Below are 56,178 nucleotides of genomic sequence, written 5' to 3'. Positions count from 1 at the left end.
GCACGCGCGCGTCGGCCTCCAGCACCCACACCTGCGCGCGCCTGCCGACATGCGTGACCGCCTGCTGCGGCACGCGCAGCGCCTGCGCGTAGCGGGCGCGCGGCACTCTTGCGCGCACGTACATGCCCGGCAGCAGGCGTCGCTGCGGGTTGTCGACGAGGATGCGCAGCAACACGTCGCCGGTGGCGGCATCGACGTTGATGCCGGAGAACAGCACGCGCCCGCTCAGCCCCGAGGGCGTGCCGCTGCGGTCCAGGATCTGCGCCGGCAGGCCGTCGCCGGCGGCGGCCTGCGCGCGCGCGGCCGGGTCCAGCGGGTCCTGGTCGGCGGCGGACTGGCGCACGTCGACGTAGACCTGGTCGATCTGCTGGATCACCGCCATCGGCGCGCTGTCGCTGGGCGAGACCAGCGCGCCCTCGGTGAGCAGCGCCTGGTCGATGCGGCCGTCGATCGGCGCATCGACCGTGGCGAAGGCCAGGTCCAGGCGCCGCCGCGCCAGCGTCGCCTGCGCTTCGGCCACCGCCGCGGCGGCCTGCGCGCGCTGCGAGGTGGCGTCGTCGTACATCTGCCGGCTGACCATGCTGGATTCCAGCAGCCGCTGAAGCCGCGCATGCTGCACGTCGGCCAGCACCTGCGCGGCCTGGGCGCGGTGCAGCGCGGCCGCCGCCGTGTCCATCTCGGCCTTGAACGGCGCCGGATTGATCTGGAACAGCGCATCGCCGCGGCGCACGTCGGCGCCCTGCTCGAAGAAGCGGCGCTGCACGATGCCGCCGACCTGTGGGCGGATCTGGGCGCTGCGCACCGCGGCCACGCGTCCGGGCAGATCGACGCTCACCGTCATCGGCGCCGGCTGCAGGGTCACCGCGGTGACCTGCACCGGCGCGGCCACCACCTGCGGCTGTGCGCCGCCACCGCAGCCCGCCAGCGCCAACGCCAGCGCACCGCCGATGCCCAGAGTCCGTACCTGTTGTCGCATGCCCATGCCTCGTGCCTTGTCGCTGCCGCCGCGGATGCGGCGGACGCCAGAGCCGCGCATGGTCGCGGCCGCGGGTTGCGCGGCGTTCGATGCGATGTGGAGATATGATGGAGATCCGCCCGTTCGGGCCGACGCGCCATCGCTGCCACCATGTCCGTTTCCTCTCCGGGCGCCGCCGTGCCCGCGTCCGCGCCGCTGGTCCTGATCGCCGAAGACGAGAACGAGATCGCCGAGATCCTCGGCGCCTACTTGGCGCGCAGCGGATTGCGCAGCGTCCATGCCGCCGATGGCCGCGCCGCGCTGGACCTGCACCTGGCGCTGGACCCGGACCTGATCCTGCTGGACGTGCAACTGCCGGCGGCGGACGGCTGGAAGGTGCTGGCCGAACTGCGCCACCGCGGCGAGACGCCGGTGATCATGCTCACCGCGTTGGACCAGGACATCGACAAGCTGATGGGCCTGCGCCTGGGCGCCGACGACTACGTGGTCAAGCCGTTCAATCCGGCCGAGGTGGTGGCGCGGGTGCAGGCGGTGCTGCGGCGCATCCGCGGCAATGGCGCCGAAGAGGCGCGCAGCCTGCGCGTGGGCGCCTTCCATGTCGATCTCGACCAGCACGCAGCCAGCGTGCGCGTGGGCGAGCAGCGGCACGCGCTGGACCTCACGCTCACCGAGTTCAAGCTGCTGGTGCGGCTGATGCGCGCGCCCAAGCGGGTGTTCAGCCGCGCCGAACTGCTCGACGCCTGCCTGCCGGAAGGCGATACCCAGGAGCGCACCATCGACAGCCACATCAGCAAGCTGCGCAAGAAGCTGGAGGCGCTGGGCGTGCAGGGCACGCCGGCCAGCGTGCGCGGCGTCGGCTACCGCTTCGGAACCGGCGCGTGAGTCGCGCCCCCGGCCTGCGCCGCCAGGTGATCCTGTCGCTGGGTGCGCTGGCGCTGTGGATCATCCTGCTGTCGGTGGTCGGCTCCTACGTGTTCTATGCGCTGGCGGCGGTGTACAAGCCGGACAGCATCTCCGACACCTGGGTGCCGTCGCGCGTGGAAATGCTGTGGATCGGGGCCACCGCGGCGTTGGCCGTGGCGATCGCGGTGGCGGTCGCGGTGCGGCTGTCGCGGCGCATCCTCACGCCGTTGAATTCGGTGGCGCACAGCCTGCGCGAAGTGGCCCAGGGCAATTTGAGCGCGCGCGCGAGCATGGACGCGCATGCGCTGGGCGAGACCGCGCAGCTGGTGCGCGACTTCAACGCCATGGCCGATCGCCTGCAGGCGATGACCCGCGAACGCGCGTTCTGGAATGCCGCCGTCGCCCACGAACTGCGTACGCCGGTGACGATCCTGCGCGGGCGCCTGCAGGGCCTGGCCGAGGGCGTGTTCGCGCCGGACGTGGCGGCGTTCGAGAGCCTGCTGCGGCAGGTGGAAGGCCTGAACCGGCTGATCGAGGATCTGCGCGTGCTCAGCCTGACCGACAGCGGGCACCTGGAGTTGCAGCCGGCGCCGACCGACCTGGTCCAGGAAGTGGCCGCGGTACTGCATGCGTTCGACGCCAGCCTGGCCGCGCGCGGGCTGGTGCTGGAACGCACGCTGACGCTGCGCACGCCGGTGCTGTGCGACGCGGTGCGCATCCGCCAGGCGCTGATGTCCTTGCTGGAGAACGCGCAGCACTACGCCGAGCCGGGCCCGCTGCGGGTGGGCGTGCAGGCGGACGCGGGCCAGTGCGTGCTGTTCGTGGAAGACAGCGGCCCCGGCATCGCGCCGGAAATCGCCGCGCGCGTGTTCGATGCGTTCCGCCGCGGCGATCCCTCGCGCTCGCGCAAGAGCGGCGGCAGTGGCCTGGGCCTGGCGGTGGTCAAGGCCATCGCGGTGGCGCATGGCGGCGACGCGCTGTGCCTGCCCGCCGGCAGCGGGACGCGGTTCGAGGTGCGCTGGCCGCTGGCTCCGGCGGAGGCCGCGCCGCGCTAGGCGCGTCGCTTCAAGTGGACGGCGCGTCGCCGCGCACGCGCGCCGCATGCCCCGGCAACATGCGGGTCAGGACACCGTCGCGCCGTACCCAATGATGGAACAGCGCGGCGGCCACGTGCAGCAACACCACCGCCCACGCGATCCACTTGCCGATGAAGTGGTGGACCACGTCGATCGGCGCTTCGAACGTCTCCCAGCTGAGGTGCCAGGTGCGGCTGATCCAGGCGAACAGCGCCGTTTCGTTGAAGCCGGGAATGCGGAACAGCCCGACATCGGTCGGCGCACCGGTGCCGATGTAGCCGGTCAACGGCATCACGATCAGCAGCGCATACAGGCCCCAATGCGCCAGGTGCGCGAGGCGGTGCTCCAGCGCGGAGCCCGGCGGATCGTCCGGTTGCACGTCCAGCCAGCGCCACAGCAGCCGCGGCAGCACCAGCAATCCCACCAGCAGGCCCAGCACCCAGTGGATGTTGAGCACCGGCAGCGAGGCGTCGGAGCTGTCGTCCATGAACCAGATGACGTAATACACCACCGCATACGCGCCGATGAAGGCGGCCGCGGTGGTCCAGTGAAACAGCTTGGCGAGGGCGCCGAAGCGCTGCGCGGTGTTGCGCCAGTGCATGTGCGTGGTCCGGTACGGGGCGAGGTAGGGCGTTGCGCGCTCAGCGGGTGCGCAGGCTGTCGAGCAGCCGGTCCAGTGCGTGGAGCGCGTCGGCCAGGCGCGCATGCAGGTCGGCGTCCGGCTCGGCGATCCAGAACGCCGCCTCGGTGATCGCGCCGTAGAGCATGCGTGCCATCACCCCGGCATGCAGTGGCGCCACCGTGCCGGCGGCGATCAACGCGTCCAGCGCGTCCTGCAGCGCGGCGATGCCTACCGACTGCGCCGCAGGCGGCACGTCGCCGAACACCGCGCGCGCGTCCTGCAGGATGATCCGGCGGATCTCCGGTTCCAGCGCCAGTTCCAGGTAGGTGCGGCAGCGGCGGCGGAAGCCGTCCCACGGCGTCGGCGCGGCATCGGACACCGCCTGCAGGCGCAGGCCGACTTCGGCCTCGATCTGCTCGATGACCGCAATGAGCAGGCCGTCCTTGCTGCCGAAGTGGTGATACAGCGCACCACGGGTGAGGCCGGCTTCGGCGGTCAACACGTCCATCGAAGTATGCGCGAAGCCGTGTGTGGCGAACGCCTGCCGGGCCGCGGCCAGCAGGCTGGCGCGGGTGGTCTCGATCATCTCGCGGCGGCTGCGGCGCTGGTGCATTGGGGATCTCATTCACATACGAGGTGTACGTTATTTGCGTACACGGCGTATGTCAATGCATTGGTTCGGTTTGTGATGGATGGGCGGGCGCTCTGGAAGCTCGCCGCTGGCACCCCGTTGCACCTTCAAGGCGTGCGGCGCGGGTGGCGTTGCCTCTTCACCGCAAATGCCGCCGAGAGGCGTGCAGTCACGACAGCGCATACGCCCTGGCGTGTGCGTGCGATGGGGTGCTGCCGGGGGTGCCGCGAAGGCTGCAGCAAGGGGCGCCGATCGGACCGGTCAGGATCGACCGGCGCATCCGGTTGTCGTGCGCACGCGATGCGCGTGGTGTAGACGTCGCGTACGCACTACCCAAGGTCTTCACTGCGTCTATGGTCTTGTGACCACTGCGCAACCGAATTGGAGTGTCGAATGGACACCACGCTGATGCCCTGGGTCGCCGGACTGTTCGTCCTGCTCATCGCCGCGATGCTGTATCTGGTGACGCGCGCCAAGAAGAACCGCAACCGTCCGGCGCAGGATCACGCCGCCACCAAGAGCGACGTGGATAGCGCGGCCAAACGTTAGCGCATCGTCCGCGGCGTGGTGGGCGCCAGTGAGCCCGCGCCGCTCAGGAGGCGGCGTCCATTGGCGCGAAGCGCGGGCGCGACACGCCGTCGACCTCCACCTGCTCGACGAACATCGGATACGGCCGTACCCACAACTCGCCTTCGCCGTAGAGCGGCCGGTACAGCACCAGCGGTTCCAGCGTCTCGCTGCTGCGGACCACGCCCAGCACCTGGTATTCGCCGCCCTTGAAGTGGCGGTAGCGACCGAGGGCGATGGAAGGTAGCGGGCTGAGGTCGCGCATGACGGTGTCCTGTTGGGCGGGAGCGCGAGTGTAGCCGGCTGTGCCTGCGCGCTTGCGGCGTCGCAGGGGCGAATTGCGTGAGCCGCGACGGTTCCGCGGCGTCACGACGGAACGCGTCCTAGGGGAATCTCAGGCAACCGGCTTCAAGAGGTACCGTCCCTCGTCGCCCGCACGCTTCACTTCAGCGCGCGTGATGACGCCTAATCGGCGAAGTCGAACGCGTGCCCGGGCTCGGCCGCGACGAAGTCCGCTGCGGCGATGCCGGCCAGGTGCAGTGCGGCGGACAGCGCTTCGCGCGGCTCATCACGGCCTTCGTCGGTGAGTTGGAAGGTACCCCAGTGGATGCCGAGTGCGCGCCGCGCGCCGGTGTCGCGGAAGATCCGCACCGCTTCGGTGGGGTCGATGTGCTGTGGCGCCATGAACCAGCGCGGCGCGTAGGCGCCGATCGGGATCAGCGCCACATCGGGCGCGCCGTGACGGTCGCGGATCTCGCGGAAGATGGCGCCATCGCCATAGCCGGTGTCTCCCGCGAACCACACCGATCCCCGCGGGGTCTCGATGAAGAAGCCGGACCACAGCGCCATCCTGCGGTCGGCGATACCGCGGCTGGACCAATGGTTGGCGCGGGTCAGCGTCGCCGTCGCGCCGTCGCCGATCGGCAGCCGGTCGTGCCAGTCGCCGGTGGCGATGCGCGCATCGGGCACGCGTTTGCGCAGCAGGACGTCGTTGCCCAGCGGCATCACGAACAGCGGCTGGTGCGCATCGTGCAGCTTGCGCAGGGTCGCCAGGTCGAAGTGGTCGTAGTGGTTGTGGCTCAGCAATACCGCATCGATGGGCGGCAGATCCGCGAAGCGGATGCCCGGCTCCGTCACCCGCTTGGGGCCGGCGATCTGCGAAGGACTGGCCCGCTGCGACCACACCGGGTCGGTGAGCAGGTTGAGGCCGCCGGCCTGGATGAGCAACGTGGCGTGGCCGACCATGGTGATGCGCAGGCCGTCGTGCCGCGGCGCAGGCACGGCCGGCGTCACCGCGACCTGCGCGGGCCAGCGCACCGCGCCCATGGCGGCCTTCCAGCGCAGGACCTTGCCCAGCGCGTTGTCGATGGTGGGCTGGCCGGGGTTGAAGAAGCGCACGCCATCGAAATGGTCGCTGACGGGGCCGCGGTAGTAGGGGTTGGCCATTGAGGCGCGATCCGGATGACGCAAGGGGAGGCAAGGTTACCCGCCAGCAGCGCAAGCGTGCGTGCGCGCCTGCCTCGGCTGCCTCGGTACCGGTCCCGGCCGGTGCCACGCGTGGCTTCACTTCGGCGTGCCCAGCCCACCCATGTTGAGCATCACCCGCAAGCCGATCACTAGCGCATCGTCGGGCGCACGGCGCGCCGCGGGGTTGCCCAGGATGTCGGGATGGACGATGTACTGCACGTTCGGCACCAGGAACAGCGGCGTCTGCGCGATGCGGTAGCTGTAGTTGAGTTCGAACATGAGTTCGTTGCGTGCGATGTCCGCGGCGGCGCCGCGCTTGCGCAGCACGTCGTTCATGTAGCCCTGCTGGTCCGCACTGAAGCGGTAGTAGTGCGCGATTGCGCCCATGCCGTCGCCGGTCCGCGCCGCGAACGGGCCGCTGTAGTACAGGCCGGCGGTGACCTGCAGGTCGTAGACCTGGTGCTTGTCGAACGGTGCGGCGATGTTGCCGAAGGCGACCAGCATGCGCTTGCTCGCCATGCCCTGCGGCCGGTACAGCGCGCGTTCGCCGAGCGCGTAGGCGCCCCAGCGCCCGCCGTCGTACAGGCGCGCGGGGCCGCCGACCAGCCCGCGCAAGCCGCCGGCCTGGTTGTAGCGCAGGTCGCTGTAGTCGGCCGAGTTGTACCAGAGGCCGGCGAGGTAGCGCGGCGCACCCTTGCCCAGTGCGGGATCGGGTTCGTAGCCGACCTCGAGCGTGCCCAGCACGCCGCTGCTGTCGGCGGTGCTCCAGTCCAGGCCGTGGTTGTTCTTGCGCTGCGGGTTCAGTTCGAACGCGCCCACCGAGACATAGGTGGCCTCGGGCTTGTAGCGCAGCTTCGCGCTCCAGTTCACGTAGGGAAAGCCGACGAAGCCGCCATCGGCCTGGCTCAGCTGGAACGGGCAGTCCGAGGCGCTGACGAAGCGGCAGCCGTAGCGGCTGCGCGCGAATTGCCAAGTGGTGTTCATGCGCCCGGCGACCAGTTGCCAGCGCCCGTCGGCGAAGGTCTGTTCCCAGCTCAGTTGCGCCAGTTGCGCCTGCTGCTGCGGATACCAGTAGCCCTGCACCTTGACGCCGTTGCCGATCTGCCGCTGCGACAGGCTGTCGCCGTAGTACCAGGCACCGGTGGCGTGCAGCGTGGCGCCGGGAATGCCGAACAGCCGCTGCAGATCCAGGTCGGCACCGGCGACCACGCCACCGGCATTGCGGTCGCCGCGCGACAGGCCGCCGTCGACGTTGCGCGCATAGTCGTTGGACCAGACCAGGCGCGGCGCGATGCCGTGGTCGTCCGCCCATTGCGCGGTGTCGGCGGCAATGGCGGTGGCCGGCAGGGCGGCGGCGGCCGCCAGCAACGAGACGCAGGAAAGAGAACGGGACATGGGACGCTCCACGGACGAGACGAAGCACTCGCCGGACGTGCGCGGTGGGTGCGCGGCGACGCGGCAGTGCGCGAAGGGAAGACACCTTCCGGTCGTGGAGCCGCAGCGCGGCGTCGCGTCCGTCGGCGACGGGCACGCCTGTGTGCAGACCTGTGGGGGGACCGGCAAAGAAACGCGAGGACAGACCGGAACGCGTTGCGCGGCGCCGAGGCGCACGCCATCGCCGCAGCGGATGGGCCGCGCAACTGCGCGGCCCATCGAGCTGGAGGCAACCCGTGCGGGTCAGCCCACCTTGCCGAGGCCGGCGGCGGCCATCGCCGCGGCGATCTCCTTGTCGGCGCCCTCGGCCAGCGGCAGCAACGGCGAACGCACCGTGGCGTGGTCGAGCAGGCCGCGCGCGACCAGCGCCCACTTCAGCGCCACCGAGCCTTCCATGTGCGAGCCGCGGTGATAGACGCTCTTGGTCACCGGCAGCAGGCGGTCGTGCAGCGCGCGCGCCTTGGCGTAGTCCTTGGCCTTGCCGGCGGCGATCATTTCCAGCAGCGGCTCCGGGGCGATGCAGCCATAGCCCACCAGCGCGCCATCCACGTCGAACATGGTGTGCAGCAGATACTCGTCGTGGCAGGTCAGCACCGGCACGTTCGGGCGCTCCTTGCGGAACACCGGGATCTCGGTGTCCCAGCGCTTCATGTTGCGCACGCCGTTCTTCATCGCGACCACGCCCGGCAGTGCGGCGATCTCCAGCAGCGTCTCCAGGTCGTAGGTGGCCTTGGTCGCGTCCGGGTACTGGAACAGGATCATCGGCAGCCCGCTGGCCTCGTGGATGGCCTTGTAGCGGTCCTGCGGCGCGCCCTTCTGGTAGCCGAAGCGCAACCAGCCGTGCGACGGATAGATCAGGCCGGCGGAGGCGCCGGCGGCGACCGCGCGCTTGGCTTCGTCGGCGGCGACGCGCGTGCCTTCCAGGGTGATGCCGGCGATGATCGGGATGCGGCCGTCGACGGCGTCGCGGAACGCGGTGATCACCTTGGCCTGTTCGTCGCGCTCCAGGAAGGTGCCTTCGCCGGCGTGGCCGAGCACGGTCAGGCCCTTGACGCCTTCGATACCGCCGAGCCAGGCGCCGATGCGCTTGATCGCGGGATAGTCGACGGCGCCGTCGCGGGTGAACGGGGTGACCGGGGCGGGGACCAGGCCTTTCAGGTCGATGGTGCTCATACGGATTTCCTCTTCTTCGGATCAACGGGGGATGGAATCGAACGCGGGGTCCGACGGGGGTGGTGCGGAGGTGTTGTGCGATGCGCCGGCGGCAGTGCCGGCGCTGCGCTCAGGGAGACAGCTGCTCCAGCGATTTGCCCTTGGTTTCCAGGGCGAAGCGCCAGGTCACGACGGCGCCGGCCAGCAGCACGGCGGCGAAGGCCGCGAACACGTAGCGGATGCCGAGTCCGGCGATCACCGCGCCGACCAGCAGCGGCCCGCAGGCCGAACCCAGGCGCAGCCAGGCGCTGCCCAGTCCGGTGCCGATGGCGCGGATGCGGGTGGGGTAGAGCTCGGCCGAGTACAGGTACAGCGAGAAGGTGATGGTCTGCACCGCGGCGTAGCCCAGCGCCGCGAACACCAGCACCTGCGGCGCCGAGGTGCCGCCGAGCGCCGCCAGCGCCAGCAGCGGCACGCCGCCGGCCACGAACGCCAGCCCATACCAGCGCTTGCGTCCGACCTTGTCGATCGACAGCGCGCAGGCCACCGCGGCGGCGACGCCGGCCAGCGAGGTGAAGAAGCCATAGGCGATGCTCTGCTGCAGCGACAGCCCGAAATGCGTGCGGTACAGCGTCGGCAGCCAGGTGATGATGCCGTTGGCCACCAGGTAGGAGCAGAACCACAGGCTCCAGATCACCAGCGTGCGCTTGCGATAGACGCTGCCGAACAGCTCGCGCCAGTCCGAGCGCTGCGCCTTGGGCAGCGCGCTGCGGTCGAAGGCTGGCGCCGGCAACGGGCCATGCTGGCGCTCGGCGCTGCACTCGAGTTCGGCCACGATCGCGTCGGCCTTGGCGTAGCGTCCCTTGGACGCCAGCCAGCGCGGCGATTCGAACATGAAGAAGCGCAGCGGAATCATGATCGCCGCCGGGATCAGCCCGACCATGAACATCGCCTTCCAGCCATAGGCCGGCACCAGGAAATAGCCGATGCCGCCGGCGGCGACCAGGCCGAGCAGGAACATCACCTCGTACAGCAGGAAGAAGCGGCCGCGCTTCTTCGAACCGATCAGTTCGTTGATGTAGGCGCTGGCCACCGGCACCTCGCCGCCGGTGCCGATGCCCTGGACGAAGCGGAACGCGATCATCGCCGCGGCGCTGCCGGCGAACAGGCAGGCCACGTCCATCGACACGAACAGCAGGATGGTGAACAGCAGCACGTGCAGGCGGCCGATGCGCTCGGCCAGCCAGCCGAAGAACACCGAGCCGAGCAGCTGGCCCAGGTAGCCGGCCGAGAGGATCGCGCCGATCTGCGCCGGTGACAGCTGCCACTCCTTGGTCAGCACCGGCATCGCGTAGGCGATGGCGATCACCGTGTAGCCGTCGAAGAACGTCGCGGCGCCGACGATGTTGCGCGCCCACCACACTTTGCGGGTGATCGGCAGCCGTTCGAGGCGTGCGCCGATCTCCGCCTGCGCCTCGGCGATGGACGGCGCGCGGGCGGTGGCGTTGGCGGTGGTGGCAGGGGCAGGGGCAGGGGCAGGGGTGGACATGAGCATCGTGGCTGCCTTTCGCAGGACAAGGGGAGCCTGGCGCGGGCGCCGAAGCGTCCACGAGGCGAGACGGACAGGGAGAGCCGGGCGGCGCCCGGGCGGATCAGGTGCTGGGCGCGGTCACGGCAACGCTCCCGCTGGCCTGGATCGCGAAGGCGATGTCCTTGGCGGCCAGCAACGTGGGCTGCAGGGCGGTGTCGAGCAGTTCGGCATGGCTGGTGCGCACCGACGGCGCGGCGACACTGATCGCGCCGAGCGGATAGTCGTCCGCATCCAGCACCGGCACCGCCAGTACGCGCAGGCCTTCGGTCAGCATCGACTCCAGGATCACGTAGCGGTCGCGGCGGATGCAGTCGAAGGTGCGCCGCATCGTGGCGATCTCAGGGGTCTGCGGACCATCCACGTCGACCCCGGTCACCCGCGTCACTTCCGCCGGCGCCAGGTGCGCCAGCATCGCCAGGCCGATCGCGGTGCGGGTGCTGGGCACCGTGGTACCGATGCGGATGTCCACGCCGAGGCGGGTGATGCCGGCGCGGACGCGTTCGATGTAGAGCACGTCGGGGCCTTGCAGGACCGCGAAGCTGGCCGCCTCGTTGACGTCGCTGACCAGCGTGCGCAGCAACGGCCGCACCACGCTGCGCAGGTCGCGGCGGGCGATGGCGTGGAAGCCGAGGTCGAGCACCTTCAGGGTCAGGCGGAAGCGGCGGCTCTCCGGCACGCGATGCACGTAGCCCAGCTCGACCAGGGTGTTGAGCATGCGGAAGGTGGTGCCGGGATCGAGCCGGGCCAGGGCGGCGATCTGGCTCAGCGACAGTTCCTCGTGCTCGGACGAGAACGCCTCGAGCACGCGAAAGCCCTTGGCCAGCGACTGCACGGTACTGCGCAGCTTCTTGTCCCCGGCGGCGTCGCCGTCGTCGGGCGCGGCGCTGGCCGCGCGCTGGGAAATCGTCTTGATCATCTGCAGTTCCTGGAAGACCCGGGGGAATCGCCAGCTTGCTCGACCCGCCCGATACTGTCGCTTGACAAGTGAATTTCGGATTGCGAAAATTATTTCGAAACTTCGTGCCAAGACTCCGCCTGGGCGCTCGATGCGTCAAGTTGCGGCGCAACATGCCGCGCGAGCGATGCGTACTGCCCGACGCAACGCCGGTGCTGCGAAGGCGCCGAGGGCAGAGACAGCAGTGGTTGCACGGGCGCGGCGCCAGGTCGTGGCAGGTGTGCAGCGCTGCCGTCGTCCCGAGGCGCGGCCACGTCTGTATCGCCAGGTAGACGAACGTGGCCCTGCGCGGCGATGTCAGCCCTGCTGGCAGACATCCAGACGATCGCGCCGATACCGTGATGCATGGCTCGAACGACCCGACAGACGCCGCCCCCGCCGGCGCAGACATGGTGGCAAGGACTCTCGTTCAAGCGCACCGCCGCCGAGGTGTCGGCGGTGCTGGTGGTGATCGGCGCGACCTACGGCTTCGTGCAGTACGTGGAGGTCAAGCCGCTGCAGCGGCAATTGGCCGAGGCGCAGGCTGCGGCCTGCAAGTCGGAGGCGGCCGCGTCGCCGGCGATCATGACGCTGCTGCCGGGCGAGAGCCGCACGCTCTTCGACGGTGCGCTGACCGTCGCCAATCTCACGCCAGCGCAGGATGACGCCAAGGTGCGGCTGCGTATCGCGCCGCTGGGTGCGGCCACGGTCGACAAGCTCCAGCCGGCCCCGGGAGACCGCCTCCTGGTGCAGGCGCCGGGCCGTGGCCGCTATGCGGTCTACCTGCGTTCCAGCAGCGCGCAGTTCGTGGAACTGTCGATCCTGCGGCAACCGTGAGCGTTGCGCTGGCGCTGCCGCGCCATTCAAGAAATCCCGCGCATGGCCGCCATTGCGGATAGAGAAGCCGTTTCGCCGGAACGGCCGTCGCTCGGGGAACGCGCATGCTGTCCTTGCCACGCCTGCTGGGTCGCCACCTGGCCAAGTTCCTGTCCAAGCCGCGCCGCCACGGCTCGCAGCTGCCGACCAGCCCGCCGCAGCTGTTGCGCGCCACGCTGCGCAAGGGCGACGTGCTGCTGGTCGAGGGCAACAGCCGCTTCTCCACCGCCATCAAGTACCTGAGCCAGTCCACCTGGTCGCATGCCGCGCTGTACATCGGCGACCACGTGGCCGCGGTTCCCGGCGAGGAAGCGCTGCTGTTCTGCGATGTCGACATCAATGTCGGCGTGCGCCTGGTGGGGTTGAGCGAGTTCGCCGGCCTGCATACGCGCATCTGCCGCCCGGTCGGGTTGAGCGCGCAGGAGATCGAGACCGTGGTGGAGTACATGGTCTCGCGGGTCGGCAACAGCTACGACCTGAAGAACATCTTCGACCTGGCGCGCTACCTGATCCGCACGCCGCCGCTGCCATCGTCGGTGAAGCGCCGCTTCCTGGAGCTGGGCAGCGGCGAGCCGACCCGGGCGATCTGCTCGACGCTGCTGGCGCAGGCGTTCGGCGCGATCCGCTATCCGATCCTGCCGGAGATCGACCAGGCGCCGCCGGCGGATGCCGATGCGGCGGAGGACGCGGAAGTCCTGCATCCGCGCCATCACAGCCTGACCCTGCCGCGCGATTTCGACGTCTCGCCGTACTTCAACGTGGTCAAGCCGCGCTTGCAGCACGGTTTCGATTTCCATCGCCTGGTGTGGGAGCCGCACGTCGCCGTGCCGCGCGCAGAGCCAACGCCGCTCGATGCGGCGATGGCCTGACTGAAAGCGTCTCCAGCGCAGAACTGTGGTGTGCGTTCATCTTGCGCCACCCGCTGCGGTTCAAGTTCGGATGCAGGTGGGCCGATACCAGAGTCCGTTTTTAGGGTTTTTCCTGACACCATGAATCCCATCCAGTTCCTTCGTCGCCATATCGCCAACCTGCCCATGGCACGCAAGTTCGTCGTGCTGTGTACGTTGATCGCGCTCGGTGTGATCCTGCTGGCGGTTGCGGCGGCACGCCTGCAATATCTCAACCTGATCGACGCGCGCAAGCAGACCGTGAAGACGCAGGTCGACATGGGCCTGAGCGTGATGCAGCACTACGCCGACCTGGCCAAGCGCGGCGAGATGACGCAGGCGCAGGCACAGGCGGCGGCCAAGGGTGCGCTCGCCGACATGAAGACCAACGGCGGCGTGGACTACTTCTTCATCGTCGACCCGCAGATGCGCATCGTCATGCATCCCAAGCGCGCGGTCGGCACCGACATGAGCGGCTACAAGAGCGACGCCGGCGAGTACGTCTATCGCGATATCCAGACCGCGGTGCGCAGCGGCGACGGCTTCAGCTACTACACCGCGCCCAAGCCCGGCAAGAAAGAGCAACTGCCGAAGATCAGCTACGCCGCGCTGTACCCGCAATGGAACTGGGTGCTGGTGATGGGCGTGTACGCCGAAGACATCCAGGCCGAGGCGATGGGCTTCACCAGGATCCTCACCGTGATCGGCGCGGCGCTGGTGGCGCTGGTGGTGGGCCTGTGCTGGCTGATCGCCGGCGCCATCGTCGCGCCGTTGCGCGGTGCCACGCGGACCGCCGAGGCGATCGCCTCCGGTCGCTTCGACAATCCGATCAAGGTGGAGTCGCGCGACGAGACCGGGCAGTTGATGACCAGCATGCAACAGATGCAGACCCAGTTGCAGCGCTTCAACGGGGAGATGCAGACCCTGGTGCGGCTGCAGCAGGGCGAGGACATCAGCCATCGCATGCCGGAAGACTTCCCGGGCGACTACGGCACGCTGGCGCACGGCATGAACACGGCGCTGTTCGAGCACCTGGACGCCATCGTCGAGGCGATGGCGATCATGGACGAGTACGGCCGCGGCGACCTGCGCCGCGACATGCGCCGTCTGCCGGGGCAGCGCGCCGCGCTGCACGAGGCGCTGGACGTGGTCAAGGCCAACCTGTCGGCGGTCAACGGCGACATCGCGCGCCTGGCCGATGCGGCCGCGCGCGGCGACTTCAGCGCCCGCGGCGACGAGGCGCGCTACGAGTTCGCGTTCAAGGAAATGGTGGAGGCGCTGAACCGGCTGATGCGTCAGGCCGACAGCGGCCTGGCCGACGTCGGCCGGATCATGGGCGCGATCGCCGATGGCGACCTGTCGCAACGCGTGGACGTGCGCTACGAAGGCGCGTTCGGCACCCTCGCCGACGCCGCCAACCGCACCGCCGAGCAACTGACCGGCATCGTGCAGGGCATCCAGCGCGCGGTCGGCTCGATCAACACCGCCGCCAGCGAGATCGCCAGCGGCAACAGCGACCTGTCGGTGCGCACCGAACAGCAGGCGGCCAGCCTGGAAGAGACCGCCGCCTCGATGGAGGAACTGACCTCCACGGTCAAGCAGAACGCCGACAGTGCCCGCCAGGCCAATCAGCTGGTGCTGAGCACCGGCGAGGTGGCCGAGAACGGCGGTCGCGCGGTGGAGGAAGTGGTGGCGACCATGGCCTCGATCAGCGCTGCGTCGGCGCGCATCGCCGACATCATCGGCGTGATCGACGGCATCGCGTTCCAGACCAACATCCTGGCGCTCAACGCCGCGGTGGAAGCGGCACGCGCCGGCGAACAGGGCCGCGGCTTCGCGGTCGTGGCCTCGGAAGTGCGCTCGCTGGCGCAGCGTTCGGCAGCCGCGGCCAAGGAGATCAAGACCCTGATCTCCGATTCGGTGCAGGAAGTGGAACAGGGCTCGACCCTGGTCAACCGCGCCGGCACCACCATGACCGAGGTGGTCGCCTCGGTGAAGCGGGTCACCGATATCATGGCTGAGATTTCCGCGGCCAGCGCCGAGCAGAGCGCGGGCATCGACCAGGTCAGCAAGACGGTGATGCAGCTGGACGAGGGCACCCAGCAGAACGCGGCACTCGTGGAAGAAGCCAGCGCGGCAGCCAAGAGCATGGAAGACCAGGCGGCGGAGCTGGCGCGCGCGGTGGCGGTGTTCCGCCTCGCCGGCGGTGCCGCGGTCAGCGCGGCGCCGGCGATCGCGGCAAGGCCGCAGCCGGCCAGGCCGGCGGTGCGTGCGGTGCCTGCCGCCGCCGCCAAGCCCAAGCCCGCGGCGCCCGTGCGGCAACCGGCGGCCAAGCCGCGCGCGATCCAGGGCGTGCCGGCGGACAGCGCGGAGTGGGAAGAGTTCTGAGCTGGTGCAGCGCGGCGGCGATGGCCGTCGCGCTGCAGGCCGCGGCCGGGGGCGGTCAGGCCGCCTTGCGCTTGCGCGCTGCTTCTTCGTTGCCGCCCTGTTCGGCGAGCAGGGTCAGCTTCTCGTCGGTGGACTTCTCTTCCTTGAGCGTTTCCAGCAGCAGGGTCAGCGCATCGTCCATGCCAAGTTGCTTGGCCATGGCGGCGAGCGTGCCGTAGGACGCGATCTCGTAATGCTCGACCTTCTGCGCACCGCCGATCAGCGCGGCATCGCGCACCGGGCCGGCCTCGATCGAGTCGATCACTTCCTTGCCTTCTTCCACCAGGCCTTCCATCGCGGCGCACTTGATCCGCTTCAGGCGCAGGTTGCCTTTCTCGACGATCTGGTCGATGCGTTCGATCTGGCCCTGGGTTTCCTCCAGGTGCGCTTCGAATGCCGCACGCAGCGCCGGGTTGGTGGCGGCACGCGCCAGGCGCGGCAAGGCCTTGGTCAGCTGCTTCTCGGCGCTGTAGATGTCCGACAGCTCGTGGATGAACAATTCGTCGATGGTCTTGACGGCCATTGGGAGTCTCCGGTCGGTGATGGATGGGGTGGTGCTGCTGTGGGGGAATGCGCGCGCGTCGTGTCGTGTGCGACGGCGCTCAGTGCTTGGCGGTTTCGCCTTCGGTACGTTCGCGCTTCAGGAATGCCAGCACAGTGGCTTCCTGATGTTCGATCAGCCATTCGGCCATCGCGATTTCCTGGTCGAGGATGGCGGCGCAGAGGTCGGCGATCTCGGTCTGCCCGGCTTCCTTGGCGGCGATGACCAGCGCGCGGTAGCTGGCGATCTCCACGTGCTCGAAGGCATAACTCAGGCCCAGGCTCTTGACCACTTCATCGCTCATCATCGAATTGCCGGCGGCATGCACAGACGCCATCACGCTGGCGACCGTGCCCTTGATCGTGGGGATGGAGCCGTCGAGGATCTCGATGCAGCGCTTGACCTTGTCGGACTGATCGCGGGTTTCGTTCACGTGCTGCTCGATGCGCGCCTTCAGCTGCGGGTAGTGCTCCAGGCGGCTGGCGGTGGCAGTGAGCATGGTGTTGGCCTCCTGCTCCATCGCGTAAGCGTCCTGCAGCCACTTCAACAAGCGTTCGGTGTTGCTTCGGGTCATGGATATCGCTCCAGATGGTGTGCGCGACGTGCATGCATCGCATCGCGCGTCCGTGTGTTTTTCCCCTGTGCGACCAAGCTAGACCCGCCGCCGTTAGATCAGTTGCAGCGCAGAGTGAATGCCGTGCGAGATGCGGCGTGAGGAGCTGTACACGGTGGCGATAAGCATGATGCGCGGGTGCTGCGTGGCTTTTTCGCTCGCGCTCGTAGGAGCGGCTTCAGCCGCGACAGGCCTTCATGGGAATGCCTGTCGCGGCTGAAGCCGCCCCTACGTGGGAGAGTGCAATGGAGCTGTGGCCTGCTACCGAGACAGCATCAGGCGCGATGCGTGTGCTTGCGTGAGGATCACAGCGACAACGTCGGGGGAAAGCCTCTCGCTGCCAGAGCCGCCCCTACAGCACCGCCAGCCCGCAGCGCTTTTCCCATTCCCGATTCCCGATTCCCGATTCCCGGCCTTACAGCGTCACCGCTCCGCCGGAGATCGTCAGCAACGTGCCCGAGGTATAGCTCGAGGTATCCGCGGCCAACAGTACATACGCCGAAGCCAGTTCCGCCGGCTGACCAGGGCGGCCGAACGGGGTCTGTTCGCCGAACGTGCGCACCGACTCTTCGTCCATGCCGGCGGGGATGAACGGGGTCCAGATCGGTCCCGGCAGCACCGCGTTGACGCGGATCTTCTTCTCGGCGAGCAGACCCGCCAGGCCGATGGTCAGGTTGGCCAGCGCGCCCTTGGTGGCCGAGTACGGCAGGATGTTGGGCGTGGGCTTCTTCGAATTGACCGAGGCGGTGTTGATGATCGACCCGCCCTCGGGCATGTGCGGCAGTGCCAGCCGCACCAGGTGGAACGGCGCGTGCACGTTGGTGGCGAAGGTCTTCTCCCACTCGTCGAGGGTGATCTCGTCGAAACTGTGGAAGTAGCGCTGGTAGGCGGCATTGTTGACCAGCACGTCGAGACCGCCGAAGGCCTCGGCCACGGTCTTGATCAGGTTTTCAGCCTGCGCGCGGTCGCTGATGTCGCAGGGATGCAGCAGCACGCGCACACCGGCGTCCTCGACCAACTTGGCGATGCGCTCGGCATCGTCCTGCTCGTCGGGCAGATAGGCGATGGCGACGTCGGCACCTTCGCGCGCATAGGCGATCGCCACCGCCGCGCCGATGCCGCTGTCACCGCCGGTGATCAGGGTGCGCTTGCCCTGCAGCAGGCCGTGGCCGACGTAGCTGTCTTCGCCGTGATCCGGTTTCGGATCCATGGCCTGGGTCTTGCCGGGGAAGGATTGCTGCTGGGCCTTGAAAGGCGGCGAGGGGTAATTGGGAACGGCCATGTGCGTACCTCGTTGGGGGAGTGTCCAACGAGGGTGGGCAGGCGTCGGTAAAGCCGGGGCCAAGGCCATGTGCGCGGCATGTCACGACGCCGCCCCATGCACGCGCCGGACAGCGCGCTGCGGCTGCGGCCGCTGCCGCATTGCGACCTCAGCCGGCGGCGAGCGTGCGCGCGCCGACGATGATCATGCGCAGCATCGCGGTGATCTGCCGGATCAGTTCAGGATCCTTCTCCGGCGGCAGGTCCATCGCGGTGGCGCCCATCGCGAACACCAGCCGGGTGATCGCCTTGGACACCAGCGCCGGCTCGTGCAGCGGCGCGCCTTCCAGCGCGGCCAGGCGGATCAGGTCCACGCGCAGTTCGTCCTCGAAATAGTTCAGCTCGCGGTCCACCGCGTGCTTGAACGCGTCCGAGCCGACCGTGCCCTCGCGTAACAGGACGTGCAGCAGCTTGTCGTCGGCGCGCAACTGTTCCATGAAAGTCTCCACGGAACTGAGGATGATGCTGCGGCGGTTGCCGGCGGCGCGCTGCCGCGCCTGGCCGATGATGGTGCGCAGCGAGCTGCCGGCCAGGTCGATCAGCGCCACCGCCAGTTCGTCCATGTCGCGGAACTGGCGGTAGAAGCTGTTGGGGGCGATGCCGGCCTCGCGGGTCACCTCGCGCAGGCTCAGGGTCGACACGCTGCGGTGCGGTCCGATCAGCTTCAGCGCCGCCGTCAGCAGGTCTTCGCGCGAGATCGCGCCCTTGCGGGTGGGCAGCGTGTCCTCGGACGAGGGGGGAGAGAGTGACGTCATGGGCGGACTGGGCCAGGCAATGCCGGATGATAGCGCCTTCACTGAATGCACAAGTGTATAGACATTTGTATCTTCACCTGTATAGTGACCCCATGAACGCTGCCCGCCGTCCCGCCAAACTCCGCCCTGCCGCCCGCGCCCTGCGCGCCTGGGTCAAGCCGGACGTGTTCGATTTCTGGTCCACCCGCCTGCATCCGCTGTGGACCTGGCAGCGCCCGCGCGCCCGGCTGGTGCAGCGCGAGGCCGCCAGCAGCGACGCGGTGACCCTGGTACTGCAGCCCAACCGCCACTGGCGCGGCCTGCGTGCCGGCCAGCACGTGGAGCTGGGCGTGGAAATCGACGGCCGCCGCTTGCTGCGCAGCTACAGCCCCACGCCGTTGCCGGGCGGACGCCTGGCGATCACGGTCAAGACCGTCGACGGCGGCCGGGTCAGCCAGTACCTGGCCGGCGCCGCGCGCATCGGCGAGGTGTTCGAGCTCGGCCAGGCCTATGGCGAGATGGTGCTGCCGACCGCGCCGCACGGCCGCTGGCTGCTGCTGGCCGCCGGCAGCGGCATCACCCCGATGCGTGCGCTGCTGCGGCAACTGGCCGATGCCGGCATGCCGGCCGACGTCGACCTGCTGTACTGGGCGCGGCGCCACGACCAGGTCTGCTTCCGCGAGGAACTGCAGGCGCTGGCCGCCGCGCATCCGCGTTTCCGCCTGCAGTTGGCCATCACCGGCGAGGGCGAAACGCCGGCGCCGCGCGTGGACACGCTGCCGCTGGAATCCCTGGGCAATCTGGAGCAGGCACAGGTGCTGGCCTGCGGCCCTGGTGGCTTCGTGCAGTCCGCGCGTGCGCGCCTGCAGCACCGCGTAGCGCGCTTTCAGGCCGAAGCGTTCAGCCCGCCGCCGGCGCCGGCCGATGTCGAGCAGGGCACCGTGGCGGTGACCCTGGCGCGCAGCGGCCGCGTGCTGCAACTGCCGCGCGGCCAGTCGCTGCTCACCGCGCTGGAAGCCGAAGGCCTGCGGCCCAAGCATGGCTGCCGCATGGGCATCTGCAACAGCTGCGCCTGCGGCAAGCAGGCCGGCGTCACCCGTGATCTGCTCAGCGGCGCCCACGCCGCCGAACCCGGTTCGCTGAAGCTGTGCGTCAACAGCGCCAGCAGCGACCTGACCCTGGACCTCTGAGGACTTCCCCATGGCGGCTCCCCGCAACCGTGCACTGACCCCGGCCGAACTGCAGGCCTTCGGCGACGAACTCGATGCACTGCGCGCCCGCACGCTCACCGAGCTGGGCGCGCGCGACGCGCGCTACATCCGCCGCATCGTCGCTGCAGTGCGCTACACCGGCGTGGCCGGCCGCGCGCTGCTGTTCCTGGGCGCCTTCGTGCACAGCGTGCTGGTGCCGGCGTGGATCGCCGGCGTGCTGCTGCTGACCCTGTCCAAGATCCTGGAGAACATGGAGCTGGGCCACAACGTGATGCACGGCCAGTACGACTGGATGGGCGATGCGCACCTGAACGGCAACACCTACGAGTGGGACATCGTCGCCACCGGCGACAACTGGCGCAAGACGCACAACTTCAAGCACCACACCTACACCAATGTGCGCGGCATGGACGACGACATCGGCTATGGCCTGCTGCGCATCTTCCCCGAGCAGCGCTGGCGCCCGTTCTACCTGGCGCAGCCGTTCATCGCGGTGGTGTTCGCGCTGCTGTTCGAATGGGGCGTGGCGATCCAGGACCTGCGCCTGGGCCGCTGGCTGGCCGGCAAGATGAAGCGCGGCGAATTGAAGCGGACTTTCCTGCCGGTCGGACGCAAGATGGGCCGGCAGATCTTCAAGGACTACATCCTGTTCCCGGCCCTGGCCGGCCCGTTCTTCCTGACGGTGCTGCTGGGCAACCTGGCCGCCAACGTGCTGCGCAGCATCTGGACCTTCGTGATCATCTTCTGCGGCCACTTCACCGCCGACGCCGAGACCTTCCCCAAGGAGTCGATCAAGAACGAGTCGCGCGGGCACTGGTACCTGCGCCAGCTGCGTGGTTCCTCCAACCTGGCCGGCGGCAAGCTGCTGAACGTGCTGTCGGGCAACCTCAGCCACCAGATCGAGCACCATTTCTTCCCGGATATCCCGGCCAACCGCTACGCGGCGCTGGCGGTGCAGGTGCGCGAGATCTGCGCGCGCTACGGCCAGCACTACAACACCGGTTCGCTGCCCAAGCAGTTCGGCCAGGTGGTGTGGCGCATCCTGCGCCATGCCTTCCCGAGCCGGCCGCGCCCGGTGCGCGCGCTGCAGGCGGCGACGCAACAGGCCGGCTGAGCGCCGTGCGAGGGATGGCAAAAAGGCGGGGGCAACCCCGCCTTTTTCGTTGGCTCGGCACCGGCGCGGTGTGCACGTCTCGCTCACGGCGCGCTTCAGATCATCCTGGTCGCCTGCACATGCCGGGCACGGCGTTGCAGGCATCTCCCGTTGCGCGAGGGCCTGCGATGAAACCTGCCAAGCTGTTCAATGTCGTCGCCAAGAAGGCGTCCTATGCGGCCGGCACGCCATGGACGTTCTGCATCGCCGTGGCGATCGTGCTGATCTGGGGCATCAGCGGGCCGGTGTTCGGCTTCAACGACACCTGGCAACTGGTCATCAACACCGGCACCACCATCATCACCTTCCTGATGGTGTTCCTGATCCAGCACACCCAGAACGCCGACACCGCGGCGATGCAGATCAAGCTCGACGAGCTGATCCGGGTCAGTGCCAAGGCCAACAACGAGCTGCTGGATCTGGAAGAACTGGACGAGAAGCGGCTGGAAGAGATCCGCCGCCAGTACGAGGAACTGGCACGCAAGGCCAGCGAGGAACTGCGTGCGCGCAATTCGCGCCACGGTGATGGCCGCGAGACCCACGATCGCTCCAAAGGTTGAGCTGACGCCCATGCCCCTGCGAACGGCGGAAGCAGCGTGTCGGCGGTGAGCGCGCGACACGCCGCTGTGCGTTGCAGGGATCAGGCCGGCACGGCGCCGTCCGGATCGTCTGTGGTCGCAGTCGTCGAGGCACGCTCGGCGCCCTGCAGGGGGTCGCCATGCGGCGGCGTGGCCCGGCCGTCATCCAGTTCGGCTGGTGGCGCGGGCGAGGCCGCGTCGGCCACGGTGGTGTGGGTGTTGCGGCGATAGGCGCGGAAGGCGGCATAGGCCGTGCCGGCCAGCGCGAGTTTCCAGAGTAGACCGGACATCGCAGGGCTCCAATGTGGAAGGAGCGGCCAGCGTCGGCCAGCATGGGTGGCGCAGGCGTGCACAGCGCGTGGGTGCGGCGTGTTGCCGCTGGCGGAAGCGCCGCGACGGCTGGCCGCACCAAGCGCTGAACGGACACCTCCAGCGCATGCCCGCGTGTGCCACCGGCGCCACGCGTCGGTAACGCGCGCGATGCGACCATGCCGCTCCCCACCCGGAGATAAGCGCGTATGTCCAAGCAGACCATGGCCCGCCTGCTCGCCGAAACCCTGCACAGTGCGGGCGTGGAGCGGATCTGGGGCGTCACCGGCGACAGCCTCAACGGCCTGACCGACGCGCTGCGGCAGATGGACAGCATCGAGTGGATGCACGTGCGCCATGAGGAAGTGGCCGCCTTCGCCGCCGGCGCCGAAGCCGCGGTCAGCGGCAAGCTGGCGGTGTGCGCCGGCAGTTGCGGGCCCGGCAACCTGCACCTGATCAACGGCCTGTTCGATTGCCACCGCAGCCATCAGCCGGTGCTGGCCATCGCCGCGCACATCCCGTCCTCGGAAATCGGCCTGAGCTATTTCCAGGAAACCCACCCGCAGGAACTGTTCCGCGAGTGCAGCCACTACGTCGAACTGGTGACTAACCCGGCGCAGATGCCGGAAGTGCTGCAGCGGGCGATGCGCACGGCGATCCTGCGCCGTGGCGTGGCGGTGGTGGTGATTCCCGGCGACGTGGCGCTGCAGGAGATGCCCAAGGGCACGCCGACGACGTGGCCTGCGCTGGCCACCCCGCGCATCCTGCCGGCCGACGCCGACGTGGCCAAGCTGGCCGATCTGCTGCAGGCGAGCAAGGCCACCACCTTGCTGTGCGGCAGCGGCTGTGCCGGCGCGCACGACGAGGTGGTGGCGCTGGCCGACGCGCTCGGCGCGCCGATCGTGCACGCGCTGCGCGGCAAGGAACACGTGGAGTGGGACAACCCGTTCGACGTCGGCATGACCGGTCTGATCGGCTTCAGTTCCGGCTACCAGGCCATGCTCAACTGCGACACCTTGCTGATGCTGGGCACCGATTTCCCGTACCGGCAGTTCTATCCCAAGGATGCCACCATCGTGCAGGTCGACAACGACCCGGCCGCGCTGGGGCGGCGCACGCCGTTGCAGCTGGGCATCGCCGCCGACGTGCGCGAGACCATCGCGGCGCTGCTGCCACGCCTGCAGCGGCGCGAAGACCGCGGGTTCCTGGAGAAGTCGCTGGCCCACTACCGCAAGGCGCGCGAAGGGCTCGACGATCTGGCGGTGGCCTCGGCGCCCGACGAGCCGCTGCATCCGCAGTTCGTCACCCGCATGGTCGATGCGCTGGCCGACGCCGATGCCATCTTCACCTGCGACGTCGGCACGCCGACGGTGTGGGCGGCGCGCTACCTGACCATGAACGGCCAGCGCCGCCTGCTCGGGTCGTTCAACCATGGCTCGATGGCCAATGCGATGCCGCAGGCATTGGGCGCACAGGCGCAGTTCCCGCGCCGGCAGGTGATCTCGCTGTCCGGCGATGGCGGCTTCACCATGCTGATGGGCGATTTCATCACCCTGGCCCAGCTCGGCCTGCCAGTGAAGGTGGTGGTCTACAACAACGGCTCGCTGGGCTTCGTGGCGATGGAAATGAAGTCGGCCGGCTACCTGGACACCGGCACCGACCTGAGCAATCCGGACTTCGCCGCGATGAGCAACGCCATGGGCATCCTGGGCCTGCGCGTGGACGAATCGGCGCAGCTGGAACCCGCGCTGCGCGAAGCCTTCGCGCATCCCGGCCCGGCGCTGGTGGACGTGCGCGTGGCCAGCCAGGAGCTGGCGATCCCGCCAGCGATCAAGCTGGAACAGGCCAAGGGCATGGGCCTGTACCTGCTGCGCGCGGTCATGAGCGGACGCGGCGACGAGGTGCTGGAACTGGTCAAGACCAACCTGCGCTGAGCGCGGCCGACAACACCGCCCGCGACGGTCGTTCGCCACGCCCGGTCGCGAGACCGCGATGACCCGGCTACGATCGCCGCGGTTCGCCCCGCCTCTTCCGTTGCGCCCAAGGTAGGCCATGCCCCGTTCGCTGCTGCGGCAACTGCTGTTGATCTGGATCGTCATCGTCGCCGCCTGCGTCGGCATGGCGGTGGTGCTGGTCGGGCTGTACCGGCACAGCGAGGGCGTGCGCGCGGAGCGTGCGCAGACCGGGTTGCGCGAGGTGTGCACGCGCATGGTGCAGCGCTACAACGGCGCCAGCGCCGCCGCCCACGGCAGCGACGGCACCGGCCTGGCGGCGGTGGTGTCGCAGTTGGTGCTGGCCGATGCCGCCGGCGTGGAGGGCGGCTTCTGGGACCGCCAGCGCGGCTTCCTCGCGTACGCCTACCCGACCTACGACGGAACCGAACACAAGACCGACGTGCCCTCGGCCGAGCGCAACGTCATCGTCGCCACCGTGCAGCGCGGGGTGGCGGCGCAGCACACGGTCGACTACCGCCGCGACGGGCAGCGCGAGAGCCTGCTGATCGCGGCCTGCCCGCTGGACCGCAACGCCGCAGCCTGGGCCATGACCCGCGTGGCTTCCAGCGACGCCGCCGCCAGCCTGCCGCTGGCGCTGGGGATGGCGCTGATCCTGGCGCTGGTGGTGGTGTCGGCGCTGGCGCTGGGCTGGGTGGTGCGGCGCTGGAGCCAGCGCCTGCAGGGCATCCAGCAGGCCCTGGCGACGCCGGCCGAGGTGCCGCAGTTCCCCAAGACCGGCGCGCCGGAGCTGGACCGGCTCGGCGCCGCGGTCACCGACTACGCGCAGCGCAACGCGCAGGCGCTGGCCGAGACTCGCCGGCTCGGCGAGGAACTGTCGCGGCACGAACGCCTGGCCGCGCTGGGGCGCATGACTGCGACCGTGGCGCACGAAATCCGCAACCCGATCGCGACCCTGCGCCTGGCGCTGGAGAACCAGATCGCCGCGCACGCGCACGGTGCCGACGACGCCCAGGCGCAGTTGATGCTGGCGCAGATCCAGCGCCTGGACGGCGTGGTGGAAAGCCTGCTCGGCATGGTCCAGCCGATCCGCCTGCACCGGCAGACGGTGGCGCTGCAACCGTGGCTGCAGGCGCTGCTGGACCCGACCGACTGGGATGGGCAGACGCCGCCGATCGCACTGCGCCTGCAGGCGGCGCCAGCGCAGTGGATGCTGGATCCGCAGCAGGCCGCACGCGCCCTGCACAACCTGCTGCGCAACGCCCTGCAGCACGCCGCGCCCGGCACCGAGGTGATCCTGGCGGCGCAGGCCGCGGACGACCTGCTGCAGTTGCGCGTGCGCAACCAGGGCGAGCCGGTGCCGGCGCCGGTGGCTGCGCATCTGTTCGAACCGTTCGCCAGCGGCCGCAGCGACGGCAACGGCCTGGGCCTGGCGCTGGTGCGCGAGATCGCCCGCGCCCATGGCGGCGAGGCGCACTACACGCATCGCGACGGCATCACCGAGTTCAGCCTGGAGCTGCCATGGCGCGCATCCTGATCATCGACGACGACCTGGCGTTCCTCAGCACCCTGCAGGCGACGCTGCGCTCGTTCGGCCACGAGGTGGTGGCCGTGGCCGACCCGCGCGAGGGCCTGGCGCGCCTGGGCGAGGGCGGCCTCGACCTGGCCTTCGTCGATTTCCGCATGCCCGGCATGGACGGCATCGCGCTGATGCGCGCGCGCCAGGACGACGCGCAGGCCATGCGCGTGCCGCTGGTGATGCTCACTGCGCATGCCTCCAGCGGCAACACCATCGAGGCGATGAAGCTCGGCGCCTTCGATCACCTGGTCAAGCCGGTCGGCCGTGCCGACATCGCCGAGGTGGTCGAGCGCGCCCTGCGCAGTCGCGGCGACGACGCGCCGCAGGCCGCGCCGGCCATGCCCGCCGAGGAGGACGACGCGCTGCTCGGCCACAGCGCGGCGATGCGCACCGTGCACAAGCGCATCGGCCTGGCCGCCGCCTCCGACCTGCCGGTGCTCATCACCGGCGAGACCGGCACCGGCAAGGAACTGGCGGCGCGCGCGCTGCACCGTGCCAGCGCCCGTGCTGCGCAGCCGTTCGTGGCGATCAATTGCGCGGCGATTCCCGCCGAGTTGATGGAAAGCGAACTGTTCGGCTACCGCAAGGGCGCGTTCTCCGGCGCGGTGAGCGACCGCAACGGCCTGATCCGCGATGCCGACGGCGGCACCCTGTTCCTCGACGAGATCGGCGACATGCCCTTGCCGATGCAGGCCAAGCTGCTGCGCTTCCTGCAGGAAGGCGAGGTGTCGCCGCTGGGCGGGCGCGGCGCGCAGAAGGTGGACGTGCGGGTGATCGCCGCCACCCACCGCGACCTGCTGCAGGCGGTGGACGCCGGGCGCTTCCGCAGCGACCTGCGCTACCGGCTCAACGTGGTGCCGATTGAACTGCCGCCGCTGCGCGAGCGCGGCGACGACATCCTGCTGCTCGCCCAGCACTTCCTCGCCGCCGGCGCCAGCGCCCCGCAGACCCTGTCGGCCGCGGCACAGGCGCGCCTGCGCGCCTATCCCTGGCCGGGCAACGTGCGCGAACTGCGCAACGCCATGCAGCGCTGCCAGGTGCTGGTGCGCGCGCCGGTGGTGGAGGCGCACGATCTGGACGAGCTGCTGGCCCAGCCCGCCGAGACGCCCACGACGCTGGAGACCGAGGCGCTGACCCTGCCGCAGGCGATCGCGCAACTGGAACGGCAGATGATCCAGGCCGCGCTGACCCAGGCCCACGGCAATCGGGCCGAGGCCGCGCGCCGGCTCGGCATCCATCGCCAGCTCCTGTACCGCAAGCTCGACGAATATGGGCTGTAGCGGCGCGCTTTGCGCGCCGCCGGGATTAGGGAGTCGGGATTGGGGATTCGCAAAAGCACCAGACATCATGCGGCTGCACTCGCTTTGACGAATCCCCAATCCCCAATCCCGTTCCATCCATACATGTCCGCAAAGCGGACATGTATGGATGGAACGGAGACACAGCCGACGCCATGTCAGCACAATATAAATATAAAAATCAATGACTTAAAAGTTGGCACGGCCTCTGCATTATCTCTCCTGCGAGCGGCGCCCCTGCCGCTCAGGAGGAACTTCCATGATCCGTCGTAGCGCACTCGCTCTGTCCCTGGTGCTGGCCACCGCCGCTGCCGCTGCCACCGCGCAGGTGCCGGCGCCCCCCGCACCTCCCGCTCCGCCGGCGCCCGGCAGCGTCCCGGCGCCGCCGCCGCCGCCCGCGGCGTCCGTCGCGGCCACGCCGGTGCGCGTGGACGGCACCGTCGAGCGGTTCATCCTCAACCCGAATGGCGACGTCGATGGCCTGTGGCTGATGGACGGCACCCAGGTCAGCTTCCCGCCGCACCTGTCGGCCGACCTGCAGGCCGCGGTGCGCCGTGGCGATGCGGTGTCGGTGCAGGGCTACCGCCTGGGCAGCCTGCCGCTGCTGCAGGCCAGCAGCATCACCGCGCGTCGCAGCGGCAAGCAGGTGGTCGACCGTCCGCCGAACCCGATGACGCCGCCGCCGGCCCCTCCGGCGCCGCCGTCCCTGACCCCGCTGCAGGCCGATGGCCGCATCGAGCGTCTGGTCTACGGCCCGCGCGGCGACACCGCCGGCGTGCTGCTCAGCGACGGCACCGTGGTGCGCATGCCGCCGCCGGCCGCCCAGCAGTACAGCGAACTGCTGCGGCCCGGCGCGCGCCTGAGCGTCAACGGCTTCGGCGTGCTGACCCAGGTCGGCCGCTCGGTGGAGGCCACCCAGGTCGGCCGCGATCGCAATTCGCTGCAGGCGGTGTTCGCGCCGCCGGGCCCGCCTGCGCCGCCGGCCGCCCCGCCGCCGCCGGCCCAGCCGGGCGCACCGGGTGCGCCGGCCACCCCGCCGCCGCCGCCGGCTCCGCGTTGATCCGGGCGTTGCTGCAAACCGCCTGACCCCTGCGCCCGCCGTTCGCGGCGGGCGCTGCCGGCCCCCGCCGGCATCCCCCTTGTTCGTCTGGAGAATGCAATGCATTGGGTCGATCCCGATTCCCTGCCGGAAACCCGTGGCACGCTCGCGCGCTTCCTGCTCAACCCCAAGGCCGACGTCGACGGCCTGCTGTTCGACGACGGCACCGAAGTGCACACCCCGCCGCACCTGTCGGCGCAACTGCTGCAGGCGCTGCGTCCGGGCGCCGGCCTCGGCGTGCGCGGACTCAAGCCGCGCGGCGCCGATGTGCTGGTGGCGCTGGCGATCGACCCGGACGGCGCCGAGCGCATCGTCGACGAGGGCCCGCATGCCGCGCCGCATAAGCCCAAGCCCAAGCCCAAGCCGCCGGCCAAGCCCACGTCCGCGCAGGACGCGGTGCACCACGCCGGCAGCATCGCGCGGCTGCTGCACGGCCCGCACGGGCAGGTGCATGGCGCGCTGCTGGAGGACGGGCTGATCGTGCGCTTCCCGCCGCACGCGGTGCCGGAATCGGCGCGCTGGCTGGCCGCCGGCAAGCCGCTGGCGGCGCAGGGCGAGCTGCTGGCGTCCGCGCATGGGCAGGTGCTGCATGCGCAGGCGCTGGGTGCGAGCGAGGCTACGCTGCAGCCGTTGCCGCCGAAACCGAAGCCGCCCAAGCCTCATCACAAGCCGTTGCACGCGCATGCGGATGATGCTGCGCCGAAGCATGGGCCCAAGGCGACACCGAAGCCCAAGCCCAAGCCGAAGTCCCACTAAGTGCCGCGTCGTCGCGGCGGTGCGCCCCTGGCCACCGCCGCGCCTGTGTTCCCACCGCTCCTCCAGGACACCGTCATGCCGCCCGTCGCGCCTGCGCAGCACCACGTTTTCCTGTCCCTGTCGCCGCGCTCGTCGGCGGTGGGCCCATGAGCGGCGCCGGGAAGCGCCCGCGCCCGCGCGGCACGCGCGCGCTGGAAGCGCTCAACTTCACCATGGCCGACGTGCAGGACGGGCTCGGCCCGTTCCTGAGCGTGTTCCTGCAATCCAAGGGCTGGTCGCTGGGCGCGATCGGCTCGGTGATGACCGCCGGCGGCATCGTCGGCATGCTCGCCACCACGCCGGGCGGTGCGCTGGTCGATGCGACCAAGCGCAAGCGCAGCATCGTGGTGGTCGGCTGCAGCATGATCCTGCTGGCCTCGGCGCTGCTGTGGTGGTCGCCGACCCTGCCGGGCGTCATCGCCGCGCAGGTGATGACCGCGCTCGCCGCCGCCGCGCTGGGTCCGGCGCTGTCCGGCATCACCCTGGGCCTGGTACGCCAGGCCGGCTTCGATCACCAGATCGCGCGCAACCAGGTCGGCAGCCACGCCGGCAACGTGGTGGCCGCGGCGCTGGCCGGCCTGCTCGGCTGGAAATTCGGTTTCGGCGCGGTGTTCGCGCTGACCGGCTGCTTCGGCGTGCTGGCGATCGTCTCGGTGTTGATGATCCCGCGCGATGTGATCGATCACCGCGCCGCGCGCGGCATGGCCGAGTCCGAGGACGACAACGGCGCCCACGTCAGCGGCTGGTCGGTGCTGCTGACCTGCAAGCCCTTGCTGGTGCTGGCCGCGGCGCTGGCGCTGTTCCACCTGGGCAATGCGGCGATGCTGCCGCTGTACGGCATGGCCGTGGTGGCTGCGCACCAGGGCGACCCGAACGCGCTGACCGCCACCACCATCATCGTCGCCCAGGCCACCATGGTGTTGACCTCGCTGCTGGCGATGCGGCTGATCCGCGTGCGCGGGCACTGGTGGGTGCTGCTGCTGACCTTCCTGGCGCTGCCATTACGCGGGCTGATCGCCGCCAGCTTCATCCACACCTGGGGCGTGTTCCCGGTGCAGATCCTCGATGGCGTCGGCGCCGGGCTGCAGAGCGTGGCGGTGCCGGCGCTGGTGGCGCACCTACTGCAGGGCACCGGCCGGGTCAACGTGGGGCAGGGCGCGGTGATGACGATGCAGGGCGTCGGCGCGGCACTGAGCCCGGCGCTGGGCGGCTGGATCGCACAAGGGTTCGGCTATCGCGCAGCGTTTCTGCTGCTGGGCGGCATCTCGCTGCTGTCGCTGGCGTTGTGGGTGGGCATGCGCAAGCACCTGGTGACGGCAAAGCGCGACCGCGCAGCCGACGAACCGGTGCCGCCGCTCCCCGCCTAATCTGTGCCATGCCATTGGCGAGGTGTTGTGCGACATCTGCCAATGGATTTCCCCGAGCTTCGCGCTCAGCTACGTCACAGTCCTCTGCATCAGCCCACATGCCGAGGAGGAGAGAGACATGCGCATCGTCATGCGCGAGCCGCACGCGAATCATCTCAGCGACTCCAGGATTGTCATCAATTTCAAGCGGCGTCTCCAGCGAACGAATTGCTGTGCTCTCTCAAATTTCGCCTAATACCTTAAGTAGGCCGCGCCGCGACGCAGCATCGGGGTCGACGAATTTTAGGCTGCACCGGGGCGCGGTAGTCACAGTCAAACGGCTGTGAGCGTACGGGAACAAGCAGTTCTTTAATGCGAACGACGAGATCTTCTGAGTAATGCGTGCCAATTCCCGATCGAGAAGTGCTTCAATGCTTGCTATAAAGATTCGCATGCGGCCTAACATCAAGTCAGGCCGAATTGCAGCGCGTAGCCGGACAACTTGCAAGCTCGTGCTGCCATATGGCTGGCGTAGCGGTTCAATTTCTGCTTGAACGATTGTTGGGGCGCGTGTCAGTTGGCGCGACAATATGTCTCTACCACGATCCTGTCAGCTGGGTCACGTGATGGTGCATCCTGCATCTCGATGGCTATCGGACCGTTGGCTTCTTGCGGCCATCTGTCGCGGGTCTTCGGGCCATAGATCAGCATAATGCCGGCAGGGGGATCTCCAAGCAGGAAAGAATCTCTAGGCTTACCCATCGCCGCGGTCACCTGAGAAAGGGTCATTCCAGGCTTAACCTTACGACAGCGCTCCCGGGCCTGATCGCACCCGGTCAAGAGAAGCAAGAAGCCCAGCGCGGGAAGTAGTCGGTTCACGGGTCTCTAGTGCTGCCTGACATGGGAACGCCGAGCTGTCGCCGCGGCGTGCAGAGTCTGCGCCGTGCGATGGTCTTCGCCAAGTGCGCCAGCTACGCTGCCGTGCCTCAATCCAATGCCACTCCGGGCACCACTTCGCAGGCGATCCCGGCGGCGGCCAATTGCGCCGCCAGCGCCGTATGCGGCGGCTGCCGGAACGCATCGCCGGGCAACAGGCTGACCACGCGCTGCCCGGCGTGCGCTCGTTCGATCAGCAGCGCCAGATGTGCGGCCGGATCGTCCGGCAGCGGCTGGCGGCTGGCATCGCGGCGCGCCAGGCTCAGCACCGCCGCGCTGACCTCTGCACCGACCAGCAGCAGGTCGGCCTGGTTGAGCGCGCGCAGCGCCTTCAGCGTGAGTGCGCCGGGGTCGCCGCTGCCGGTGCCGACCAGCCACACGCTGCCTTGCCGCGGTATGTCGTCGCTGTGGTTGAGGCTGTCAGCGAAGGCTTGCTCGGCGGCCTCGCGCTGGCCGCTCTGCAGCAGCGTCTGCACCGGCCCTTCCAGCATCTGCTCGAACCAGCGGCGGCGCTGCGGCAGGTCCGGCAGGCGCGCGCGGATCGCGGCGCGGTGGCGCGCGAACAACTGCGCCAACTCGGCATAGGAATGGTCCAGTTCGGTTTCCCAGCGCTCGCGCAGGCGCCGCGCCAGCATCGGCGCCGCACCGCTGGAGGAGATCGCGATCAGCAGCGGGTCGCGGTCGATGATCGCCGGCACCTGGAACGTCGACAGCGCGGCGTCGTCGACCACGTTGACCCACTTGCGCCGCGCCCCGGCCTGTTCGGCCAGTTGCCGATTGAATGCGTCGTCGTCGGTGGCCGCCACCACCAGCCAGGCGGCGTCCAGCCACTGCGGGTCGAAGCCGCCATCGGCGCGCTGCAGGCGGCCCTGCGCCAGCCACTGCGCCACGGTGGGGTTGAGCGCATGCGCGTACACCAGCACGTCGGCACCGGCGTGCAGCAACGCCTCGATCTTGCGCATCGCCACCTCGCCGCCGCCCACCACCAGCACACGGCGCCCGGCCAGGTCGGCGAACAGGGGGTACAGCGGCATGCGGACTCCTTTGGGGACGAGATGGGCCAGGTCGCGAAGCAGCGCGTGCGGCAGGCCGCATTCGACTGCAACAACGTCCTGTCGGCCAACGATACCGAAGGACGGTCCGTGGTAGCTATTCGGCGAACGAGCGCCATCGCGCTCTGTCATCCTGCAGTCTGCAACGCTCATGCCGCCACCAAACGCCTAGCCGCGCTTCGCCGCGCAGCCAAGGTGCAGACGCTGGCGTATGATCCGCGCTCGTCGTCCTCCCGAACCGGCATCATGGATCGAGCCCGTCCGCCGCTTGCCTGGCCCCGCCTCTCGGTGTGGGTTCTCTTCATCGTGTCGCTGTGGGCCGCGGCGCCCGCGCTGGCGCAGACCGCGCGCAAGCCTTCGGTCTACGAGCAGCGCCCAGGCCGCGACGCCGCGGTGCAGCCGGCGACCGGACCCGATTCCCTGCCGCGCCTGGACGGCCGCGCGCAGTTCCTGCAGCTCGCGCGGGTCTACAACGCCGGCACCGCGCTGGAACTGCCGCATCTGCTGTTCGTGATCGATCGGCAGCACGGCGGGCGCGTCTATTACCTCAACACGCCGCGCTTCGCGCTGCACGAGCAGTTCGTGCGCCAGCGCCTGGCGCCACGCATGGGCAAGGCGGCGTTGAAGGCGCAATACCGCGATCCGCAGCGACGCTTTTTGTTCGGCACCCTGAGCTGGCAGCAGGATCTGCCGGGCTACACCTACGAATTCTGGGAGGGCGATCTTCTCACCGCGGCGCTGCTGCAGCAGACCGACGCCGCCTTGCGCGCCTCGTTCTACGACACGCTGCGGTTCAAGACCAACTCCACGCTGCACGAACAGGTGGCCAAGTCCGCCGGGCTGGCCTTCGTGACCCAGGAAGCGCTGCTGCGCGAGCAGCGCTTCCTGCCGTTGAACACCGGTCATGCCGAGGGACGGCTGCGCATCGTGCGGTCGGAGGCGCAGTTCCGTGCGCTGACCCCGCGCGACATCCCGGTGCTGGACGAGGTGCCGATCGCGTTGGCGCCGGTCGCGGGCCTGGTCACGCAGCGCCCGTCCACGCTGCTGTCGCACGTCAACCTGCTGGCCAAGGGCTGGGGCATTCCCAACGTGTACGTGCGCGATGCGCAGGCGGCGCTGCGCCAGTACGACGGCCGCTGGGTGCAACTGGACGTCACCCACAACGACTACCGGGTGACGCCGCTTGCAGGCCCGCCGGCAGCCATGTCGTCCACGGCCCCGCGCGCGGCGTCACGCGCGCTGCCGCGTCCGGACCTGAGCGTGGTCGCGCTCCAGCCGCTGGCGGCGCTGCGCGCCCGCGACAGCCGCGCCTGCGGGACCAAGGCGGCCAATCTCGGCACGCTGAAGGCGGTGTTGCCGCCGGCCGCGCGCGTGCCGGACGGCTTCTGCATCCCGTTCGCGTTCTACCAGGCGACGCTGCAGCGTCTGCAGGTCGATCAGCGCCTGCGCGACCTGCAGCGCCGTCCCGGCTTCGCCACCGACGCCGACGTGCGCCGCGCCGCGCTGGCGACCCTGCGTGCCGAGATCGCCGACGCCACGCCCGATCCCGCCTTCGTGCGTGCGCTGGAGACGCAGTGGCGCGAACAACTGCACGGCGCCGGTGTGTTCGTGCGCAGCTCGTCCAACTCCGAGGATCTGCCCGGCTTCAGCGGCGCCGGCTTGTACACCACCGTGCCCAACGTCACCCGCGCCGATGCATTGGCCAAGGCCGTGCAGACGGTGTGGGCGTCGGTGTACAACTTCGAGGCATACGAAGCGCGCGCCGCCGCCGGCCTGCCGCAGGATGCTGTTGCCATGGCGGTGCTGGTGCAGTTGGCCGCCCCGTCCGACAGCTCCGGGGTGATGATCACCCGCGATCCGTTCGATGCCGCGCGTCGCCATGTCACCTACATCTCGGCCAAGCGCGGCCTCGGTATCCGTGTGGTCGAGGGCAAGCGCCAGGCCGAACAGGTGATGTATTCGAGCTGGTCCAAGGCGGTGCAGGTGCTGAGCCGTTCGGCCGAGGACACCCAGCTCGTGGCCAACGCCGCCGGCGGCGTGCGCGAGGTCCCCATCACCGGCACCCGCCAGGTGCTGACCGATGCGCTCATCGCGCGGTTGGCCAGGGTCGGTACGATGACCAAGCAGGCGCTGGGCGGCGCGGACCAGGACATCGAGTGGGCGGTGGTCGGCGATGAGGTGGTGATCCTGCAGGCGCGGCCGTATGTGGAGCGGGGTGGACACCAGTGAACCGCCGTCACCGTGTCACTGGGGTCGCTTGATGGCAGCGTCGCGGCGGCCGCCACAACCGCAGATCGCCCATCCGTTCGTCTGGCGTCCGGGTGACGGGCTGAATGCTGGATGCGTCCAGCGCATGCGCGCGCGCTTTCCTCGACCGCTGAAGCCGATGGGCGAAGCGTGGTTCATGGGCGAGGAGCGGCGCATGTTCGACCTCCTGCTCGCCGACCTCGAGCACTTGTCGCTCGATGACCTGCGCACGCCCCTTGATGAAATCGTGGCAGGCAATTCCTGTTTCGGGCCGATGGACGAATGGACCCGATGGTATCGCTACTTGTTGGCGCACCTGGTTCCGCGCCACCATGAGCAATCGTTCGACGGCCTGTACCAACGCCTGGTCACGGCGTTCATCGCCATCCACCCGCGCGGTATCGACGAGCCGTATCCGGGATTCGCCGACGATGCGAGGCACACCCTGGGCCGCTGCCTGATGGATCCGTTGCGCTGGGACGCACAGCGTTTGGCGCTCGCTGCGCCGGAGGATCCACGCAGCAGCAGCGAAGGACGGTTTGCGTGGAGCGTGGCGTACGGCGACTTTTCGGCAGGCATGTTCTTCTGTGCGAAGTATCTGGCCGAGAACGAACTACCTGGCTGGCTCGACTCGGTATTTGCGATCCATTGCCCGCTGTGGACCACGCAACTCTACACGTGGCTGCTGGCCACCTCGCCTCTCCTGCGTGGGGACGTGTTGGAGCTTCCCGAACTCGACTGCGATACGTTGATGGATGTCGTTTGGCATGGAGCGCACGTGTTGAAAGGCGATTTCTCCGGATGTTACGAACCTGCACCATCGCCGCTGCCGCTGCTGCCACCGGATCGCTGCCAGGCAGTGCTGGCCGCCGCGCGCAGGCACGTGTCGCAGGCGAGGTATTTCGCCTGGCTCGACGGTATCAAGCCGCATGCCTATCTGGAGACGATGCTGGGCGACATGCCCAATCGCTTCGAGGCGTTTTTCGAGATCGGCGCGTAGCTCCGCTTGCGGTGTGCAGCCGGTGCGGCGCACCAGTGTCGGCGCGCCATCGAGGTCGGGTCGCGGCTGAAGCCGCTCCTACAGCAAGCAGACGTGGCCGTCGTAGGAGCGGCTTCAGCCGCGACGCGCAGCCGCCGGCAGATCGCCGGGCGCTTCCATCACATCACGCCGTCGGTGCATCCGCATTGCGGTGATGTACCGCGCTGGATCTGTTGTCGCGCTCGGCCGCCAGCAGGGTCAGCGAGCGGCCGAGGCCGTGCCAGTGCGAACCGCCGGGCAGGCCGTGTTCGCCGTTGCGCTCGGCGGTGTCGATCAGCACGCGCCAATGTTCGCCTTCGACCAGCGGCAGGGTGAACTCCACATCCTCGACCGCGCCGTTGACGATCATCAGCAGGGTCACGTTCGACGCGGCCTGGCGCAGGCCGCTGGATGGGGCGCGGCCGTCCAGGCGCATCATCAGCGCGCGGGCGTGCGGATCGTGCCAGGAGGCCTCGGTCATCTCCTCGCCGTCCGGCGCCAGCCAGGTCACGTCCTTGATGCCCAGTTCCTCGTCGTAGGCGCCGTCGAAGAAGCGCGCGCGGTGCAGCAGCGGGTAGTGTGCGCGCAGGTGGGTCAGGCGCGAGACGAAGGCGCTGAGCTGGTGCGCGCGCGGGCCGGTTTCCCAGTTCAGCCAGGTCAGTTCGTTGTCCTGGCAGTAGGTGTTGTTGTTGCCGCCCTTGCTGCGGCCGAACTCGTCGCCGGCCAGCAGCATCGGCGTGCCCTGCGACAGCAGCAGGGTGGCCAGCATGTTGCGCATCTGCCGCAGGCGCAGGGCGTTGATCTGCTCGTCGTCGGTCTCGCCTTCCACGCCGTAGTTGGCGGAAATGTTGTTGTCCGAGCCGTCGCGGTTGTGCTCGCCGTTGGCTTCGTTGTGCTTGTGGGAATAGCTGACCAGGTCGTGCAGGGTGAAGCCGTCGTGGGCGGTGACGAAATTGACCGAGGCGGTCGGGCGGCGACCGCGATGATTGAACAGGTCGGCCGAGCCGGTCAGGCGCGTGGCCAGTTCGGCCAGCTGGCCTTCGTCGCCGCGCCAGAACGCGCGCACGTTGTCGCGGAACTTGTCGTTCCACTCCGACCACCCCGGCGGGAACGCGCCGACCTGGTAGCCGCCGGGGCCGACATCCCACGGCTCGGCGATCAGCTTGACCTGGCTCAGCAACGGGTCCTGGCGGCAGGCGTCGAGGAAGCCGCCCTTGGGATCGAAGCCGTGGTGCTCGCGGCCGAGGATGGTGGCCAGGTCGAAGCGGAACCCGTCCACGTGCATCTCCGACACCCAGTAGCGCAGCGAGTCGTTGACCATGCGCAGCGCGCCGGCGTTGGTCAGGTCGAAGGTGTTCCCGGTGCCGGTGTCGTTGATGTAGAAGCGGCGGTCCTCGGCCAGGCGGTAGTAGCTGGCGTTGTCGATGCCCTTGAACGAGAGCGTCGGCCCCAGTTCGTTGCCTTCGGCGGTGTGGTTGTAGACCACGTCCAGGATCACTTCCAGCCCGGCGCTGTGCAGCCGCGCCACCATCTGCTTGAACTCGGACACGGTGCGCGTGGCCATGTAGCGCGGATGCGGGGCGAAGAAGCCGATGGTGTTGTAGCCCCAGTAGTTGCGTAGGCCCTGCTTGAGCAGATATTCGTCGTCGACGAAGGCGTGCACCGGCAGCAGTTCCACCGCGGTCATGCCCAGGCGCTTGATGTGCTCGACCACCTCGTCCACCTTCAGCCCGGAGAAGGTGCCGCGCCAGGCCTCGGGCACCGAGGGGTGGCGCATGGTGGTGCCGCGCAGGTGGGTCTCGTAGATCACCGTGCTGTCCCACGGCGTCTGCGGACGCTGGTCCTTGCCCCAGGTGAAGGCCGGATCGATCACCGCGCACTTGGGCATGTAGGCGGCGCTGTCGCGGCGGTCGAAGCTGAGGTCGGCATCCTTGTGGCCGATGGTGTAGCCGAACAGGGCCGGCGCCCATTTCAGTTCGCCGACCAGTTGCTTGGCGTAGGGATCGAGCAGCAGCTTGTTGGGATTGAAGCGGTGTCCGGCGTCGGGCGCGTACGGACCGTACACGCGGTAGCCGTAGAGCTGGCCCGGGCGCGCGTCGGGCAGGTAGCCGTGCCAGATCTCGTCGGTGTACTCGGGCAGGGCGATGCGTTCGATCTCGCGGCCGCGATCGTCGAACAGACACAGTTCCACCTTGGTGGCGTGCGCCGAGTACAGAGCGAAGTTCACTCCCAGGCCGTCCCAGGTGGCGCCCAGCGGATACGGCAGGCCCTCGCGAATACGCGAACGGCGGGTGAGCTTGCGCACGGGCATGAAGGATCCTTAGGAAGAAGTGCTGCCGTTGCCGGCGCTGCGTCGCGGTGCCGGCGGCGGCAGCGCTTCGTCATCGGCCTCGGCGGCCGCTTCCGCGGCCACCAGGCGCTCGGCCATGGCCCAGTGGCGGGCGGCATGGCCGTCGGGTCGCCCTTCGGCTTCCCAGATTTCGTGTGCGAGTTGGCGGATGCGGCGTTGGCGTGTTTCTGCGTCCATGGCTTCTTGCGGGATCAGGGGGAGGCGACCAGCACGGCGATCGGGAATGCGGCAAACAGGGCCGACACCGGAACGGCCGACGTGGCGTCGACGGTAGCACCGGCCAGCACCGGACGATACTGTGCCTGCGGCAGTGTCAGAACCGTGTCACGCCAGTCCAGTTGCGGCCGCAGCGGCGCGTCCGGCCGCAGCGCCTGCGCGGCCGCGCTCAGCCGCGGCACCACCACCACCAGCGAGGTGCCCTCGTGCTCGCGCACGAAGCCGAGCACGTGCGCCGCCTGTGCGCCCTGCGCCTGCAGCGGCGTGTAGCTGCCGTGGGCGAACAGCGCCGGGTGCGCGCGCCGCAGCTGCAGCAACTGCGCGGTCAGCCAGGCCTTGACGTGGCCGCTGTGCCAGTCCTGCAGCAGCGCGTCCGGCGCGGTGGCGTCGCCCAGCCAGGCCTGGCGCAGCGCGTAGTCCACCGGGCGGCGGTTGTCCGGATCCACCAGCGACAGATCCCAGCCTTCGCTGCCCTGGTACAGGTCGGGCACGCCGGGCAGGGTCAGGCGCAGGGCGGTCTGCACCAGGCTGTTGAGCGCGCCGGCCGGGGCCAGCGCCGCGGCCGCCTGCGCCAGTGCTTCGCGCAGCGCGGCACCGGCCGGCTGCAGCAGTGCGGCGTCGAGCAGGGCGCGCGCATTGCGCTCGTAGTCTTCGTTCGGCCAGGTCCAGTGGGTGCGCAGCTTGGCTTCGCGCGCGGCCTTGAGCTGCCAGGCGCCGATGCGCTCGGCGTAGTCGCGCAGGCCGTCGGCGTCGTCCGCCGCCAGTTCCAGCGGCCACGCCGCCACCAGCATCTGCCACAGCATCAGCAGGTCGCCGGGCAGCGGCGCGGCGCTGCCGGCCGGCAGCAGGTCGGCCGACAGCGCCTGGAACCGCGTCACCTGCGCCTCCCACCACGGCGCCTGCGCGCTGAGCACGGCCAGGCGCATGCGCACGTCTTCGCCGCGCTTGTGGTCGTGGGTGGCGGTGGCCAGCAGCGCGCGTGGATAGCGCTGCGCGCGCACGGCGTTGGCCGCGTGGAACGCCTCCGGCGTCATCGCGAACACGTCCGGCTCGCTGCCGACTTCGTTGCGCGAGAGCAGCACGCCGTGGCGGTAGAAGGAGGTGTCCTCCACGGACTTGGCGTTGAGCGGCGCCGACAGTTGCTCCAGGCGCCGGCGCACGATCCGCCGCAGCGCCACCTGCGCCTTGCCGGTGCCGCGGCCGTCGCGGCTCCAACGTTCGATCGCGTCGATCGCCGCGCAGACCCGCGGCTCGGCGCCGGCACGCGCACGCTGCGCGGCCTGGGCCAGGCGTGCTGCGTCGTCGTCGTCCAGGCCATCGGGCCCGGCATAGGTGCGGTACACCTCGAAGTGCCGCAGCAAGGCCATCAGCCCGCGCGCCAGCATCTGCGGGCTGAACTCGCGGGTCAGCGGATCCAGGTGCGCGGCGGCGCCCAGCGCCTGCACGGTGCGCACGAACTCCGCCTGCAGCGAGCCCTGCAGGATCTCGTCGCGCGCGGCGCGCTGCTCCTGGCCGAAGTCGCCGCTGCGCCCGCTCCAGCGCCGCCACAGCGCGGTCAGCGGTTCGGCGCCGGCCGGGTCGTGCAGCACCGCGGCGACCTGGTCCATGAAGTCGTAGCCGGTGGTGCCGTCGCAGGGCCAGTCGCTGCGCAACTGCTCGTGCGGCGCCAGGATCTTTTCCAGGTACAGGGCGATGCCGCCCGGGGCGATGCCGCGGCGGCGGCCGGCGCGGTCCAGTTGCGTGCGCAGCCGCTGCACGTAGCCGGTGGGGTCGGCCAGGCCATCGACATGGTCGACCCGCACGCCATCGAGATGGCCCTCGGCGACCAGCCGCAACGGCAGCTCGTGGACTGCGGCGAACACGTCGTTCTGCTCCACGCGCAATGCCGCCAGCGAGGTGATGTCGAAGAAGCGGCGGTAGTTGAGCATGTCGTTGCCGACCCGCCACCAGGCCAGGCGATAGCACTGGCGTTCGATCAGCCGGTGCAGGGCGTCGTCGCCCAGCCGCGCGGCGTCGTTGAGCCGGGCCGCCCAGGCCGGGCGCGCGCTGGCCGGTTCCTGGGCGATGGCGCCGTCCAGGCGGATCGGGAAGCGCTGGTCGTGGTGCAGCAGGACGACGCTGCCGTCCTCGGCCACCTGCAGTTGCAGCGCGCCTTCGCTGAGCGCCTGCGCATAGGGGCGGTCCAGCACCGGCAACCACAGCTTGCCGTCGCGCCCGGGCGCGCGCCAGTCGATGTCGAACCAGCCGGCATGACGGCTGCGCCGACCGTGCGTGAGCACGTCCCACCACCACGGATTGCTCGGGTGGGTGGCCATGTGGTTGGGCACGATGTCCAGGATCAGGCCCATGCCGTGGCTGCGCGCGCGCTCGGACAGGTGCAGCAGCGCCGGCTCGCCGCCGAGCTCGGGATTGACCTGGCGCGGGTCGGTGACGTCGTAGCCGTGGGTGGAACCGGGCACCGCGGTGCCGATCGGCGACAGGTACAGGTGGCTGATGCCCAGCCCGGCGTAGTACGGCACCTGCGCGGCGGCGTCGAGCAGGGTGAAACCGGCATGCAACTGCAGGCGGGCGGTGGCCCGCAGGGGAATCATGCGCATGCGTCGGCTCCTTGCGCGGCGGTGGCGGTGGATTGGCGGGTCTGGGCGAAGGCGTCCAGGCGCGTGGCGAGGGTGGCGGCGGATGCGGCGGCATCGGGTGCGGGCAGGCGCCGGCGCCAGTTCGGGTGGCCGTCGACGGTGCCGGGCAGGTTGGGTTGCTGGTCCAGGCCCAGCGCGTCCTCGGCCGGCAGCAGCGCCAGCGGCGAGGGCGTGGCGGCGACGAAGCGCAGCGCGCCCAGTTCCGGGTCGGCGGCCTGCGCGGGCGGCAGCGCCGCGGCGACCGCCTGGTCCATGCGCGCGACGTCGTCGGTGCGTGCCTGGTGGTCGGCATGTTGCTGCGCGGCGTCGCTCAACTGCAGGCGCCGGCGCCAGTCGATGTCCTCGCCGCGGCGCCAGCCGCGCAGGGTCGGCAGGTCATGGGTGGTGGTGGTGGCGAGCGCATCGGGGCGCCACTGCGCCGGCGGCAGGAACGCGCCATCGCGGTCGCGGGTGAACAGCAGCACGTCGATGCCCATCACCCCGCGGCGCGACAGTTCGGCGCGGATGCCGTCCGGCACCACGCCCAGGTCCTCGCCGATCACGATCGCGCGGTGCCGCCAGGATTCCAGCGCGAGCAGGCGCAGCAGATCGTGCAGCGGATAGCGCAGGTACACGCCCGTGGACGAAGGCGCGCCGCGCGGGATCACCCACAGCCGCAGCAGGCCGAGGATGTGATCGATGCGCACGCCGCCGCGATCGCGCATCACTGCGCGCAGCAGTTCGATGAACGGCGCAAAGCCACTGGCGCGCAGCGCGGTCGGCGCATAGCCGCAGATGCCCCAGGCCTGGCCGTCGCCGTTGAACGCGTCCGGCGGCGCGCCCAGTTCCAGCCCCTGCAGCACCGCCTGCGGCCATGCCGCGGCCTCGGCGCCATGCGCGTCGAAGCCCACCGCCAGGTCGGCGATCAGGCCGATGCCCATGCCGTCGGCGCGCGCCTGGCGCTGCACGTCGGCCCAGCTGCGCGCGGCCAGCCACTGCGCGAACCGGTGCAGGCCCGGATCGGCATCGCCGAAGTCCTGTGCGGCGAACGCGGCATGCGCGTGCAGCGCGTTGCCGCCGTCGCGTTCGAACGCGGCCAGGTCGGCGTGCAGCGCCGCGTCGGCCTGGCCGAAGTCGGCGTGCAACTGGCGCAGCCACTGCCACTTCAACGCCGCCGAGGCTGGCCAGTCGATCAGCGGCCGCGCCTGCGCCTCGGCGAAGGCCTGTGCCAGCCCGGCTGCCTCCAGCGCGCGCTGTGCGGCGTCGGCGCCGAGCACGCGCGCCGGCGCCGCCTGCAGTGGATCGAGGAAGCGGCGGTCGCTGGGCGAATACGGGCTGTAATGCGCGCCGACCGGCCGCGCCGCATGCACCGGGCTCAGCGCGATGGCATCGCCGCCGGCTGCGGCGATGCGCGTGGCCCAGGCGGCGGTGCCGGCGGCGTCGCCGATGCCGGCGTCGTAGCCGCCCGGCGCCGAATACACCTGCAACGACAGGCCCCAGCGCCGCGGTTGCGCTGCGCCCACCGCGTCGGCGACGCCGTAGCAGCGCGGTGGTGCCACCGCCAGGGTGGTGCGGCGGTCGCCGTGCTGCAGGGTCCAGTAGCCGGCGGCATCGGGCGCGACGAGGCGGCCTTGTGCGTCGCAGTGGCCGTGCAGTGTCTGCCCGTCCTCGCCGTCGAGCCGGTACTGCGCGCCGGGCGCGGCGCCGACCTCGACCGGCACGCCGGCGTCGGCGGTCAGCAGCGGCGGCAGTGCGGCATCGGCCTGCAGCCGGCGCAGGCTGTCGCGGCAGGCGGCCGCATCGCGCGCGTCCAGGTCGAGCGCACCGAGCACATGGCGCAGGGTGTCGTCGGCAACCGTGCGCGGGGTGTCGCTGGCGTCGATCCAATCGACCAGCAGGCCGGCGGCGTCGGCCAGGGTGTGCAGGGAAGTGTCGGTCATGGGCAGGGCGAACCGGGCAGCAGGGCGGAGGAAGAGATATCCGCCGCGGTCCCGCCCGCGCGCGCCGACGGCGCGTGCGCGGCGGTGGGCAGCGAACGAGGCGGCCAGCGTGCCGGGGACGCTGTCGCGATGGCGTCGCGACAGCGGGCGCTCATGCGGCGTTGCCGGGCCGGTAGCGCGCGACGAAGGCGTTGGGCGGCAACTGCGCGGCGTCGTCGCCGGCGTTCTCCGCGTGCACGGTGCTGCCGGGCAGGTCCAGCGCCACCGGCGCGTCGCCGAAGTTGGCCGCCACGTGCCATTCGCCGTCGCCCAGGCGCCAGCCCGCCGCGATCGCCTTCGGGCCGATCACCCGTGCCCCGAGCGCGCTGGACTGGGTGAGGGCGGGCATCAGGTACTGGCGCCGCAACGCCATCAACGCCGCGAACCAGTCGCGCCAGCGCGCACCGTCGCCATGGGTGGCGTCGCTGATGTCGGCGATGGACGCCTGGAAGGTGCCCGGTGCGTTGGGGTCGGGGATGGTGGCGCGCTGTTCCGGATCGGCGAAGGCGGCGAAGTGCGCGAACTCACGGCGGCGGCCCTCGCGCACCGCCTCGTCCAGCGGCGGCGCGAAATCGGTGAAGAACTGGAACGGGGTCCGGCTGCCCCACGGCTCGCCCATGAAGAACAGCGGGATCATCGGGGTCAGCGCGGTCAGCGCCAGCGCCGCGCGCAGCGCCGGTTCGCTCACCTGGGTGATCAGCCGGTCGCCGCGGGCGCGGTTGCCGATCTGGTCGTGGTTCTGCGCGAAGATCACGAACTTGTGCGGCGGCAGGTGGCTGCTGGGCTCGCCGCGCGCGTGGCCGCGGTGGTCGGCCTGGCCCTGGAAGGCGAAGCCTTCGCCGAGCACCCGCGCCAGGTGTTGCGCCGGCGCGTCGGCAAAGCCGGCGTAGTAGCCCTCGTGTTCGCCGGTCAGCAGCACGTGCAGGCTGTTGTGGAAGTCGTCGTCCCACTGCGCGCTGTAGCCGCGTTCCAGCACACCGGCCTGGTTGGCCTCGTTCTCCAGCACCAGGTGCACGTGGCGCCCGTCGGCGACGCTGGCCATGATCGCCTCGCGCAGGGTGTCGAGGAAGGCGTTGGGCACGATCGCGTGCACCGCATCCAGGCGCAGGCCGTCGAAGCGGTATTCGTGCAGCCACATCAACGCGTTGTCGATGAAGTAGCGCTGCACCGGCGGCAGGCGGAAATCGATCGCCGCGCCCCACGGGGTCGGCGCGTCCTCGCGGAAGAAGGTCGAGGCGTATTGGCCCAGGTAATTGCCGTCCGGGCCGAAGTGGTTGTAGACCACGTCAAGGAACACGCTCAGGCCCAGGCCGTGGGCCTCGTCGATCAGCGCCTTGAGTTCGTCCGGATGGCCGTAGGTCGAGGCCGGCGCGTACGGCAGCACGCCGTCGTAGCCCCAGTTGTGGCGGCCGGGGAATTCGGCCAGCGGCATCAGTTCGATCGCGGTCACGCCGAGCGCGGCCAGCGTCGGCAACTGCGCACGCAGCCCAGCGTAGCCGCCGCAGGTGCCCACGTGCAGTTCGTAGAACACGGTCTCGGCCCAGGGCCGGCCGCGCCAGTCGTCGTGGCGCCAGGCATGGCCGTCGGTGGCCAGCACCGCACTGGGGCCATGGACGCCGTCGGGTTGCCAGCGCGAGGCCGGATCCGGCACCGGGGTGCCGCCGTCGATGGCATAGCGGTAGCGGGTGCCCGGCGCGCAGGCCAGGGTAGCGGCGAAGTAGCCATCGCCGATCGCCTGCAGCGGCTGCCGCCGATCGTCGCCGAACACCAGCTCCACGCGCTCGGCATCCGGCGCCCACAGCGCGAAGGCGACCTCGCCGTTGGCGCCTGGCCAGGCGCCGGGGCGCAGGACCGCGCGTGGGGCGGCGGAGGAATCGGTCGAGACAGCGGTCGTGGCCATGGTCAAAGGTCCGGTTGCAGCCAAAGGGTGGACAGCGGCGGCAGCGTCAGCGCCAACGCCTGCGCATGCCCGTGCATCGGCTGCGGCAGGGTCGACAGCACGCCGCCGTTGCCCTGGTTGGAACCGCCGTAGTAGCCGCTGTCGCTGTTGAGAAGCTCGCGCCAGCGTCCGCTGCGCGGCACCCCCACGCGATAGTCGTGGTGGACGTTCGGCGTGAAGTTGCTGACCGCCAGCAATGGTGGCGCGTCGCCGTCGCGGTCGTGGCGGACGAAGGCGAAGACGCTGTTGCGGTGGTCGTCGGCGATGCTCCATTCGAAGCCGTCGCTGCTGCGGTCGCTGCGGTACAGCGGGGGCAACGCGCGCAACTGCCGGTTGAGGTCGGCGACCAGACGCGCGACGCCGCGGTGCTCGGGCTGCTGCGCCTGTGCCCAGTCCAGCGGCCGGTCGTGGTCCCAGTCCTGCCATTGCCCGAACTCGCAGCCCATGAACAGCAACTTGCGCCCGGGATGCGCCCACATGAAGGCCAGGTAGGCGCGCAGGTTGGCGAAGCGCTGCCAGGGGTCGCCGGGCATGCGCGCCAGCAGCGAGCCCTTGCCGCGCGCCACCTCGTCGTGCGACAGCGGCAACACGAAGTGCTCGGAGAACGCATACACCAGGCCGAAGGTCATCTCGCTGTGGTGGTGTTGCCGGTACAGCGGATCGCGCTGCAGGTAGCGCAGCGTGTCGTGCGCCCAGCCCATGTTCCACTTGTGGCTGAAGCCCAGTCCGCCCTGCTGCGTGGGCGCGGTGGCGCCCGGCCAGGCGGTGGATTCCTCGGCGATGGTGCGCACGCCGGGGAAACGCTGCGCGATCTCGTCGTTGAGCCGGCGCAGGAAGGCGATCGCCTCCAGGTTCTCGCGGCCGCCGTGGGCATTGGGGATCCACTCGCCGGCGTTGCGGCCGTAGTCGCGGTACAGCATGGCCGCCACCGCATCCACGCGCAGGCCGTCGACGTGGAAGCGCTCGATCCACTCCAGCGCGCTGCCGATCAGGTAGGCCACCACTTCCGCGCGGCCGTAGTTGTAGACCAGCGTGTTCCACTCGCGATGCACGCCTTCGCGCGGGTCGGCATGTTCGTACAGGGCGCTGCCGTCGAAGCGCTGCAGGCCGTGCGCATCGTCGGGGAAATGCGCGCCGACCCAGTCCAGCAGCACGCCGATGCCGGCCTGGTGGCAGGCATCGACGAAGCGCGCGAAGCCCGCGGCGTCGCCATGGCGCGCGGTGGGCGCGTACAGGCCCAGCGGCTGGTAGCCCCAGGAGCCGCCGAACGGATACTCGGCGATCGGCAGCAGTTCGATATGGGTGAAGCCGAGCCCGCGCACATAGGGAATCAGTTCCGCGGCCAGCGCGTCCCAGTGCAGCGGCTGGCCGTGGCGGTCGTGGCGCCAGGAGCCAGCGTGCAGTTCGTAGATGCTCAACGGCTGCGCGCTGCCGGCCTGGGCCTCGCGTTGCGCCAGCCAGGCCGCATCGCCCCAGGTATGGCTGTCGGCGTACGGCACCACCGAGGCCGTGGACGGCGCCGGCGCGCTGCTGCGCGCCACCGGATCGGCCTTGCGCGGCAGCACGCTGCCGTCGGCGGCCTGCAGTTCGTATTGATAGTGTTCGCCGCCGTGCAGCCCGGGCACGAACAGTTCCCAGACTCCAACCTCGGGATGCGGGCGCAGCGGATGCCGGCGCGCGTCCCAGCCGTTGAAGTCGCCGACCAGCGCCACCCGCCTGGCATTGGGCGCCCACACCGCGAAGCGCACGCCCTCGACGTCGTCCACGCGGGCATGGTGCGCGCCCAAGGCGATGCGCAGCGCGGCGCCGTCGCCGGCGGCCAGGTCCTGCAGCCAGGCCGGATCAAGCAGCGGCCCGAAGGCATAGGGGTCGTCGCATTCCTGCACCGCGTCCGGCCACACGATGCGCAGCCGGTAGGGCATGGGCTGCTTCAGCTCGCCCTCGAACAGGCCCTCGGCCTGCGGGTGGGCACGCATGCGTGCGATCAGCTTGCCTTGGGCGTCGAGCAGGCCCAGCGCCTCGGCGCCGTGCGCCAGAACACGCACCCGGACCGTGCCGTCGGCCCGTGGATGCGGCCCCAGCCAGGCAAAGGCATCGCCGGCCTCGCCGCGGGCCAGCGCCTGCAGCGCAAGGCCGTCGCCGTCGTCTTCTGTTTCCGCCACCGGGTCCCGGCCGGCGGCCGGGTCCACGGCGTGTTCCCGATCGCTCATGCGCTCGCCAATGCGCTCGCGTTGGCCGCGGCGGTGGTCGTCTGCAGCGGCACGCCGCCGGTTGCCGGCCGCGCCCCGGCGGTGCGCTCGTACAACGCCATGTACTTGCGGCCGGCCAGTTCCCAGCCACTGGGCCGCAGCATCGCCGCGCGGCGCATCGCCTGCAGCAGGCCCGGCAGGCGGAAGGTGCGGAACACCCGCTGCAGGCAGCGACGCAGACCGTCGGCCGAGGCTTCCTCGAACAGGAAGCCGGTGACGCCGTCGTCCACGGTGTCGATCAGGCCACCGGTGGCGTGGGCGATCGGCAGGCTGCCGAAACGCTGCGCGTACATCTGGCTGAGCCCGCACGGTTCGAAGCGCGAGGGCATCAGCAGGAAGTCGGAGCCGGCGAACATGCGCCGCGCCAGCCGCTCCTCGAAGCCGATGTGCGCGCCGACGTGGCCGGGGTAGCGCCGTGCCAGCGCCGCCACCGCCTGTTCGATCTGCGGCTCGCCGCCACCTATGATCACGATCTGGCCGCCGGCGGCGACGATCTGCGGCGCCACCTCGCAGATCAGGTCCAGGCCCTTCTGGTGCACCAGTCGCGAGACCACCGCGAACAGCGGGCCGTCGCTGTCGAGCAGGCCGAACGCCTGGCGCACCTGCGCCGCGTTCTCGCGCTTGCCCTGGATCTGGCCGACGCCGAAGTGGGCTGGCAGGTGGGCGTCGGTGCGCGGGTCCCAGCTGGCGTCGATGCCGTTGACGATGCCGCTCAGGCGGCCGCTGGCAGCGCGCCGCGCCAGCAGCGCGTCCAGGCCGCAGCCCTGCGCCGGGCCGGTGATCTGCGCGGCATAGCTGACGCTGACCGTGTTGACGTGATCGGCGTGGACGATGCCGGCGCGCAGGAACGACATCTGCCCGTAGAACTCCAGGTCCTGCAGGCCCTCGGCGGGGATGCCCAGGGCGCCGGCCATGGCGTACGGGAACAGGCCTTGGTAGGCCAGGTTGTGGATGGTCAGCAGGCACGGCGTGCGACCGCCGGACCAGCGCACATAGGCGGCGGCCAGCGCGCATGGCCAGTCGTTCAGGTGCAGCAGCTCCGGCGTCCAGTCCAGCCCGGCCTGGCCGCCGGCGATCTGCGCGGCGGCGTGGGACAGGGTGGCGAAGCGCAGCGCGTTGTCTTCCCAGTCGCGGCCTTCGCTGGAGACGTAGGGCGAACCCTGGCGCTCGAACAGTTGCGGGCACAGCAGCACGTAGACGCACAGGCCGTCCGGGCGCTCGGCCCGGCCCAGCGCGCAATCCGGCAGTCCCGCGTGCGCGGCGATGCGGCCGACGATCTCCAGCGGCCCGGTGGTACGCAGGACCGCCGGATACCCGGGAATCAGCACACGGATGTCGCAGCTGCCGCGCAGCGCCCGCGGCAGGGCCGCGGCGACGTCGCCCAGGCCGCCGGCCTTCACGAAATCGGCCATTTCCGAGGTCACGAACAGGCTGGTACGGCGCGGCGCCGGGTTCAGCTTGACGGTCACCTCGGCATTGCGGACAAAGCGACCGCGCGCATCGCGGTAGCGGCGGCGCGGCGCGTGCAGCACCGGATGGGTATCGCGTTGTCTATCGGTCAGGTCGGCGGGGGTGGGGGGCGACATGGCGGTTCCGTCTGGGAAGGGGGAGGACGGGGCACACGGAAAGCGACTGCCACCGCGCGCCCTGGCGGGCGCGCGACGTAAAGCGAAAAAAGAGGCACAGCAGCGTCGAAACGGGACAGCGATGTTGCAATGCGATAATGCAGGAGCAAAGTACGAATGGCGCGATAAAAGAGGCGTGAAGTGCGCGCTTGTCTACGGCGACATGATGAAAGCGGCGCATATTGGATTTCCCCGAACTTCAGGCGCCGCAGGCCGGTGGCGCGCTGCCAGCGCCGATGAATCGTTTAGCTTCCGGCTTTTGTTGCCGCACCCGTGTCGCGCTTCCCGTGCGACTGTGGCGACCACCTCCGTTGTGCGAGCTTCATGCAGCCTATGGTGCAGTGTGCGCATGACAGTCTTGAAACCGCAGATGCGCCGCGAGCTGGACGGCTTCGTCCTCGACGCGCTGCTGCGTCCGCGCCCGGATGGCGTCCTGGAGCCGCAGATCCGCATCACCGACAACGACGGTGCCGTGCTCGGCCGGCACGCGTTCGACGGCGTCTACTTCCGCGATGCGCATGCCGGTGCTTATTTCGTCGCCGAGCGTTTGGCGGCAATCCGTTCGGCACGGTACGGAAAGCTGGTCTTCGCCTGACCGGCGTGCCTCGCCCGCGCCGCGCTCGATGGCCGCAGCGACGCACACCGGCGCGCCTGGTTCAGTGTTCGGTCTGCAGGCGGTCCAATGCCGCCAGCAAGTCGGCGCGGCGATACGGCTTGGGCAGGAAGCCGGTCCGCGGCGGCAGCATCCCGGGGTCGGGCGCATGCATGCCGGAGGTGAGCAGGGCAGGGATGGTGATGCCGCGGCGGCGCAACTTGCGCACCATGCCCAGGCCGTCGCAGCGAGGCATCTGCACGTCGCTGAAGATCAACTCCACCTCGGGGTTCCGTTCCAACACCTCCAGCGCTTCCTGCGCGGTTGCGGCCGACAGGACCCGGTATCCATCGGCAGCCAGCATGGCGGCGGCCAATTCCCGGATCGTCTGGTCGTCCTCCACCAGAAGAATGGCGGTGGAGGCGGAGGTGACGCGCATAATCCTGTTATCGCTTTATAAACAATCCACGCCAGCTTCACGATTACTTGGTGAAGCGCTGGTGACGCCCGGGCAATCCCGATATTCTCGTCCTCATTCACTGCGAGACGCGGCTTGACCACTCACGCTCACTATCGGCAGATCGTCGAGCTCTCGCACGACTGCATCAAGGAAGTCGGGCGCGACGGCATCGTTCGCTCGATCAATCCGCATGGTCTGGTGTTGCTGGGCGTCTCCGACCCCGCCGATATCGTCGGCCACCCCTGGGCGGAGCTGTGGCCCGAGGACATGCGCTCGCTGACCGAGGGCGCCTTTGCTGCGGCGCTGGGCAACGAGCAGCGCGAATTCTGGGCCGAGCGCCCGTCGCTGGATGGGCGGCGGCGCTGGTGGCACGTGATGGTCAGTCCGCTGGCCAACGCCTCGGCGCGGGTCGAGAGCGTGCTGGTGATCAGCCGCGACGTCACCCAGCAGTACCAGATCGAGCAGGCCCTGCGCGCGCTGGGCGATCTGGCCCCGGTCGATGCCGAGGAGGTGCCGCTGGGACCGGCCGATGCCGCCGCGCTGGGTCGCCATTGGCAGGCCGAGCAGTCGCAGTTGCGCGGGCAACTGGACATCGCCCTGGCAGCGCAGCGCGTGGCCGAGCGCGCGATGACCCAGGCGCAGAAGGGCGAGGCGATCGGGCAGATGCTGGCCGGCGTGGTACACGACTTCAACAACATGCTGCATACCGCGATGACCTCGGTGAGCATGGTGGCCGAACACCCGCAGCGCCTGCAGCCGGACCAGCGCCGCCTGCTCGGCATCGCCAGCGAGGCCCTGCAGCACGGCGCGGGAATGACACGGCGCCTGCTCGGTTTCGCCCGTGCGCACCCGGTCAAGCCCGCCTGGCTGGACCTGAACGCGCTGGTGACGCACATGCAGCCGCTGCTGGCGCAGGCGCTGGGCGGCGAGATGCGCCTGCACGTGTTCGGCTGCACCGAGGAGGCGACGACCTACGCCGACCGCAACGCGGTCGAGCAGGCGGTGATGAACCTGGCCCTGAACGCGCGCGACGCCAGCCGCCCCGGCGACGTGGTGACGATCCGCTGCGGCGCGCTGGAGGTGCCGCCGTCGCGCGCGGCGGCGATGCGCCAGCCGGGGAGCTATGTGACCCTGGCGGTCGGCGACCAGGGCGAAGGCATGTCCGAGGAGGTCAAGTCGCGCCTGTTCGAGGCGTACTTCACCACCAAGCCCGAAGGCAAGGGCACCGGCCTGGGCCTTGCCCAGGTCTACGGCCTGGTGCGCCAGGCGGGCGGCTTCGTCGACGTGGAGTCGGAACTGGGCCGCGGTACCACCATCACCCTGGCGTTTCCGTTCGTGGCGCAGCCACCCGGCGACGAGGGTGATAACGAGGGCGCGCCAGGGCCGCCGCCGCCGCCGGCCGGCTAACCCCATCATCCTGCGGCGCGCGCCGGAAGGCGGTCGCTGATGCGCACCGCGAAGGCCTCGCGCAGCACCTGCAATGCCCGCTGCTGGCGCCCGGCATCCAGCGCCGCGCAACACGAGGGCGGCACCTGCACCTGGAAATCACGCATGCGTGCATCGATCGCGGTGGCCAGCACGCAGGCATCGGTGGCGATGCCGGTGACCAGCAGGCGCGTGGTCTGCAGCCGCGCCAGCAGCAGGGCCAGGGCCGAGCCGAGGAAGGCGGAGTGCTTGGGCTTGAGCACGGAGTAGTCCTGCGGCTGCGGCGCCAGGCAGGCGGCGATGCGTGCGCCGCGCTGCTTCGGGTCGGCGCACAGCGTCCATAGGCCCTCGAAGTCGGTCCGCCAGTCGGCGAAGTTGTCGTTGGCGAACAGCACCGGCCAGCCGCGCCGATGGAAGCGCACGCGGACCTGGGCGATGCGCTCGGCCACCGGCAGCGCCGCAGCGGCCAGGCGCGCGCCGTCGGGGAAGTCGAAACGGCTGATCATGTCCACGATCAGCAGCGCCGGCGCTCCGGGCGGCGCCGCTGCCTGCGCGTGCCGATCCTGTTGCCGCTGGGTGCCTGTGCGTCGCCGGGTGGGCTGGCGCATGCGTCGATCCTCCATTGCCGGGCTGGCTTCATGGTCGGCGCGGCAGGTGAAACGCGGGTGAGCGCGGATGAAGGCGGCATCGCTGAACGGATGCGCCGGCGCCACCGTGGCAGCGGCCATGGCCGCCTTCGCGAAAGCTTACTATTTAAGGTTTACATTGACGGGCGTCTTTGTCCGTCGACAGGAGAGCACGTGGTATCAACTGGCGTACATAACCAGGCGCGCGTGGCCGCGACGGCATCCGCCGTGCCGGCCGCCCGCGGCACTTCCCGATGGCGCTGCGGCGCCGGACGCGATCGGCGGATCGCATGAGCGCGGTCGCCCCCACACCGGCCGTGCACGTCGATGCGCCCCTGGATGCCGGCCAGGCGGTCCTGCCGCCTGAAGCGCCGCTGGACATGCCGCTGCAGTCGCTGCAGGAAGGCAAGCTGCGCAACAAGCGCCTGCCCAGCACCCCGATGGGGATCGGCTGGCGGCGTTTCTACGTGTTCGGTACCACCGCGGCGATGACCGCCTACGCCAGTTGGCTGATCGCCAAGGTCCTGCTGATCGGCGGCGTGAGCGTTCTCGAAGCCTGCCTGATGGTGCTGTTCATCCCGTTGTTCGCCTGGATCGCGCTGTCCTTCGTCAGTGCGCTGGCCGGTTTCTTCACCCTGGTGTTCGGCAAGGGCCGCAAGCTCGGCATCGATCCGGATGCGCCGCTGCCGGTGGTGCGCAACCGCACCGCGCTGCTGATGCCCACCTACAACGAGGATCCGCACCGGCTGATGGCCGGCCTGCAGGCGATCTACGAGTCGGTGGAGGCCACCGGCCAGATCGAGCGCTTCGACTTCTTCATCCTAAGCGACACCACGCGCCCGGCGATCGGCGTGGAAGAAGAGAAGGTATACGCCGAACTGGTCGAGCGCGTCGGCGGCCACGGCCGGCTGTTCTACCGGCGCCGCGCCAGCAACGCCGGGCGCAAGGCCGGCAACATCGCCGACTGGGTGCGCCGCTTCGGCGGTGCCTATCCGCAGATGCTGATCCTGGACGCCGACAGCCTGATGACCGGCGACAGCATCGTGCGCCTGGCCGCCGGCATGGAGGCCAACCCCGATGTCGGCCTGATCCAGACCCTGCCGGAAGTGGTCAACGGCAATACGCTGTTCGCGCGCATGCAGCAGTTCGGCGGCCGCGTCTACGGCCCGGTGATCGCCTTCGGCGTGGCCTGGTGGCACGGTTCGGAAAGCAACTACTGGGGCCACAACGCGATGATCCGCACCGAGGCCTTCGCCGCGCAGGCCGGCCTGCCGTCGCTGCCTGGGCGCAAGCCGTTCTGCGGCCACGTGCTCAGCCACGATTTCGTCGAGGCGGCGCTGATGCGCCGCGGCGGCTGGGCCATGCACATGGTGCCGTACCTGCAGGGCAGCTACGAGGAAGGCCCGCCGACGCTGACCGACCTGCTGGTGCGCGACCGCCGCTGGTGCCAGGGCAACCTGCAGCACTCCAAGGTGGTGCGCGCGCGTGGCCTGCACTGGGTCAGCCGCATGCACATGCTGATCGGCATCGGCCATTACTTCACCGCGCCGATGTGGGGCATGCTGATGCTGATCGGCATCGCCATTCCGCTGCAGAACGGCGGGTTCGACCTGGTCGCCTCGGTGATCTCGCCGTTCTCGCCGGCGCGCTACTGGCACCAGCAGGATTCCACGCGGGTGGCCTGGGTGTTCGCGGTGACCATGTTCGTGTTGCTGGCGCCCAAGGTGATGGGCTACTTCGCGATGCTGCTCAAGCCGGGCGAACGCCGCGGCTGCGGTGGCGGGGTGCGCGCCTTCGTCAGCATGCTGCTGGAAACCCTGCTGGCCGCGTTGATGGCGCCGGTGGTGATGTACGTTCAGTCGCGCGGTGTCGCCGAGGTGCTGGCGGGCAAGGACTCGGGCTGGGACGCGCAGCAGCGCGACGACGGCCGCATCGCGTGGTCGGCGCTGCTGCGCAGCTACGGCGGACTGAGCGCGTTCGGCCTGCTGATGGGCGGCATGGCCTACGCCGTGTCGCCGTCGCTGGCGGCGTGGATGGCGCCGGTGGTGATCGGCATGGCGCTGGCGGTGCCGGTGGTGGCGATCAGCTCTTCGCGTGCCGCCGGCCTGTGGCTGCGCAAGCTGCGCATCCTGGCCATTCCCGAGGAGTCGCAGCCGCCGGCGGTGCTGCTGCGTGCCGCCGAACTGCGCCGCGAAGCCGCCGCACGCCGGGCCGAGGCCGAGGCGCAGGCCCAGGGCTGAGGCCGGCATACTATCCGGCCTCATTCATCGGGAACCGACATGCTGGAGACAGTGGAGCACGAGACCGGCGCCGCGCCGGCCTGGACCGTCCTGTGGCTGCACGGCCTGGGCGCCGACGGCAACGACTTCGCGCCGCTGGTGCCGGAGCTGGTGCGGCCGCACTGGCCGGCGCTGCGTTTCGTGTTCCCGCACGCGCCGGTGCGGCCGGTGACGGTCAACAATGGCGTGCGTATGCGTGCCTGGTACGACATCGTCAGCATGGACTTCTCCAACCGCGCCGACAGCGCCGGCGTCGCCGAATCGGTGGCCCAGGTCGAGGAACTGATCGCGCGCGAGGACGCGCGCGGCGTGCCGGCCGAGCGCCTGCTGCTGGCCGGCTTTTCCCAGGGCGGGGCCATCACCCTGGCCGCCGGCCTGCGCCGCGAGCGGCCGCTGGCCGGCCTGATCGGCCTGTCCACCTATCTGCCGGAACTGGAGAGCGTCGCCCGCTGGCATGCGCCGGCGGCCCTGCGGCAACCGCTGTTCATGGCCCACGGCCAGGGCGATCCGGTGATCCCGCAGCCCTACGCCGAGCGCACCGCGCAGACCCTGCAGGCGCTGGGCATGCCGGTGCAGTGGCGACGCTACCCGATGGCGCATCAGGTCTGCGCCGAGGAAATCGCCGACCTGGGCGACTGGATGGACGCCTGCCTCACCGGCAACTGAGAACGCCAGCCGCGTGGCGGCGTGGTGCGATACCCGTGGCGGGCGCCCTGAACCGGGGCTAGTATCGGCCGCAGCGCACGCCAGTCGAGTGAGGGAGACCTGGGTGAAGGTGCTGATCGCCGACGACGAACCCCTGGCGCGCGAACGCCTGCGCACGCTGCTGGCCGCGCATGCCGGCGTGGAAGTGGTGGCCGAAGCCGACAACGGCATGGACGCGCTGCACGCCTGCGCCGCGGCGCGACCGGACCTGGTGCTGCTGGACATCGCCATGCCCGGGCTCGACGGCCTGGAGGCCGCACGCCACCTGGCCACCTTCGATCCACGCCCGGCGGTGGTGTTCTGCACCGCCTACGACGCGCATGCGCTGTCGGCGTTCGAGGCGGCGGCGATCGACTATCTGATGAAGCCGGTGCGCGCCGAGCGCCTGGCCGCAGCCCTGCAGCGCGCCCGCACCTTCATGGCCGGCCGCGGCAACGGCGATGCCGCCGCGCCAGCGCCGCAGCGGCGCACCCACCTGTGCGCGCGCCTGCGCGGCAGCCTGCGGCTGATCCCGGTCGACGACATCCACTACCTGCAGGCCGAGGAAAAGTACGTGGTCGTGCACCACGCCCGCGGCGAGGACCTGATCGAGGAGTCGCTGCGCGCGCTGGAGGAGGAATTCGCCGAACGCTTCGTGCGCATCCACCGCAACTGCCTGGTCGCGCGCCACGAACTGGTGGAACTGCGCCGGCTCGGCGAGGGCCAGGTGCAGGCGGTGCTGCGCCATGGCAAGCAGCCGCTGGAGGTCAGCCGGCGCTGCGTGGCGCAGCTGCGCAAGGAGATCCACCAGCGCTGATGCCGCCCGGACCGCGCGCGTGCAGCGGCGGACCGCGGCTTTCCGCGATAATGCGCGCATGAAGATCCTGCGCATCGCTACCCGCAAGAGCCCGCTCGCCCTGTGGCAGAGCGAGCATGTCGCCGCCTGCCTGCGCCGCGCGCACCCGCATCTGGACGTGGTGCTGGTGCCGATGAGCACCCGCGGCGACGAAGTCCTGGACCGCTCGCTGGCGGCGATCGGCGGCAAAGGCCTGTTCCTGAAGGAGCTGGAGCTGGCGATGCTGCGTGGCGAGGCCGATTGCGCGGTGCATTCGCTCAAGGACGTGCCGATGGAACTGGACCAGCCGTTCGTGCTGCCGGCGATCCTGCCGCGCGCCGATCCGGCCGATGCGCTGATCTCCAACCTCTACGCCTCGCTGGACGCGCTGCCGCTGGGCGCGCGCGTCGGCACCTCCTCGCTGCGGCGGCAGGCACAACTGCGCGCGCGGCGCCCGGACCTGGAGCTGCTGGACCTGCGCGGCAACGTCAACACGCGCCTGGCCAAGCTCGACAACGGCGGCTACGACGGCATCGTGCTGGCCTGCGCCGGCCTGCAGCGGCTGGGCCTGGAGGGGCGCATCACCCAGCGCCTGCAGGCGCCGGACTGGTTGCCGGCGCCGGCGCAGGGCGCGATCGCGGTGGAATGCCGCGAGGACGCCAGTGCCGCGCTGGCGCTGTTCGCCGCGCTCGACGACGCGCCGACCCGCCGTTGCGTGGAGGCGGAGCGGGCGATGAACCGCGCCCTGCACGGCAGCTGTCACGTCCCGGTGGCGGCGTTCGCGCAATGGCGCGGCGAGGACCTGCTGCTGCAGGGCCTGGTCGGCGGCGTGGCCGACGGGCGCCTGGTGCGCGCGGAGCTGCAGCGCAGCGCCCAGGATCCGGAGGCGCTGGGCCAGGCCGTGGCCGAGGCCCTGCTCGGCGCCGGCGCGCGCGAACTGCTGGATGTCGATCTGCCGACCTGAGGGCGCCCACCGCTCC

The 56,178-nt window shown here is 70.1% G+C and carries 48 protein-coding genes (1 of these 48 running past the window's edge); 23 read left to right on the top strand and 25 right to left on the bottom strand.

All coding sequences use genetic code 11. The features are described from left to right. Positions 1–976, bottom strand: partial view of an efflux RND transporter periplasmic adaptor subunit gene (locus J7357_RS20055; protein ID WP_209249221.1) — the 5' portion only. The gene continues 173 nt to the left of window position 1, outside the view; 976 of the gene's 1,149 nt are visible here — the first part of the coding sequence; it begins with the start codon at positions 974–976; its stop codon lies beyond the left edge, outside the window. Between the two features lie 150 nt (positions 977–1,126). On the opposite strand from J7357_RS20055, the gene J7357_RS20050 reads away from it, so the two are divergent. Further along, positions 1,127–1,858, top strand: coding sequence for a response regulator (locus J7357_RS20050; RefSeq protein WP_209249219.1), 732 nt, complete (start codon positions 1,127–1,129; stop codon positions 1,856–1,858). Beyond that, positions 1,855–2,934, top strand: coding sequence for an ATP-binding protein (locus tag J7357_RS20045; protein ID WP_209249217.1), 1,080 nt, complete (start codon positions 1,855–1,857; stop codon positions 2,932–2,934). Before J7357_RS20050 ends, J7357_RS20045 begins: the two co-directional genes overlap by 4 nt. A 10-nt stretch (positions 2,935–2,944) precedes the next feature. On the opposite strand, the gene J7357_RS20040 is transcribed toward J7357_RS20045, so the two are convergent. Continuing rightward, positions 2,945–3,556, bottom strand: coding sequence for a cytochrome b (locus tag J7357_RS20040; protein WP_209249215.1), 612 nt, complete (start codon positions 3,554–3,556; stop codon positions 2,945–2,947). 40 nt (positions 3,557–3,596) lie between these two features. Beyond that, a complete protein-coding gene (locus J7357_RS20035) occupies positions 3,597–4,190 on the bottom strand; it encodes a TetR/AcrR family transcriptional regulator (protein WP_209249212.1) in 594 nt (197 codons plus the stop codon). Positions 4,191–4,601: 411 nt separating this feature from the next. On the opposite strand from J7357_RS20035, the gene J7357_RS20030 reads away from it, so the two are divergent. Next, positions 4,602–4,757, top strand: coding sequence for a hypothetical protein (locus J7357_RS20030; protein ID WP_017910105.1), 156 nt, complete (start codon positions 4,602–4,604; stop codon positions 4,755–4,757). Between the two features lie 43 nt (positions 4,758–4,800). On the opposite strand, the gene J7357_RS20025 is transcribed toward J7357_RS20030, so the two are convergent. From J7357_RS20025 to J7357_RS20000, 6 genes are all read right to left on the bottom strand, one after another. Next, complete coding sequence (locus J7357_RS20025) at positions 4,801–5,040, bottom strand: DUF1653 domain-containing protein (RefSeq protein WP_209249210.1); 240 nt, start codon at positions 5,038–5,040, stop codon at positions 4,801–4,803. A gap of 200 nt (positions 5,041–5,240) precedes the next feature. Then, positions 5,241–6,221, bottom strand: a complete 981-nt coding sequence (locus J7357_RS20020) for an MBL fold metallo-hydrolase (protein WP_209249208.1) — start codon at positions 6,219–6,221, stop codon at positions 5,241–5,243. Positions 6,222–6,338: 117 nt separating this feature from the next. Further along, a complete protein-coding gene (locus tag J7357_RS20015; RefSeq protein ID WP_209249206.1) occupies positions 6,339–7,637 on the bottom strand; it encodes a carbohydrate porin in 1,299 nt (432 codons plus the stop codon). 282 nt (positions 7,638–7,919) lie between these two features. Further along, positions 7,920–8,849 (bottom strand): dihydrodipicolinate synthase family protein, encoded by a 930-nt coding sequence (locus J7357_RS20010; RefSeq protein ID WP_244667688.1) that lies wholly within the window; start codon positions 8,847–8,849, stop codon positions 7,920–7,922. Positions 8,850–8,958: 109 nt separating this feature from the next. Continuing rightward, the gene (locus J7357_RS20005; protein ID WP_244667687.1) at positions 8,959–10,377 is read right to left on the bottom strand and encodes an MFS transporter; all 1,419 of its coding nucleotides are present in this window, start codon (positions 10,375–10,377) and stop codon (positions 8,959–8,961) included. A 103-nt stretch (positions 10,378–10,480) separates the two neighbouring features. Next, complete coding sequence (locus J7357_RS20000; RefSeq protein WP_209249202.1) at positions 10,481–11,335, bottom strand: IclR family transcriptional regulator; 855 nt, start codon at positions 11,333–11,335, stop codon at positions 10,481–10,483. A 384-nt stretch (positions 11,336–11,719) separates the two neighbouring features. Between J7357_RS20000 and J7357_RS19995 the strand changes: the two genes are divergently transcribed. The 3 genes from J7357_RS19995 to J7357_RS19985 all read left to right on the top strand — a co-directional run bounded on the left by J7357_RS19995 (position 11,720) and on the right by J7357_RS19985 (position 15,504). Next, the gene (locus J7357_RS19995; protein ID WP_244667686.1) at positions 11,720–12,190 is read left to right on the top strand and encodes a hypothetical protein; all 471 of its coding nucleotides are present in this window, start codon (positions 11,720–11,722) and stop codon (positions 12,188–12,190) included. A 104-nt stretch (positions 12,191–12,294) separates the two neighbouring features. Continuing rightward, complete coding sequence (locus tag J7357_RS19990; RefSeq protein WP_209249200.1) at positions 12,295–13,098, top strand: YiiX/YebB-like N1pC/P60 family cysteine hydrolase; 804 nt, start codon at positions 12,295–12,297, stop codon at positions 13,096–13,098. A 120-nt stretch (positions 13,099–13,218) separates the two neighbouring features. Continuing rightward, positions 13,219–15,504 carry a methyl-accepting chemotaxis protein gene (locus J7357_RS19985; protein WP_209249198.1) on the top strand — a complete coding sequence of 762 codons (2,286 nt, stop codon included), beginning with the start codon at positions 13,219–13,221 and terminating at the stop codon, positions 15,502–15,504. Positions 15,505–15,559: 55 nt separating this feature from the next. On the opposite strand, the gene J7357_RS19980 is transcribed toward J7357_RS19985, so the two are convergent. The 4 genes from J7357_RS19980 to fabR form a co-directional block, all read right to left on the bottom strand. Next, entirely contained in the window at positions 15,560–16,066 is a 507-nt protein-coding gene (locus J7357_RS19980; protein ID WP_209249196.1) for a DUF892 family protein, read from the bottom strand. Between the two features lie 79 nt (positions 16,067–16,145). Next, positions 16,146–16,658 (bottom strand): ferritin-like domain-containing protein, encoded by a 513-nt coding sequence (locus J7357_RS19975; protein ID WP_209249194.1) that lies wholly within the window; start codon positions 16,656–16,658, stop codon positions 16,146–16,148. A 454-nt stretch (positions 16,659–17,112) separates the two neighbouring features. Then, a complete protein-coding gene (locus tag J7357_RS19970; RefSeq protein WP_209249192.1) occupies positions 17,113–17,979 on the bottom strand; it encodes an SDR family oxidoreductase in 867 nt (288 codons plus the stop codon). Between the two features lie 148 nt (positions 17,980–18,127). Further along, positions 18,128–18,772 carry an HTH-type transcriptional repressor FabR gene (gene fabR / locus J7357_RS19965; protein WP_209249190.1) on the bottom strand — a complete coding sequence of 215 codons (645 nt, stop codon included), beginning with the start codon at positions 18,770–18,772 and terminating at the stop codon, positions 18,128–18,130. A 92-nt stretch (positions 18,773–18,864) separates the two neighbouring features. Here fabR and J7357_RS19960 point away from each other — a divergent pair, with 92 nt between their 5' ends. The 3 genes from J7357_RS19960 (at position 18,865) to J7357_RS19950 (ending at position 21,675) form a co-directional block, all read left to right on the top strand. After that, complete coding sequence (locus J7357_RS19960) at positions 18,865–19,941, top strand: ferredoxin reductase (protein WP_209249188.1); 1,077 nt, start codon at positions 18,865–18,867, stop codon at positions 19,939–19,941. Between the two features lie 10 nt (positions 19,942–19,951). Continuing rightward, positions 19,952–21,076 carry an acyl-CoA desaturase gene (locus tag J7357_RS19955; RefSeq protein WP_209249186.1) on the top strand — a complete coding sequence of 375 codons (1,125 nt, stop codon included), beginning with the start codon at positions 19,952–19,954 and terminating at the stop codon, positions 21,074–21,076. Between the two features lie 167 nt (positions 21,077–21,243). After that, positions 21,244–21,675 carry a low affinity iron permease family protein gene (locus tag J7357_RS19950; RefSeq protein ID WP_209249184.1) on the top strand — a complete coding sequence of 144 codons (432 nt, stop codon included), beginning with the start codon at positions 21,244–21,246 and terminating at the stop codon, positions 21,673–21,675. A gap of 80 nt (positions 21,676–21,755) precedes the next feature. On the opposite strand, the gene J7357_RS19945 is transcribed toward J7357_RS19950, so the two are convergent. Continuing rightward, the gene (locus J7357_RS19945) at positions 21,756–21,983 is read right to left on the bottom strand and encodes a hypothetical protein (RefSeq protein WP_209249182.1); all 228 of its coding nucleotides are present in this window, start codon (positions 21,981–21,983) and stop codon (positions 21,756–21,758) included. 243 nt (positions 21,984–22,226) lie between these two features. Between J7357_RS19945 and poxB the strand changes: the two genes are divergently transcribed. The 6 genes from poxB (at position 22,227) to J7357_RS19915 (ending at position 30,092) form a co-directional block, all read left to right on the top strand. Continuing rightward, positions 22,227–23,936 (top strand): ubiquinone-dependent pyruvate dehydrogenase, encoded by a 1,710-nt coding sequence (gene poxB, locus J7357_RS19940; RefSeq protein WP_209249311.1) that lies wholly within the window; start codon positions 22,227–22,229, stop codon positions 23,934–23,936. 118 nt (positions 23,937–24,054) lie between these two features. Beyond that, positions 24,055–25,491 carry a HAMP domain-containing sensor histidine kinase gene (locus tag J7357_RS19935; protein ID WP_209249180.1) on the top strand — a complete coding sequence of 479 codons (1,437 nt, stop codon included), beginning with the start codon at positions 24,055–24,057 and terminating at the stop codon, positions 25,489–25,491. After that, complete coding sequence (locus tag J7357_RS19930) at positions 25,476–26,813, top strand: sigma-54 dependent transcriptional regulator (RefSeq protein ID WP_209249178.1); 1,338 nt, start codon at positions 25,476–25,478, stop codon at positions 26,811–26,813. Before J7357_RS19935 ends, J7357_RS19930 begins: the two co-directional genes overlap by 16 nt. A gap of 277 nt (positions 26,814–27,090) precedes the next feature. Next, on the top strand, positions 27,091–27,891 hold the full coding sequence (locus J7357_RS19925; RefSeq protein WP_209249176.1) for a hypothetical protein: 801 nt from the start codon (positions 27,091–27,093) through the stop codon (positions 27,889–27,891). 99 nt (positions 27,892–27,990) lie between these two features. Continuing rightward, positions 27,991–28,686: a hypothetical protein gene (locus J7357_RS19920; protein ID WP_209249174.1), complete on the top strand. Its 696-nt coding sequence runs from the start codon at positions 27,991–27,993 to the stop codon at positions 28,684–28,686. 146 nt (positions 28,687–28,832) lie between these two features. Then, entirely contained in the window at positions 28,833–30,092 is a 1,260-nt protein-coding gene (locus J7357_RS19915) for an MFS transporter (RefSeq protein WP_209249172.1), read from the top strand. A gap of 552 nt (positions 30,093–30,644) precedes the next feature. On the opposite strand, the gene J7357_RS19905 is transcribed toward J7357_RS19915, so the two are convergent. Together J7357_RS19905 and J7357_RS19900 are read right to left on the bottom strand one after the other, a co-directional pair. Next, positions 30,645–30,860: a hypothetical protein gene (locus tag J7357_RS19905; RefSeq protein WP_209249170.1), complete on the bottom strand. Its 216-nt coding sequence runs from the start codon at positions 30,858–30,860 to the stop codon at positions 30,645–30,647. A 197-nt stretch (positions 30,861–31,057) separates the two neighbouring features. Then, the gene (locus tag J7357_RS19900; protein ID WP_209249168.1) at positions 31,058–32,041 is read right to left on the bottom strand and encodes an NAD(P)-dependent oxidoreductase; all 984 of its coding nucleotides are present in this window, start codon (positions 32,039–32,041) and stop codon (positions 31,058–31,060) included. A gap of 306 nt (positions 32,042–32,347) precedes the next feature. Here J7357_RS19900 and J7357_RS19895 point away from each other — a divergent pair, with 306 nt between their 5' ends. Beyond that, positions 32,348–34,288 (top strand): PEP/pyruvate-binding domain-containing protein, encoded by a 1,941-nt coding sequence (locus tag J7357_RS19895; protein ID WP_209249166.1) that lies wholly within the window; start codon positions 32,348–32,350, stop codon positions 34,286–34,288. Between the two features lie 31 nt (positions 34,289–34,319). Beyond that, complete coding sequence (locus J7357_RS19890; RefSeq protein ID WP_209249164.1) at positions 34,320–35,306, top strand: hypothetical protein; 987 nt, start codon at positions 34,320–34,322, stop codon at positions 35,304–35,306. A gap of 163 nt (positions 35,307–35,469) precedes the next feature. Here J7357_RS19890 and glgX read toward each other — a convergent pair whose 3' ends face one another. From glgX to glgA, 7 genes are all read right to left on the bottom strand, one after another. After that, complete coding sequence (glgX, locus tag J7357_RS19885) at positions 35,470–37,635, bottom strand: glycogen debranching protein GlgX (protein WP_209249163.1); 2,166 nt, start codon at positions 37,633–37,635, stop codon at positions 35,470–35,472. A gap of 9 nt (positions 37,636–37,644) precedes the next feature. Then, positions 37,645–37,851, bottom strand: a complete 207-nt coding sequence (locus J7357_RS19880; protein WP_010341051.1) for a DUF2934 domain-containing protein — start codon at positions 37,849–37,851, stop codon at positions 37,645–37,647. Between the two features lie 14 nt (positions 37,852–37,865). Beyond that, the gene (gene treY, locus J7357_RS19875; RefSeq protein WP_209249309.1) at positions 37,866–40,481 is read right to left on the bottom strand and encodes a malto-oligosyltrehalose synthase; all 2,616 of its coding nucleotides are present in this window, start codon (positions 40,479–40,481) and stop codon (positions 37,866–37,868) included. After that, positions 40,478–42,445 (bottom strand): 4-alpha-glucanotransferase, encoded by a 1,968-nt coding sequence (gene malQ / locus J7357_RS19870; RefSeq protein ID WP_209249161.1) that lies wholly within the window; start codon positions 42,443–42,445, stop codon positions 40,478–40,480. Before malQ ends, treY begins: the two co-directional genes overlap by 4 nt. Positions 42,446–42,596: 151 nt before the next feature. Next, a complete protein-coding gene (treZ, locus tag J7357_RS19865) occupies positions 42,597–44,384 on the bottom strand; it encodes a malto-oligosyltrehalose trehalohydrolase (protein WP_209249159.1) in 1,788 nt (595 codons plus the stop codon). 2 nt (positions 44,385–44,386) lie between these two features. Then, on the bottom strand, positions 44,387–46,633 hold the full coding sequence (gene glgB / locus J7357_RS19860) for a 1,4-alpha-glucan branching protein GlgB (protein ID WP_209249157.1): 2,247 nt from the start codon (positions 46,631–46,633) through the stop codon (positions 44,387–44,389). Beyond that, positions 46,630–48,258, bottom strand: coding sequence for a glycogen synthase GlgA (gene glgA / locus J7357_RS19855; RefSeq protein ID WP_209249155.1), 1,629 nt, complete (start codon positions 48,256–48,258; stop codon positions 46,630–46,632). Before glgA ends, glgB begins: the two co-directional genes overlap by 4 nt. Before the next feature lie 409 nt (positions 48,259–48,667). On the opposite strand from glgA, the gene J7357_RS19850 reads away from it, so the two are divergent. Continuing rightward, positions 48,668–48,892, top strand: a complete 225-nt coding sequence (locus J7357_RS19850; protein WP_209249153.1) for a hypothetical protein — start codon at positions 48,668–48,670, stop codon at positions 48,890–48,892. A gap of 61 nt (positions 48,893–48,953) precedes the next feature. On the opposite strand, the gene J7357_RS19845 is transcribed toward J7357_RS19850, so the two are convergent. Next, on the bottom strand, positions 48,954–49,328 hold the full coding sequence (locus J7357_RS19845; protein ID WP_209249151.1) for a response regulator: 375 nt from the start codon (positions 49,326–49,328) through the stop codon (positions 48,954–48,956). Between the two features lie 114 nt (positions 49,329–49,442). Between J7357_RS19845 and J7357_RS19840 the strand changes: the two genes are divergently transcribed. Further along, positions 49,443–50,756, top strand: coding sequence for an ATP-binding protein (locus tag J7357_RS19840; RefSeq protein ID WP_209249149.1), 1,314 nt, complete (start codon positions 49,443–49,445; stop codon positions 50,754–50,756). Positions 50,757–50,761: 5 nt separating this feature from the next. Here J7357_RS19840 and J7357_RS19835 read toward each other — a convergent pair whose 3' ends face one another. Further along, the gene (locus J7357_RS19835; RefSeq protein WP_244667685.1) at positions 50,762–51,382 is read right to left on the bottom strand and encodes an isochorismatase family cysteine hydrolase; all 621 of its coding nucleotides are present in this window, start codon (positions 51,380–51,382) and stop codon (positions 50,762–50,764) included. A gap of 308 nt (positions 51,383–51,690) precedes the next feature. On the opposite strand from J7357_RS19835, the gene mdoH reads away from it, so the two are divergent. From mdoH to hemC, 4 genes are all read left to right on the top strand, one after another. After that, positions 51,691–53,640: a glucans biosynthesis glucosyltransferase MdoH gene (gene mdoH / locus J7357_RS19830; RefSeq protein WP_209249145.1), complete on the top strand. Its 1,950-nt coding sequence runs from the start codon at positions 51,691–51,693 to the stop codon at positions 53,638–53,640. A gap of 39 nt (positions 53,641–53,679) precedes the next feature. Then, positions 53,680–54,345, top strand: coding sequence for an alpha/beta hydrolase (locus J7357_RS19825; protein WP_209249143.1), 666 nt, complete (start codon positions 53,680–53,682; stop codon positions 54,343–54,345). 88 nt (positions 54,346–54,433) lie between these two features. Further along, positions 54,434–55,180 (top strand): LytTR family DNA-binding domain-containing protein, encoded by a 747-nt coding sequence (locus J7357_RS19820; protein ID WP_209249141.1) that lies wholly within the window; start codon positions 54,434–54,436, stop codon positions 55,178–55,180. A 58-nt stretch (positions 55,181–55,238) separates the two neighbouring features. Further along, positions 55,239–56,162 (top strand): hydroxymethylbilane synthase, encoded by a 924-nt coding sequence (gene hemC, locus J7357_RS19815; RefSeq protein WP_209249139.1) that lies wholly within the window; start codon positions 55,239–55,241, stop codon positions 56,160–56,162. Positions 56,163–56,178 lie beyond the last annotated feature (16 nt).

The organism is Xanthomonas sp. D-109 (assembly GCF_017746095.1).
GTDB lineage: Bacteria > Pseudomonadota > Gammaproteobacteria > Xanthomonadales > Xanthomonadaceae > Xanthomonas_A > Xanthomonas_A sacchari.
Note: the sequence above shows the minus strand (reverse complement) of the source record. Positions and strands in the feature narration are given on the sequence as shown.

What these genes read in the sequence shown, in the direction of transcription:
- glgX (WP_209249163.1), bottom strand. Translation starts at nt 37,635, where the DNA reads ATGCCCGTGCGCAAGCTCACCCGCCGTTCGCGTATTCGCGAGGGCCTG.
- J7357_RS19850 (WP_209249153.1), top strand. Translation starts at nt 48,668, where the DNA reads ATGCGCCGCGAGCTGGACGGCTTCGTCCTCGACGCGCTGCTGCGTCCG.
- malQ (WP_209249161.1), bottom strand. Translation starts at nt 42,445, where the DNA reads ATGACCGACACTTCCCTGCACACCCTGGCCGACGCCGCCGGCCTGCTG.
- mdoH (WP_209249145.1), top strand. Translation starts at nt 51,691, where the DNA reads ATGAGCGCGGTCGCCCCCACACCGGCCGTGCACGTCGATGCGCCCCTG.
- J7357_RS19905 (WP_209249170.1), bottom strand. Translation starts at nt 30,860, where the DNA reads ATGACCCTTTCTCAGGTGACCGCGGCGATGGGTAAGCCTAGAGATTCT.
- J7357_RS19920 (WP_209249174.1), top strand. Translation starts at nt 27,991, where the DNA reads ATGCATTGGGTCGATCCCGATTCCCTGCCGGAAACCCGTGGCACGCTC.
- J7357_RS20025 (WP_209249210.1), bottom strand. Translation starts at nt 5,040, where the DNA reads ATGCGCGACCTCAGCCCGCTACCTTCCATCGCCCTCGGTCGCTACCGC.
- J7357_RS20030 (WP_017910105.1), top strand. Translation starts at nt 4,602, where the DNA reads ATGGACACCACGCTGATGCCCTGGGTCGCCGGACTGTTCGTCCTGCTC.
- J7357_RS20000 (WP_209249202.1), bottom strand. Translation starts at nt 11,335, where the DNA reads ATGATCAAGACGATTTCCCAGCGCGCGGCCAGCGCCGCGCCCGACGAC.
- J7357_RS19995 (WP_244667686.1), top strand. Translation starts at nt 11,720, where the DNA reads ATGGCTCGAACGACCCGACAGACGCCGCCCCCGCCGGCGCAGACATGG.
- J7357_RS19925 (WP_209249176.1), top strand. Translation starts at nt 27,091, where the DNA reads ATGATCCGTCGTAGCGCACTCGCTCTGTCCCTGGTGCTGGCCACCGCC.
- J7357_RS19980 (WP_209249196.1), bottom strand. Translation starts at nt 16,066, where the DNA reads ATGGCCGTCAAGACCATCGACGAATTGTTCATCCACGAGCTGTCGGAC.
- J7357_RS20050 (WP_209249219.1), top strand. Translation starts at nt 1,127, where the DNA reads ATGTCCGTTTCCTCTCCGGGCGCCGCCGTGCCCGCGTCCGCGCCGCTG.
- J7357_RS19880 (WP_010341051.1), bottom strand. Translation starts at nt 37,851, where the DNA reads ATGGACGCAGAAACACGCCAACGCCGCATCCGCCAACTCGCACACGAA.
- J7357_RS20035 (WP_209249212.1), bottom strand. Translation starts at nt 4,190, where the DNA reads ATGCACCAGCGCCGCAGCCGCCGCGAGATGATCGAGACCACCCGCGCC.
- J7357_RS20005 (WP_244667687.1), bottom strand. Translation starts at nt 10,377, where the DNA reads ATGTCCACCCCTGCCCCTGCCCCTGCCCCTGCCACCACCGCCAACGCC.
- J7357_RS20020 (WP_209249208.1), bottom strand. Translation starts at nt 6,221, where the DNA reads ATGGCCAACCCCTACTACCGCGGCCCCGTCAGCGACCATTTCGATGGC.
- hemC (WP_209249139.1), top strand. Translation starts at nt 55,239, where the DNA reads ATGAAGATCCTGCGCATCGCTACCCGCAAGAGCCCGCTCGCCCTGTGG.
- J7357_RS20010 (WP_244667688.1), bottom strand. Translation starts at nt 8,849, where the DNA reads ATGAGCACCATCGACCTGAAAGGCCTGGTCCCCGCCCCGGTCACCCCG.
- J7357_RS19990 (WP_209249200.1), top strand. Translation starts at nt 12,295, where the DNA reads ATGCTGTCCTTGCCACGCCTGCTGGGTCGCCACCTGGCCAAGTTCCTG.
- glgB (WP_209249157.1), bottom strand. Translation starts at nt 46,633, where the DNA reads ATGAGCGATCGGGAACACGCCGTGGACCCGGCCGCCGGCCGGGACCCG.
- J7357_RS19945 (WP_209249182.1), bottom strand. Translation starts at nt 21,983, where the DNA reads ATGTCCGGTCTACTCTGGAAACTCGCGCTGGCCGGCACGGCCTATGCC.
- J7357_RS19900 (WP_209249168.1), bottom strand. Translation starts at nt 32,041, where the DNA reads ATGCCGCTGTACCCCCTGTTCGCCGACCTGGCCGGGCGCCGTGTGCTG.
- J7357_RS19845 (WP_209249151.1), bottom strand. Translation starts at nt 49,328, where the DNA reads ATGCGCGTCACCTCCGCCTCCACCGCCATTCTTCTGGTGGAGGACGAC.
- J7357_RS20040 (WP_209249215.1), bottom strand. Translation starts at nt 3,556, where the DNA reads ATGCACTGGCGCAACACCGCGCAGCGCTTCGGCGCCCTCGCCAAGCTG.
- J7357_RS19935 (WP_209249180.1), top strand. Translation starts at nt 24,055, where the DNA reads ATGCCCCGTTCGCTGCTGCGGCAACTGCTGTTGATCTGGATCGTCATC.
- treZ (WP_209249159.1), bottom strand. Translation starts at nt 44,384, where the DNA reads ATGGCCACGACCGCTGTCTCGACCGATTCCTCCGCCGCCCCACGCGCG.
- J7357_RS20015 (WP_209249206.1), bottom strand. Translation starts at nt 7,637, where the DNA reads ATGTCCCGTTCTCTTTCCTGCGTCTCGTTGCTGGCGGCCGCCGCCGCC.
- glgA (WP_209249155.1), bottom strand. Translation starts at nt 48,258, where the DNA reads ATGTCGCCCCCCACCCCCGCCGACCTGACCGATAGACAACGCGATACC.
- J7357_RS19930 (WP_209249178.1), top strand. Translation starts at nt 25,476, where the DNA reads ATGGCGCGCATCCTGATCATCGACGACGACCTGGCGTTCCTCAGCACC.
- treY (WP_209249309.1), bottom strand. Translation starts at nt 40,481, where the DNA reads ATGATTCCCCTGCGGGCCACCGCCCGCCTGCAGTTGCATGCCGGTTTC.
- J7357_RS19955 (WP_209249186.1), top strand. Translation starts at nt 19,952, where the DNA reads ATGGCGGCTCCCCGCAACCGTGCACTGACCCCGGCCGAACTGCAGGCC.
- J7357_RS19915 (WP_209249172.1), top strand. Translation starts at nt 28,833, where the DNA reads ATGAGCGGCGCCGGGAAGCGCCCGCGCCCGCGCGGCACGCGCGCGCTG.
- J7357_RS19970 (WP_209249192.1), bottom strand. Translation starts at nt 17,979, where the DNA reads ATGGCCGTTCCCAATTACCCCTCGCCGCCTTTCAAGGCCCAGCAGCAA.
- J7357_RS19825 (WP_209249143.1), top strand. Translation starts at nt 53,680, where the DNA reads ATGCTGGAGACAGTGGAGCACGAGACCGGCGCCGCGCCGGCCTGGACC.
- J7357_RS19950 (WP_209249184.1), top strand. Translation starts at nt 21,244, where the DNA reads ATGAAACCTGCCAAGCTGTTCAATGTCGTCGCCAAGAAGGCGTCCTAT.
- J7357_RS19975 (WP_209249194.1), bottom strand. Translation starts at nt 16,658, where the DNA reads ATGACCCGAAGCAACACCGAACGCTTGTTGAAGTGGCTGCAGGACGCT.
- J7357_RS19985 (WP_209249198.1), top strand. Translation starts at nt 13,219, where the DNA reads ATGAATCCCATCCAGTTCCTTCGTCGCCATATCGCCAACCTGCCCATG.
- poxB (WP_209249311.1), top strand. Translation starts at nt 22,227, where the DNA reads ATGGCCCGCCTGCTCGCCGAAACCCTGCACAGTGCGGGCGTGGAGCGG.
- J7357_RS19835 (WP_244667685.1), bottom strand. Translation starts at nt 51,382, where the DNA reads ATGCGCCAGCCCACCCGGCGACGCACAGGCACCCAGCGGCAACAGGAT.
- J7357_RS19960 (WP_209249188.1), top strand. Translation starts at nt 18,865, where the DNA reads ATGAACGCTGCCCGCCGTCCCGCCAAACTCCGCCCTGCCGCCCGCGCC.
- fabR (WP_209249190.1), bottom strand. Translation starts at nt 18,772, where the DNA reads ATGACGTCACTCTCTCCCCCCTCGTCCGAGGACACGCTGCCCACCCGC.
- J7357_RS19890 (WP_209249164.1), top strand. Translation starts at nt 34,320, where the DNA reads ATGGCAGCGTCGCGGCGGCCGCCACAACCGCAGATCGCCCATCCGTTC.